The organism is Burkholderia sp. MSh2, from assembly GCF_000731655.1.
GTDB lineage: Bacteria > Pseudomonadota > Gammaproteobacteria > Burkholderiales > Burkholderiaceae > Burkholderia > Burkholderia paludis.
Genome location: NZ_JPGM01000015.1, coordinates 112,940 through 155,898 on the forward strand (window position 1 = coordinate 112,940; position 42,959 = coordinate 155,898).

A 42,959-nucleotide genomic window follows, 5' to 3' on the forward strand; every position below is an offset into this window, starting at 1 on the left:
TCTGCACCGAAACGGCGGCCCTGGGCCGCCGTTTTCATTGGCCCCTTTTACGAACGGGGCAGGCGGCACCCCGGGGTGCCGTCCGATTGCGCACCCCGCGGAATGTCGCTATAGTCGTCGGCATGACTGCATTTCCCCGCTTCTCCCTCCTTCCAGCCGGTGCGCCGCTACGCGCGCTAGCTTCGGCGCGCCTGCCGCGCTGACCGTTCTCGCCCCCCGTCAAGCTTCGTCTGTTGTTGAGCGTCGCCAGCGGTGGCGCGACCTCGTTACGTTTGACATCCGTATAAAGAGCCCTGGAGCCCCCCATGACAGACAAGCTGATCATTTTCGATACGACGTTGCGTGACGGCGAGCAATCGCCCGGCGCGTCGATGACGAAGGAAGAGAAAATCCGCATCGCGAAGCACCTCGAGCGGATGAAGGTCGACGTGATCGAGGCCGGCTTCGCGGCCAGTTCAAACGGCGATTTCGACGCGATCCACACGATCGCCGGTCTCGTGAAGGACAGCACGATCTGTTCGCTGGCGCGGGCCAACGACAAGGACATCCAGCGGGCAGCCGACGCGCTGAAGCCGGCCGGCAGCTTCCGGATCCACACGTTCATCGCGACGTCGCCGCTGCACATGGAGAAGAAGCTGCGGATGACGCCGGACCAGGTGTTCGAGCAGGCGCGTCTCGCGGTGCGCTTCGCGCGCAAATTCACCGACAACGTCGAATTCTCGCCGGAAGACGGCAGCCGCTCCGACATGGACTTCCTCTGCCGCGTGCTGGAAGCCGTGATCGCCGAGGGCGCGACGACGATCAACATCGCCGACACGGTCGGCTACGGCGTGCCGGAACTCTACGGCAACCTCGTGAAGACGCTGCGCGAACGCATTCCGAACTCGGACAAGGCGATCTTCTCGGTGCATTGTCACAACGACCTCGGGATGGCCGTCGCGAACTCGCTGGCCGGCGTGAAGATCGGCGGCGCGCGTCAGGTCGAGTGCACGATCAACGGGCTCGGCGAGCGCGCGGGCAACACGTCGCTCGAAGAAATCGTGATGGCGGTGAAGACGCGCAAGGACTACTTCGGTCTCGACGTCGGCATCGACACGTCGCAAATCGTGCCGACGTCGAAGCTCGTGTCGCAGATCACCGGTTTCGTCGTGCAGCCGAACAAGGCGGTGGTCGGCGCGAACGCGTTCGCGCATGCGTCGGGCATCCACCAGGACGGCGTGCTGAAGGCGCGCGACACCTACGAGATCATGCGCGCGGAAGACGTGGGCTGGACCGCGAACAAGATCGTGCTCGGCAAGCTGTCGGGTCGCAACGCATTCAAGCAGCGCCTGCAGGAGCTCGGCGTGTCGCTCGACAGCGAGGGCGAACTGAACGCCGCGTTCATGCGTTTCAAGGATCTGGCCGACCGCAAGGCCGAGATTTTCGACGAGGACATCATCGCGATCGTGTCCGAGGAGTCGGCGCTCGCGCAGGAGCAGGAGCACTTCAAGTTCGTGTCGCTGTCCCAGCGTTCGGAAACGGGCGAACAGCCGCAGGCGAAGGTCGTGTTCGCGGTCGAGGGCAAGGAGGTGACCGGCGAGGCGCGCGGCAACGGTCCGGTGGATGCAACGTTCAACGCGATCGAGGGCGAAGTCGGCAGCGGGTCCGAATTGCTGCTGTACTCGGTGAACGCGATCACGACCGGCACGCAGGCGCAGGGCGAAGTGACCGTCCGGCTGTCGAGGAGCGGGCGGATCGTCAATGGCGTCGGCACCGATCCGGACATCGTGGCCGCATCCGCGAAGGCGTACATCTCCGCGCTGAACAAGCTGCATTCGAAGGACGACAAGCTCAACCCGCAGCGCTCGTAAGCGCCGCGCGTTGTCGAAAAGCCCCGAGCGGCCCTGTGCCGCCGGGGCTTTTTTTCATCCGCTCATTCGGCGGCCGGCGTGCGGAACAGCCAGCGGCGCGCGGCCGGGCGTGGCGCCGGGCTGCGCCGGCGGAATTCCACCGCGATCCCGCGCCGCGGCGCATCGGCGACGAATGCGTCGAGCAGTTCGAGCACGTCGTGATCGATGTAGTCGGCACGCGTGGCGTCGATGATCACGGCCGCCCGGTCGGGAATGTGCCGCAGGTGGTGCTTGACCTGCACCTTGCCGAGAAACGACACGTCCTTGCGGAACGACAGCAGGAAGTGGTCGTCGTGCTGCGCGAGCGTGACGGGGCTCTTCAGGTTCGCGACGGCGACCGCCAGCACGCTGCAGGCGAGGCCGAGCGCGATGCCGAACAGCAGGTCGACCGCGAGCACGCCGGCGATCGTTGCGATGAACGGCACGAACGCGGCGGGCCCCTGCTTCATCGTCGAGCGGAACAGGGCCGGTTTCGCGAGCTTGAAGCCGGTGTGGATCAGGATCGCGGCCAGGCTGGCGAGCGGGATCAGGTTGATCAGGCCGGTGAGCGCGAATACGCTCGTGAGCAGCAGCACCCCGTGAACGACCGCCGACATCCGGCTTTGCGCGCCCGCGTTGACGTTGACCGAGCTGCGCACGATGACCGACGTGATCGGCAGGCCGCCGACCGCGCCCGCGACGAGATTGCCGACCCCCTGCGCCTTCAGTTCGCGGTCGGGCTGGGTGGGGCGGCGCTTCGGGTCGATCTGTTCGACCGCTTCGAGGCTCAGCAGCGTCTCGAGGCTCGCGACGACGGCGAGCGTGATCGCGACGCGCCACACGTCCGGATTGACGAGCTGCGCGAAGTTCGGGCCGAGCTCGGCATGCTTGAGCGATGCGGCGAGGGCCGCGAACGATCCGAGCTCTGGCAGCGTCACGCGATGCGCGGCGCCCGGCGCGACCGACGGCGCGACGATACCCAGCACGAGCGTGGCGCCGATGCCCAGCACGACGACCGCGAGCGGCGCGGGCACCGAGCGCACCAGCGCGAAGCGGCGCAGCGCGCGCGTATCCCACGCGATCAGCAGGGCGAGCGATGCGAGCGCGATGGCCGTCGCGGCCCACGCGACCGGCAGATCCGGCCAGCCTGCAAACGATTGCGCGGCCGGGCCGCCGATACCGAGCGCGAACGGAATCTGCTTCACGATCAGCAGCAGGCCGATCGCGGCGAGCATGCCCTTGATGACGGGCGACGGCACGTAGGCGGCGAAGCGGCCGGCGCGCAGCACGCCGAACCCGAATTGCAGCACGCCGGACAGCAGCACCGCGAGCAGGAACGCGGAGAAGCTGCCGAGTTGCGCGATGCCTTCGACGACGATCACGACGAGGCCGGCGGCCGGCCCGCTGACGGACAGCGACGAGCCGCTCAGCAGCGCGACGACGATGCCGCCGACGATGCCGGACACGAGCCCGGCGAACGGTTCGACGCCGGACGCATTGGCGATGCCCAGGCACAACGGCAGCGCGACGAGGAAGACGACGATGCCCGCGACGATGTCGCGCGGCAGGGTGGACAGGCGCTCGTTCAGTTTCATGGTTGGGGAGATTTCATTGGCGTGAGGGGCGGGGGCGGAATCAGGCGAGCGCGGCGGCCGCGACGGCCTGCGCGGGTTCGGTGTCCGCGGGCGGTGTTGTGTAGCCGGAATCGAGCTCCAGCAGGCGGCCGTCGGCGAGCGAAAAGATCCAGCCATGCACGAGCGGCGGCCGTTCGCGGCCGCGCACGATCGGCGACGCGCGCAGCAGCCGCACCTGTTCGAGGACGTTCAGCTCGGCGAGGCGGTCGGCGGCGGCCGTGTCGTCGAGCCCGTCGAGCGCGTCGCGATGGCGCCGCGCGAGCGCGCAGAGCGGCGCGATGCGACGGGCGACATGGGGCAGGTCGGCCGGCGGCGGCAACAGCGACGCGCGTACGCCGCCGCAACCGTAGTGCCCGCACACGATCACGTGGTCGACCTGCAGCACGCGCACCGCGTACTCGAGCACGCTGGCGGAATTGTCGTCGTCGGGGTGGAACAGGTTCGCGATGTTGCGATGGACGAACAGCTCGCCGGGCGCGCAGTGCGTGATGGTTTCGGCCGGCACGCGGCTGTCGGCGCAACCGATCCACAGCACGCGCGGGTTCTGGCCGCGCGCGAGCGCGTCGAAGAACCCGGGCGTGTGTTCACGCGTTTCGCGGGCCCAGGCGATGTTGGCGACCAGCATGCTCTTGGGGCGATTCATAGGGACTCCTATCTGTTAAACAAAAATGAATATCGGTCGAAATGACGCAATTGCAATCTTTCTAAATTGAAAGGTTTGGTTTCGACTGATATTAGGGGTATGCCCTGGCGCTCCGGGGGTGTTGAAACAAATTGTTTCAAATTGACTGGATGCAGTGCATGGCATGCACCACACGCACGCATGACATGCATGACGCATGCCTGTTTCTCCCCGCAATGCGCCGCGTGACGGGGGTGTCAGCGGATTGCCATCGGCGTGTCATCGATCGGAAAATATTTCTGTCGTACTTCCGGAATGAATAAGAAGACGGAAAAAAGAAATGGCCATTTCCGCGATGATTCGTAAATGGCCATGGCAACAATTGCGCGTAAATGCGCAATCGGTCAGAACAGGTTGCGGCGGTCGGGGTCGTGCAGCGGATCCGGCGTTTTCTGCGTGATGCGTAGGATGCCCTGCGGATCGAAATAGAAGCTGTACATCATGTACCAGACGTTGTCCTCGAGATACCGGTACGTCCACACCTCGCGCTTCATCAGCGGGAAGTAGGACGTCTCGACGGGGCGTCCGAAGTTGACGAGCACGTCGGTCTTAGTCCACTTGCCGATCTCCGCGCGATAGAACTCGCTCGGCTGCAGGACCTGGCGCACGTTGACGATCTTGTGGGCCGCGTCGACGTCGGCCGCCACGGTCACTTCGCCCATCGGCTGGGTCGGCCACATCAGGCGCCTGCCGCCGTCGGGCAGGTCGTAGACCTCGCGCGGCGGGCCCATGCGCGCGACGATCGCCGACTCGTCCTGGCCGGCCTGGTATTGCTGCCACGGTTGCGCGCAACCGGCCAGCAGCGCGGCGGCACAGACGAGCAGCACCGGCGCGCGCACGGGAATGCGAATGCGCATGGGAATCCTCCAGAACACGGAAACAAGTCCCGTTGTATCACGGACGGCGGGCGACGGCGCATCGCGCGGAAAAAATCGGTGCGGATCGCCGACGCCGCCGCGCTTGCGGGCGGCGGGCGCGCCGGCCTATGATCCGCGCTTCTCGGGCAGATTGAAGGGCAGGTGGCCGATGCAGGGATGGAAGCGGTGCGCGCTCGCGTTGAGCGCGGGGTGGATGCTGGCGTCGTCCGCGTTTGCCGGCGGCGAGCCGGTGCGGATCGCGCTGATCGAAGGGATGTCGGGTCCGTTCGCGAACGCGGGCGCGGCGGTCGAGCGCAACCTGCGCTTCGGCGTCGAGCAGGTCAATGCGGCGGGCGGCGTGAAGCTGCGCGACGGCGCGCATCCGCTCGAGCTGGTCGTGCTCGACAGCAAGGGCAGCCCGGAGGAGGCCCTCGTGCAGTTGCGCGCGGCCGCGGACCGTCATATCGGCTTCGTCGCGCAGGGCAACAGCTCGGCCGTCGCGGCCGCGCTCGTCGCGGCGCTCGACAAGCTCAACGCGCGCGATCCGGACCGCCGGATGCTGTTCCTCAACTATTCGGCCGACGATCCGGCGCTGACCGGCGCGCGCTGCAGCTTCTGGCATTTCCGCTTCGACGCGCACGCCGGCATGCGGATGGCCGCGCTCGCGGACGTCATGGCGAGCGACCGCGCGCTGCGCAAGGTCTATCTGCTGAACCAGGACTACAGCTTCGGCCATGACGTCAGCACGCTCGCGCGGCAGGCGCTGGCCGCGCGGCGCCCCGACGTGACGATCGCCGGCGACGAGTTCCATCCGATCGGCCGGATCAAGGATTTCTCGCCTTACATCGCGAAGATCCGCGCGAGCGGCGCGGACGCCGTCGTGACCGGCAACTGGGGCAACGACCTCACGCTGCTCGTGAAGGCGGCGCGCGAGCAGGGGCTGAACGCGAAGTTCTACACGTTCTACGGCAACAGCCTCGGTGCGCCGGCGGCACTCGGCGACGCCGGTGTGGGGCGGGTCGTGGCCGTGGCGGACTGGCATCCGAACGCGGGCGGTGCGAAATCCGACGCGTTTTACCGTGCCTTCCGGAACCGTTTTCCGGCCGCGCAGGACGACTATCCGGTGCGGCGCATGAGCCTGATGATCGAGATGCTGGCCGCCGCGATGAACCGCGCGGGGTCGGCCGACCCCGTCGCGGTCGCCCGCGCGCTCGAGGGGCTGTCGTTCGACGACGGCTTCCATGCGTCACGGATGCGCGCGCAGGATCATCAATTGATCCAGCCCCTTTACGTGATGGACATGGACAAGGCCGGCACGCCGGGTGTGCGCTTCGACAACGAAGGGTCGGGCTACGGTTTCCGGACAGTGCTGGCGGTGCCGGCGCAGCGCACGGAGATGCCGTCGACGTGCTCGATGGCACGCCCGTGACAGGGGCGGCAAGAATGGCACGCAAGTTGTGCTACAATGCCCGCCGGTTGTAAGTCACGGCACGGCCATTCTTCCGTGTCCGCCTGTTCAGTCAGAAAGGAAATCACATGTCCGTTGCAGATATCAAGAAGTCGGAAGTCGTTGCTCAGTTCGCCCGCGGTACCAACGACACGGGTTCGCCCGAAGTCCAGGTCGCACTGCTGACCGCACGTATCGTCGAACTGACGGGTCACTTCAAGACCCACGCGAAGGATCACCACAGCCGCCGCGGCCTGCTGCGCATGGTGAGCCGCCGCCGCAAGCTGCTCGACTACCTCAAGGGCAAGGATGCCGACCGTTACCGCGCACTGATCGAGAAGCTGGGTCTGCGTAAGTAATCGAGGCGATTGCCGCCAGCAAGATGCCTGTGTCAGTCCGCTGATACAGGCATTTTGTTTTTGCGCGGTGCGTAGCGTCACGCGCACCGCAGGTTGCCCGGCACGTTCGTGCGGGGCTGCCCAACGACTGGTACCGGGGCGGGATTTGTGTCATTCCAGCGCGGCGCTGCACGAGCGCCGCGCCGGAATGGCATAAAAAACACACCTTGCTCCGGGTGATTCGGTCGGGACGCCGCCGCGCGGGATGGCCGGCGCGGCGAATGAAATGCATGAATTCAAAGGAGCAACCATGTCCATGTTCAACAAGGTCGTGAAGGAATTCCAGTGGGGCCAGCACAAGGTGCGCCTCGAAACCGGTGAAGTCGCTCGCCAGGCGAGCGGCGCGGTGATCGTCGACGTCGAAGACACCGTCGTGCTGGCAACCGTCGTCGGCGCGAAGTCGGCGAAGCCGGGTCAGGATTTCTTCCCGCTGACCGTCGACTACCTCGAAAAGACCTACTCGGCCGGCAAGATCCCGGGCGGCTTCTTCCGCCGCGAAGGCCGTCCGTCGGAGCACGAGACGCTGACGTCGCGCCTGATCGATCGTCCGCTGCGCCCGCTGTTCCCGGAAGGCTTCTACAACGAAGTCCAGGTCGTGATCCACGTGCTGTCCGTGAACCCGGAAATTCCGGCGGACATCCCCGCGCTGATCGGCGCATCGGCTGCGCTCGCCGTGTCGGGCCTGCCGTTCAACGGCCCGGTCGGTGCCGCTCGCGTTGCGTACATCGACAATGCGTACGTGCTGAACCCGACGCGTGACCAGATCAAGGCGTCGAGCCTCGACCTCGTCGTCGCCGGTACGGAACGCGCGGTGCTGATGGTGGAATCGGAAGCCGACCAGCTGTCGGAAGACGTGATGCTGGGCGCCGTGGTGTTCGGCCACGAGCAGATGCAGGTCGCGATCGATGCGATCCACGAACTGGTCCGCGAAGGCGGCAAGCCCGAGTGGGACTGGCAGCCGGCGCCGAAGAACGAGGCGCTGATCGCGCGCGTGACCGAGCTGGCGCAGAACGACCTGCTCGCCGCTTACCAGCTCCGCGACAAGCAGGCGCGCTCGGCGAAGCTGAAGGAAGTCTACTCGGCGACCTCGGCGAAGCTCGAGGAAGACGCTCAGGCGGCCGGTACGGCAGCAGCCGACAAGGCGACCGTCGGCAACGTGCTGTTCGACATCGAAGCCAAGATCGTCCGTTCGCAGATCCTGAACGGCGAGCCGCGCATCGACGGTCGCGACACGCGCACCGTGCGTCCGATCGAAATCCGCACCGGCGTGCTGCCGCGTACCCACGGCTCGGCGCTGTTCACGCGCGGCGAGACGCAGGCGCTGGTGGTGGCGACGCTCGGCACGAAGGGTGACGAGCAGATCATCGACGCGCTCGAAGGCGAGTACCGCGAGCGCTTCATGCTCCACTACAACATGCCTCCGTTCGCGACCGGCGAAACGGGCCGCGTCGGCTCGCCGAAGCGCCGCGAAATCGGTCACGGCCGCCTCGCGAAGCGTGCGCTGGTCAAGTGCCTGCCGAGCGCCGACGAATTCGGCTACTCGATCCGCGTCGTGTCGGAAATCACCGAATCGAACGGTTCGTCGTCGATGGCGTCGGTGTGCGGCGGCTGCCTCGCGCTGATGGACGCAGGCGTGCCGATGAAGGCACACGTCGCGGGCATCGCGATGGGCCTGATCCTCGAAGGCAACAAGTTCGCGGTGCTGACCGACATCCTCGGCGACGAAGATCACCTCGGCGACATGGACTTCAAGGTGGCCGGCACGGAACAAGGCGTGACGGCGCTGCAGATGGACATCAAGATCCAGGGCATCACGAAGGAAATCATGCAGGTCGCGCTCGCGCAGGCGAAGGAAGGCCGCATGCATATCCTCGGCAAGATGACGTCGGCGGTCTCGGGTGCGAACACGCAACTGTCGGAATTCGCGCCGCGCATGATCACGATCAAGATCAACCCGGAAAAGATCCGCGACGTGATCGGCAAGGGCGGTTCGGTGATCCGTGCGCTGACGGAAGAAACGGGCACGACCATCGACATCTCGGACGACGGCGTCGTGACGATTGCCAGCACGAGCAGCGAAGGCATGGCCGAAGCGAAGAAGCGCATCGAGAACATCACGGCCGAGATCGAAGTCGGCCAGGTGTACGAGGGCACGGTCCTCAAGCTGCTCGATTTCGGTGCGATCGTGAACCTGCTGCCGGGCAAGGACGGCCTGCTGCACATCTCGGAAATCGTCAACGAGCGCGTGAAGGACATCAACGACTACCTGAAGGAAGGTCAGCAGGTCAAGGTCAAGGTGATCCAGACGGACGAGAAGGGTCGCGTGCGCCTGTCGGCCAAGGCGCTGCTGAATGAAGCAGCGGCGGCCGCGCAGTCGGACACGCCGCCGCAGCAGTAAGCGGAAGGGCGGATCAACGGCCGGCAGCGCGAAAGCGCGCCGGCCGTTTTTTCTGTAGCATCGTTGTGCGGCGCAGCAGCGCCGGTCGGGCGTCCGTGCCGCGCGCGGGCGCACCATCAGATTCCGATCCTGGAGCGACCCTCACCATGAAAGCCATTGAAATCACCGAATTCGGCGCCCCCGACGTGCTGAAGCTCGCGGAGCGTCCGCGTCCGGAGCCGAAGCGCGGCGAGGTGCTGATCAAGGTGGCGGCCTCCGGCGTGAACCGGCCCGACGTATTCCAGCGCAAGGGCGCCTACGCGCCGCCGCCGGGCGCGTCGGATCTGCCGGGCCTCGAGGTCGCGGGCGAGATCGTCGGCGGCGACCTGTCCGATGCTGCGCTGAACCCGTTCGGCCTGAAGCTCGGCGATCGCGTCTGCGCGCTGCTCGCGGGCGGCGGCTATGCCGAATATGCGGTCGCGCCGCTGCCGCAATGCCTGCCGGTGCCCGGCGGGCTCACCGATATCGAGGCCGCGTCGCTGCCCGAGACGTTCTTCACCGTGTGGAGCAACGTGTTCGATCGCGCGCAACTCGGGGCGGGCGAGGGCGGCGAGCAGGAGACGCTGCTCGTGCAGGGCGGCTCGAGCGGCATCGGCGTGACGGCGATCCAGATCGCGCACGCCCTCGGCTTTCGCGTGTTCGCGACCGCCGGCACGGCCGACAAGTGCCGTGCATGCGAGGCGCTCGGCGCCGAGCGCGCGATCAACTACAAGACCGAGGATTTCGTCGAAGTCGTGAAGTCGCTGACGCACGATCGCGGCGTCGACGTGATCCTCGACATGGTGGCCGGCTCGTACGTGCCGCGTGAGCTGTCCGCACTCGCGGACGGCGGCCGTCTCGTGCTGATCGCGCTGCTCGGCGGCGCGAAGACCGACATCAACCTGGGCGAGATCCTGCGCCGCCGGCTCACGATCACGGGTTCGACGCTGCGCCCGCGCCCGGTCGAGTTCAAGGCGCGCATCGCCGCGCAGCTGAAGGCGCGCGTGTGGCCGCTGATCGCCGACGGCCGCATCAAGCCGGTGATTTACCGCGTGCTGCCGGCCGCGGATGCCGCGCAGGCGCATGCGCTGATGGAGAGCAGCGAGCACACCGGCAAGATCGTCCTCGATTGGGGTACGAACGCCTGACGGTCCGTGCGGCCAGGCTTGACATGGGCGGTTTGACCGGTTCAAGCCGTGCGCAGTAAAATCGCGGGTTTGCTTCGCCAGATCAAACCTGACGGCCGGTTTCCGGTGCGTCGATGACGAGACAGACACGATGTCGAAACAGAGAACTAAGCGGGTGATCGGCAACTGGAAGATGCACGGCCGGCTGGCCGGCAACCAGGCGTTGCTGAACGAAGTGGTGCAGGGTGTGGGCGCGGTGGCGGCCGAAACGTCGGTCGGCGTGTGCGTGCCGTTCCCGTATCTCGCGCAGGTTCAGGCGCAGCTCGACGGCGGCCGTGTCGCGTGGGGCGCGCAGGACGTGTCGGCGCACGAGCAGGGTGCATTCACCGGCGAAGTGGCGGCTGCGATGGTCGCGGAGTTCGGCGCACGCTATGCGATCGTCGGTCACTCGGAGCGTCGCGCGTATCACGGCGAACGCAACGAGACGGTCGCGGCGAAGGCGCAGCGCGCGCTCGCGGCGGGCCTCACGCCCGTCGTGTGCGTCGGCGAGACGCTCGACGAGCGCGAGTCGGGTGCGACCGAGCAGGTGGTCGGTACGCAGCTCGACGCGGTGCTGGCCGTGCTGACGGCCGACGAGGCGGCGCGCATCGTCGTGGCCTACGAGCCGGTCTGGGCGATCGGCACGGGCAGGAGCGCGACGTCGGCGCAGGCGCAGGACGTGCATGCGTTCCTGCGCGCGCGTCTCGCGGCAAAGGGCGCGGCGGACGTGTCCGTGCTGTACGGCGGCAGCGTGAAGCCGGACAACGCGGAAGAGCTGTTCGCGCAGCCGGATATCGACGGCGGCCTGATCGGCGGCGCGTCGCTGAAGGCGGAAGATTTCCTGGCGATCTGCCGGGCCGCGCGTTGAGCGGTCCGCGATCGAATTGAACCATGACGGCGGCCGGTCGGTCCGGTCGCCCGATCCATTCGGGTGGGTGTGATGCTGTTATTCAAAACGCTGATTATTGTGGTGCAGGTGCTGTCTGCGCTGGGTGTGATTGGTCTCGTGCTGCTGCAGCACGGCAAGGGCGCCGACATGGGCGCCGCCTTCGGCAGCGGCGCGTCGGGCAGCCTGTTCGGCGCGACGGGCTCGGCGAACTTCCTGTCGCGTACGACGGGCATTCTGGCAACGATCTTCTTTGTCGCGACGCTCGCGCTGACGTACCTCGGTTCGTACAAGTCGACGCCGTCGGCGGGCGTGCTCGGCGCAGTGGCGACCGCGCCGGCATCGGCGCCCGCGGCGTCTGCGCCGGCCGTCGCGGCATCCGCTGCTGCAGGCTCGGCCGCAAGCGCACCGGGCCAGGACGTCCCGAAATAAAAAGTTAAAATATTTGCGATTGTGCGTTGAACAATTCTGGAACTCGGGTTAGAATTTAATTCTTGAAGCGATTCGCGGGAAACAAGTAGTTACAACCCCGGTTGCATGCAGTGCCGACGTGGTGAAATTGGTAGACACGCTATCTTGAGGGGGTAGTGGCGAAAGCTGTGCGAGTTCGAGTCTCGCCGTCGGCACCAAAGTTACTCAATGCCAGCCGCTTCTAGTGGCTGGCATTTTTCATTTCTGGGGTGTGCTTGCGGTTGTCTTGCGATCGAACGCACTCCGAAATGATTCCTTCCGCCGGAAGTGGTATTCTCCGGACGCTCAGAACCAACCGATAGAGGATTGCCTTGAACCTCGCAGCCTATTACCCCGTCTTGTTGTTCCTCCTCGTGGGCACTGGTTTAGGTATAGCGCTGGTCAGCATCGGCAAGCTCCTTGGTCCCAACAAGCCGGACGTCGAGAAGAACGCACCGTACGAGTGCGGCTTCGAAGCCTTTGAAGACGCCCGGATGAAGTTCGACGTCCGGTACTACCTCGTCGCCATCCTGTTCATCATCTTCGATCTCGAAACCGCATTCCTGTTTCCGTGGGGCGTCGCGCTCCGGGATATCGGCTGGCCGGGTTTCATCGCAATGATGATTTTTCTGCTCGAATTCCTGCTGGGCTTTGCCTATATCTGGAAGAAAGGCGGCCTCGATTGGGAGTGATGGGTTAATCGCCGGTTTGCATGGGCGGCCACGCTCGGTCGCTCGTCTGGAGTGGAAAGCAAATGAGTATCGAAGGGGTCTTGAAGGAAGGGTTTGTCACCACGACGGCTGACAAGCTGATCAACTGGACGCGTACCGGCTCGCTGTGGCCGATGACGTTCGGGCTCGCGTGTTGCGCCGTCGAAATGATGCATGCGGGCGCGGCCCGTTACGATCTGGACCGGTTCGGCGTCGTGTTCCGTCCGAGTCCGCGTCAGTCGGACGTGATGATCGTCGCCGGCACGCTCTGCAACAAGATGGCGCCCGCGCTGCGTCGCGTGTACGACCAGATGGCCGAGCCCCGCTGGGTGATTTCGATGGGGTCTTGCGCGAACGGCGGCGGCTACTACCACTACTCGTATTCGGTGGTTCGCGGCTGCGACCGGATCGTGCCGGTCGACGTCTACGTGCCGGGCTGTCCGCCCACGGCCGAGGCGCTGGTCTACGGCGTGATCCAGCTGCAGGCGAAGATCCGCCGCACCAATACCATCGCCCGTCAATAAAGCCCCGAGCGTCCCCTCAATATGGCAAGCAAAATCGAGACCCTCAAGGCCAACCTCGAAGCCGCGCTCGGCGCGCGCGTGGTGAGCCTCACCGAAGCGATCGGTGAACTGACGCTCGTCGTGAAGGCGAGCGATTACCTCGAAGTCGCAACGATGCTGCGCGACGATCCGAAGCTCCGTTTCGAGCAGCTGATCGACCTCTGCGGCGTCGACTACCAGACCTTCGGCGACGGCGCCTACGACGGCCCGCGCTTCGCGGCCGTGTCGCACCTGCTGTCCGTCACGAACAACTGGCGCCTGCGCCTGCGCGCATTCGCGCCCGACGACGACCTGCCGATCGTGGCGTCGCTGGTCGACATCTGGACCTCCGCGAACTGGTACGAGCGCGAAGCGTTCGACCTGTACGGCATCGTGTTCGAAGGCCACCCCGACCTGCGCCGCATCCTCACCGACTACGGCTTCATCGGCCACCCGTTCCGCAAGGACTTCCCGGTGTCGGGCTACGTCGAAATGCGTTACGACCCGGAAGAGAAGCGGGTCGTCTACCAGCCGGTGACGATCGAGCCGCGCGAAATCACGCCGCGCGTGATCCGCGAGGATCGCTATGGCGGTCTGAAACATTAAGGGGGCGTCATGGCAGAAATCAAGAACTACACGCTCAACTTCGGCCCGCAGCACCCGGCAGCGCACGGTGTGCTGCGCCTCGTGCTCGAGCTCGACGGCGAAGTCATCCAGCGCGCCGATCCGCACATCGGCCTGCTGCACCGCGCGACGGAAAAGCTCGCGGAATCCAAGACCTTCATTCAGTCCGTGCCGTACATGGACCGTCTCGACTACGTGTCGATGATGGTCAACGAGCACGGCTACGTGCTCGCGATCGAAAAGCTGCTCGGCATCGACGTGCCGGAGCGCGCGCAATACATCCGCGTGCTGTTCGACGAAGTCACGCGCGTGCTGAACCACCTGATGTGGATCGGCGCGCACGCACTCGACGTCGGTGCGATGGCGGTGTTCCTGTACGCTTTCCGCGAACGCGAAGATCTGATGGACGTGTACGAAGCGGTGTCCGGCGCCCGGATGCACGCGGCGTACTACCGCCCGGGCGGCGTCTACCGCGATCTGCCTGACGCAATGCCGCAATACAAGGCGTCGAAGATTCGCAACGAGAAGGCGCTCGCGAAGATGAACGAAGCGCGCAGCGGCTCGGTGCTCGACTTCATCGACGACTTCTTCACGCGCTTCCCGAAGTGCATCGACGAATACGAAACGCTGCTGACCGACAACCGGATCTGGAAGCAGCGTCTGGTCGGGATCGGCGTGGTCAGCCCGGAACGCGCGCTGCAGATGGGCCTGACGGGCCCGATGCTGCGCGGCTCGGGCATCGCGTGGGACCTGCGCAAGAAGCAGCCGTACGAAGTGTACGATCGCATGGATTTCGACGTGCCGGTCGGCGTGAACGGCGATTGCTACGACCGCTATCTGGTGCGCGTCGAGGAAATGCGTCAGTCGGTACGTATCGCGAAACAGTGTATTGAGTGGCTCCGCAAGAATCAGGGCCCGGTGATGACCGAGAATCACAAGGTTGCACCGCCGTCGCGCGTCGGCATGAAGACCAACATGGAAGACTTGATTCACCACTTCAAGCTCTTCACCGAAGGTTTCCATGTGCCGGAAGGCGAAGCGTACGCGGCGGTCGAGCATCCGAAGGGTGAGTTCGGCATCTACCTCGTGTCCGACGGCGCCAACAAGCCGTATCGCCTCAAGATTCGCGCACCGGGTTTCGCGCACCTGGCGTCGCTCGACGAAATGGCACGCGGTCACATGATCGCCGACGCCGTCACGATCATCGGTACGCAGGACATCGTGTTCGGCGAAATCGACCGCTAATGGTTGCGCCGCCCGCGCGAGCGGGCGGCGAGCAGCAAGTCATACGCGATGCGCGCTGAACCGGCGCGGCTTCGCAAGCTGTCAACAGAGTGAGCGCCAGGTCTGCCGTCCATGCACCCACAGTGTGCGGCAGGTTGTTCGTTCGGTAGGAATTGAAAGAGTCGTGTCTGAAAATGATCTCAGCTGAAGGCCTGAAGGAAATCGATCGAGCGTTGACGAAGTATCCCGCCGATCAGAAACAGTCCGCCGTGATGTCGGCGTTGGCCGTTGCTCAGGAAGAGCACGGCTGGCTGTCGCCCGAACTGATGCAGTTCGTTGCGGACTATCTCGGCATGCCGGCCGTTGCCGTGCAGGAAGTCGCGACGTTCTACACGATGTACGAGCTCAAACCGGTCGGCAAGCACAAGATCACGCTCTGCACGAACCTGCCGTGCCAGCTCGGCCCGGACGGCGGCGCGGAAGCGACTGCCGACTACCTGAAACAGAAGCTGGGCATCGGCTTCGGCGAGACCACGCCCGACGGCAAGTTCACGCTGAAGGAAGGCGAATGCATGGGCTCGTGCGGCGATGCGCCGGTGCTGCTGGTGAACAATCACAGAATGTGCAGCTTCATGAGCCGCGACAAGATCGACCAGCTGCTTGAGGAGCTCTCGAAATGACGTCCCTCCACGACCGTCACATCAAACCGCTGATCCTCGCTGGTCTGAACGGCGAGAACTGGCATCTCGAAGATTACGTTGCGCGCGGCGGCTACAAGCAGCTGCGCCGCATTCTCGAAGAAAAGATTCCGCCCGAGCAGGTGATCGCCGACGTCAAGGCGTCGGGCCTGCGCGGCCGTGGCGGTGCGGGCTTCCCGACCGGCCTGAAGTGGAGCTTCATGCCGCGCCAGTTCCCGGGGCAGAAGTACCTCGTCTGCAACTCGGACGAAGGCGAGCCGGGCACGTTCAAGGATCGCGACATCCTGCGCTGGAACCCGCACGCGCTGATCGAGGGCATGGCCATCGGCGCATACGCGATGGGCATCACCGTCGGCTACAACTACATCCACGGTGAAATCTTCGAAGTGTATCGACGCTTCGAGGCCGCGCTTGATGAAGCGCGCGCCGCCGGGTTCCTCGGCGACAACATCATGGGCTCGGAATTCTCGTTCCAGCTGCATGCGCACCATGGTTACGGCGCGTACATCTGCGGCGAGGAAACGGCGCTGCTCGAGTCGCTCGAAGGCAAGAAGGGCCAGCCGCGCTTCAAGCCGCCGTTCCCGGCGAGCTTCGGCGTGTACGGCAAGCCGACCACGATCAACAACACCGAGACGTTCGCCGCGGTGCCGTTCCTGCTGTCCATCGGGCCGCAGAATTACCTCGAGATCGGCAAGCCGAACAACGGCGGCACGAAGATTTTCTCGGTGTCGGGCGACGTCGAGCGTCCGGGCAACTACGAAGTGCCGCTCGGCACGCCGTTCGCGACGCTGATGGAGCTCGCCGGCGGGATGCGCGGCGGCAAGAAGATCAAGGCCGTGATTCCGGGCGGTTCGTCCGCGCCGGTGATCCCGGGCGACATCATGATGCAGACGGATCTCGACTACGATTCGATCGCGAAGGCCGGCTCGATGCTCGGTTCGGGCGCGGTCATCGTGATGGACGAGACGCGCTGCATGGTGCGCTCGCTGCTGCGCCTGTCGTACTTCTACTACGAGGAATCGTGCGGCCAGTGCACGCCGTGCCGTGAAGGCACCGGCTGGCTGTATCGCGTCGTGAACCGTATCGAGCACGGCGAAGGCCGTCAGGAAGATCTGGACCTGCTGAACTCGGTTGCCGAGAACATCATGGGCCGTACGATCTGCGCGCTCGGCGATGCGGCGGCGATGCCGGTACGCGGGATGCTCAAGCACTACTGGGACGAATTCGCGTACCACGTTGAGCACAAGCACTGCATGGTCGGCGGCCACGCGCACGCGGCGGCAGCCTGAAGCGCACCCGGTTGCGGAATTTGAGCGCACGGTCGGGCGAAGGCGCGAACGAGCGGAAATAGGTTAAGGACCATTCACCATCATGGTTGAACTTGAAATAGACGGCAAGAAGGTCGAGGTGCCCGAAGGCAGCATGGTGATCCAGGCTGCGCACAAGGCGGACAAGTACATTCCTCACTTCTGCTATCACAAGAAACTGTCGGTTGCGGCCAACTGCCGGATGTGTCTCGTCGAAGTCGAGAAGATGCCGAAGGCCGTGCCTGCCTGTGCGACGCCCGTGTCGGCCGGCATGATCGTCCATACGCAATCGGACAAGGCCGTGAAGGCGCAGCAGTCGGTGATGGAATTCCTCCTCATCAACCACCCGCTCGACTGCCCGATCTGCGATCAGGGCGGTGAATGCCAGCTGCAGGATCTGGCGGTCGGCTACGGCAAGTCGTCGTCGCGCTACTCGGAAGAGAAGCGCGTGGTGTTCCACAAGAACGTGGGCCCGCTGATCTCGATGGAAGAGATGTCGCGCTGCATTCACTGCACGCGCTGCGTCCGCTTCGGCCAGGAAGTCGCCGGCGTGATGGAGTTCGGCATGCTGGGCCGCGGCGAGCACTCGGAAATCACGACGTTCGTCGGCAAGACGGTCGACTCCGAGATGTCGGGCAACATGATCGACCTGTGCCCGGTTGGCGCGCTGACCAGCAAGCCGTTCCGCTACAGCGCCCGTACGTGGGAGCTGTCGCGCCGCAAGTCGGTGAGCCCGCACGATTCCGTCGGCGCGAACCTCGTCGTGCAGGTGAAGAACAACCGCGTGATGCGCGTGCTGCCGTTCGAGAACGAAGCGATCAACGAATGCTGGATCTCGGACAAGGACCGCTTCTCGTACGAAGGCCTCAACAGCGAAGAGCGCCTGACGAAGCCGATGCTGAAGCAGGGCGGCCAGTGGATCGAGACCGACTGGCAGACCGCGCTCGAATATGTCGCGAAGGGCCTGAAGGGGATCGCCGCGGATCACGGCGCGAACGCGCTGGCGATGCTCGCGAGCGCGCACAGCACCGCGGAAGAGCTGTTCCTCGTGAAGCAGCTCGCCAGCGAACTGAAGACGCCGAACGTCGATTTCCGTCTGCGCCAGCAGGATTTCTCGGCGCCGGTCCAGGGCGCGCCGTGGCTCGGCATGCCGATCGCCGATCTGTCGAACGTGGACGCCGCGTTCGTCGTCGGTTCGTTCCTGCGCCGCGACCACCCGCTGTTCGCGTCGCGTCTGCGCCAGGCCGCGAAGGGCGGCGCGAAGCTGCACTTCCTGCACGCGACCGGTGACGACGCACTGATCCCGACCGCGCAGCGCATCGTTGCCGCTCCGTCGGCATGGCTCGACGAACTGGCCGGCATCGCCGCGGCCGTCGCGCAGCTGCGCGGCGTCGCGCTGCCCGACACGCTCGCGGGCGTCACCGCATCGCCGGCCGCGCAGGCCGTGGCCCAGTCGCTGTCGAACGGCGAACGCCGCGCGGTGCTGCTCGGCAACGTCGCGGTCCGCCACCCGGAATTCGCGAAGCTGCACGCCGTCGCGCAGTGGATCGCCGACAACACCGGCGCCACGTTCGGCTTCCTGACGGAAGCGGCGAACACGGTCGGCGCGCACGTCGTCGGCGCGCTGCCGGGCGCGGGCGGCCTGAACGCCCGCGAAGCGTTCGCACAGCCGCGCAAGGGTTACGTGCTGCTGAACGTCGAACCGGAATTCGACACCGCCGATCCGGCACAGGCGCTCGCCGCGCTGAACCAGGCGGAGATGGTCGTCGTGATGTCGCCGTTCAAGCACGGCCTCGACTACGCCGACGTGCTGCTGCCGGTTGCGCCGTTCACGGAAACGGCCGGTACGTTCGTCAACGCGGAAGGCACCGTGCAGAGCTTCAACGGCGTCGTGCGTCCGCTCGGCGACACGCGCCCGGGCTGGAAGGTGCTGCGCGTGCTCGGCAGCCTGCTCGGCCTGCCGAACTTCGAATACGAGACGGCGGACGAGGTGCGTCTCGCCGCGCTCGGCGACGCCGGCGTGGCGGGCCGCCTGTCGAACCAGACGTCGGTTGCGCCGGTGCGCACCGCGGCGAATGCCGCGAACGGCGGCTTCGAACGCCTGGCCGATGTGCCGATCTATCACGCCGACGCGCTCGTGCGCCGTGCAGGTGCGCTGCATCTGACGACCGCCGCGAAGGCAGCGAATGCCGCAGCCTTGCCGGCCGCGCTGTTCGACAAGCTGGGCTTGAAGGAAGGCGACGCCGTGCGCGTGCGCCAGGGCGAGCGTGCGGTGCAGTTGCCGGCCGTACGCGACGCGAATCTTGCGGAGACGGTCGTTCGCGTGTCGGCAGCAACGCCTGCCGGCGCAGCGCTCGGCAGCCTGTCCGGTGAACTGGTGGTGGAGAAGGCGTAAATGAGCTTGTTCGATACGATCAACGCGGGCGGAGCCCAGCTTCTCGGCGTCGCGTGGCCGACGGTATGGGCAATCGTGCGCATCCTCGTCGTCGCCGTCGTGATCCTGCTGTGCGTCGCGTACCTGATTCTGTGGGAACGCAAGCTGATCGGCTGGATGCACGTGCGTCTCGGCCCGAACCGCGTCGGCCCCGGCGGCCTGCTGCAGCCGATCGCCGACGTGCTGAAGCTGCTGCTGAAGGAAGTCATTCAGCCGAGCGCCGCCAGCCGCTGGCTGTACCTGATCGCGCCGGTCATGACCGTCGTGCCGGCATTCGCGGTGTGGGCGGTGATCCCGTTCCAGGCACAGGCCGTGCTCGCGAACATCAACGCGGGCCTGCTGTACGCGATGGCGATTTCGTCGATCGGCGTGTACGCGGTGATCCTCGCGGGCTGGGCGTCGAACTCGAAGTACGCGTTCCTCGGCGCGATGCGCGCCGCGGCGCAGATGGTCTCGTACGAAATCTCGATGGGCTTCGCGCTGGTGCTCGTGCTGATGACGGCCGGCAGCCTGAACATGTCGGAAATCGTCAACTCGCAGCAGCACGGCTTCTTTGCCGGCCACGGCGTGAACTTCCTGTCGTGGAACTGGCTGCCGCTGCTGCCGGCGTTCGTCGTCTACTTCATTTCGGGCATCGCCGAAACGAACCGCCATCCGTTCGACGTGGTGGAAGGGGAGTCGGAAATCGTTGCAGGTCACATGATCGACTACTCGGGCATGGCGTTCGCGCTGTTCTTCCTCGCCGAGTACATCAACATGATCGTGATCTCGGCGCTGGCTGCGACGCTGTTCCTCGGTGGCTGGGATGCACCGTTCGAATTCCTGTCGTTCATCCCGGGCATCTTCTGGCTGGTGCTGAAGGTCTTCGCGCTGCTGTCGGTGTTCATCTGGGTCCGTGCGACGTTCCCGCGCTACCGTTACGACCAGATCATGCGTCTGGGCTGGAAGGTGTTCCTGCCCGTCACGGTGGTCTGGGTGGTCGTGGTCGGCTTCTGGATGATGTCGCCGCTGAACATCTGGGTGAAGTAAGGACGAAATCATGACGGCTATCCAACACTTCTTTAAGACCTTCTTCCTGACCGAGCTGCTGAAGGGGCTCGCGCTGACCGGTCGTTACACGTTCAAGCGCAAGTTCACCGTGCAGTTCCCGGAAGAGAAGACCCCGATTTCTCCGCGTTTCCGCGGGCTGCATGCGCTGCGCCGCTACGAAAACGGCGAAGAGCGCTGCATCGCGTGCAAGCTGTGCGAGGCCGTGTGCCCCGCGATGGCGATCACGATCGAATCGGAAACGCGCGCGGACAACACGCGCCGCACGACGCGCTACGACATCGACCTGACGAAGTGCATCTTCTGCGGCTTCTGCGAAGAGAGCTGCCCGGTCGATTCGATCGTCGAGACGCAGATTCTCGAATACCACGGCGAAAAGCGCGGCGACCTGTATTTCACGAAGGAAATGCTGCTCGCGGTGGGCGATCGCTACGAGAAGGACATCGCCGCGGCGAAGGCTGCCGACGCGCCGTATCGTTGATTGTGTTTGCAGTGCCGGCCCGAAGCCAGGGCCGAGCCGCCGCGACGGGTGCGGCACGCGAGAGCGTCCCGCAAGCCGCGCCTGACTATGGCCTAACGATGAACCGGTAATCATGGAATTCACGACCGTACTGTTCTACATCTTCGCGCTGCTCCTGGTGGTATCAGGGCTGAAGGTGATCACTTCGCGCAACCCGGTGGCGTCTGCGCTTTTCCTTGTGCTGGCGTTCTTCAACGCCGCCGCGATCTGGATGCTGCTGGAAGCGGAGTTCCTCGCGATCCTGCTCGTGCTGGTCTACGTGGGCGCGGTGATGGTGCTGTTCCTGTTCGTCGTGATGATGCTGGACATCAACATCGACTACCTGCGCCGAGACTTCAAGCGCTTCGTGCCGATGGCGACCGTGGTCGGCGCGATCATCGTGATCGAAACCGCGCTGATCCTGTGGCGCGGCTACGGCGACACGCAGACGGTGCACGCGATGGCGACGGGCGAGATGGCCAACTGGTCGAACACGCGACTGATCGGCAAGGTGATCTACACCGACTACATCTTCGCGTTTGAAATCGCCGGCCTCGTGCTGCTGGTCGCGATCATTGCCGCGATCGGGCTGACCGAGCGCAAGGGCAAGGACAGCAAGCGCCAGCGCGTGTCGGATCAGGTCAAGGTGCGCCGCAACGATCGCGTGCGCCTCGTGAAGATGGACGCGGAAAAGCCGCAGCCGGAAACGGCGCAGAGCGAAGCCGGTCCGAGCACCAACGGCTAAGCGGAGAAAACGAAAACCATGCTGACTCTTGCTCATTACCTCGTGCTCGGCGCGATCCTCTTTGCGATCGCGATCGTCGGGATCTTCCTGAACCGCCGCAACGTCATCATCATCCTGATGTCGATCGAACTGATGCTGCTGGCGGTGAATACCAACTTCGTCGCGTTTTCGCATTACCTCGGCGATATACACGGCCAGATCTTCGTGTTCTTCGTGCTGACTGTTGCCGCAGCGGAAGCCGCGATCGGTCTCGCGATTCTGGTGACCCTGTTCCGCAAGCTCGACACGATCAATGTCGAGGATCTCGATCAGCTCAAAGGTTAATCTCAGGCTACGCTGTTATGTCAACGACACTCAATGAAAACCTGCTGCTGGCGATTCCGCTCGCTCCGCTGGCCGGCTCGCTGATTGCGGGGCTGTTCGGGAACGCAGTCGGACGCAAGGGCGCACACCGGATCACGATCCTCGGCGTCATGATCGCGTTCCTCCTGTCGGCGAAAGTCTTCCTCGACGTGATGGGCGGCGCAAGCTTCAACGCGACCGTCTACGAATGGATGAACGTCGGTTCGCTGAAGCTCGAGATCGGCTTCCTCGTCGATTCGCTGACCGCGATGATGATGGTCGTCGTGACCTTCGTCTCGCTGATGGTGCACGTGTACACGATCGGCTACATGGCGGAGGAAGACGGCTACCAGCGCTTCTTCTCGTACATCTCGCTGTTCACGTTCTCGATGCTGATGCTCGTGATGAGCAACAACTTCCTGCAGCTGTTCTTCGGCTGGGAAGCGGTGGGTCTGGTGTCGTACCTGCTGATCGGCTTCTACTTCACGCGTGAGAGCGCGATCTACGCGAACATGAAGGCGTTCCTCGTGAACCGCGTGGGCGACTTCGGCTTCCTGCTCGGCATCGGCCTGCTGCTCGCGTTCGCCGGCTCGATGAACTACGGCGAAGTGTTCGCGAAGCGCGCGGAACTCGCGAGCCTGCACTTCCCGGGCACCGACTGGGGCCTGCTGACCGTTGCCTGTATCTGCCTGTTCATCGGCGCGATGGGCAAGTCGGCACAGTTCCCGCTGCACGTGTGGCTGCCGGACTCGATGGAAGGCCCGACCCCGATCTCGGCGCTGATTCACGCGGCGACCATGGTCACGGCCGGCATCTTCATGGTGTCGCGCATGTCGCCGCTGTTCGAGCTGTCGGACACCGCGCTGTCGTTCATCACGGTGATCGGCGCGATCACGGCGCTCTTCATGGGCTTCCTCGGCATCATCCAGAACGACATCAAGCGCGTGGTCGCGTATTCGACGCTGTCGCAGCTCGGCTACATGACCGTCGCGCTCGGCGTGTCCGCTTACCCGGTCGCGTTGTTCCACCTGATGACGCACGCGTTCTTCAAGGCGCTGCTGTTCCTCGGCGCGGGCTCGGTGATCATGGGCATGCACCACGACCAGGACATCCGCAACATGGGCGGCCTGCGCAAGTACATGCCGATCACGTGGATCACGTCGCTCGTCGGTTCGCTCGCACTGATCGGTACGCCGTTCTTCTCGGGCTTCTACTCGAAGGACTCGATCATCGACGCGGTGAAGCTGTCGCACCTGCCGGGTTCGGGCTTCGCGTACTTCGCAGTCGTCGCGAGCGTGTTCGTCACGGCGCTGTACTCGTTCCGCATGTACTTCCTGGTGTTCCACGGCGAAGAGCGTTTCCGCAAGCCGAAGCATCCGGAATCGCCGATGGGCATGGCGGCTGCGCACGGCCACGACGACCACGGCCATGGCCACGGTCATGACGACCACGCGCACGAACCGCACGAGACCCCGTGGGTCGTGTGGGTGCCGCTGGTCCTGCTGGCGATCCCGTCGCTGATCATTGGTGCGATCGCGGTCGGCCCGATGCTGTTCGGCGACTTCTTCTCGCACGGCGTGGCGTTCGACAAGGTGATCTTCATCGGCGAAAACCATCCGGCGCTCGAGGAAATGGGCCACGAGTTCACCAACTGGGCGAGCATGGGTCTGCACTCGATATCGGGCCTGCCGGTCTGGCTCGCGCTCGCTGGTGTCGTTGTCGCCTGGTTCCTGTACCTGAAGCGTCCGGAGCTGCCGGCGTCGATCCGCCGCGCGTTCGGCCCGATCTATACGCTGCTGGACAACAAGTACTACATGGACAAGATCAACGAAGTGGTGTTCGCCCGTGGTTCGGTGGCGATCGGCCGCGGCCTGTGGAAGGAAGGTGACGTCGTCGTGATCGACGGCCTCGTCAACGGCAGCGCCCGGTTCATCGGCTGGTTCGCCAGCGTGATCCGCTTCCTCCAATCCGGTTACATCTATCACTACGCGTTCGCCATGATCATCGGCATGCTGGGGCTCCTGACCCTGTTTGTAACGCTCGGCGGCAAATAAGGCGGGGGACAACTTAATGCACGCTTTTCCGATTCTCAGTACCGCGATCTGGCTGCCGATCGTTTTCGGCCTCCTCGTGCTTGCGGTGGGTAACGACAAAAATCCGGGGACGGCCCGCTGGATCGCGCTGATCGGTTCGCTGCTCGGCCTGGCGGTCACGATCCCGCTGATCACGGGCTTCGATTCGAGCACGGCCGCGCTGCAGTTCGTCGAGAAGTCGACCTGGATCGAGCGCTTCGACATTGCGTACCACCTCGGCGTCGACGGCATTTCGATGTGGTTCGTCGTGCTGACCGCGCTGATTACGGTGATCGTCGTGATCGCCGCCTGGGAAGTGATCACCGAGAACGTCGCGCAGTACCTCGCGGCGTTCCTGATCCTGTCCGGGATCATGATCGGCGTGTTCTCGGCGGCCGACGGCCTGCTGTTCTACGTGTTCTTCGAAGCGACCCTGATCCCGATGTACATCATCATCGGCGTGTGGGGTGGCCCGAACCGCGTGTATGCGGCGTTCAAGTTCTTCCTGTACACGCTGGCCGGCTCGCTGCTGATGCTGGTCGCGCTGATCTACCTGTACACGGAAACGCACTCGTTCGACCTCGCGACGTGGCAGAACGCGAAGATCGCGATGACGCCGCAGATCCTGCTGTTCATCGCATTCTTCCTCGCGTTCGCGGTGAAGGTGCCGATGTGGCCGGTGCACACCTGGCTGCCGGACGCCCACGTGGAAGCGCCGACGGGCGGCTCGGTCGTGCTGGCGGCGATCATGCTGAAGCTCGGCGCCTACGGTTTCCTGCGCTTCTCGCTGCCGATCACGCCTGACGCGAGCCACTTCCTGGCGCCCGTCGTGATCACGCTGTCGCTGATCGCGGTGATCTACATCGGTCTCGTCGCGATGGTGCAGGCCGACATGAAGAAGCTGGTCGCGTATTCGTCGATCGCGCACATGGGCTTCGTCACGCTCGGCTTCTTCATCTTCAACCAGCTCGGCGTCGAAGGCGCGATCATCCAGATGATCTCGCACGGCTTCGTGTCGGGCGCGATGTTCCTCTGCATCGGCGTGCTGTACGACCGCGTGCACTCGCGCCAGATCGCCGATTACGGTGGCGTCGTGAACGTGATGCCGAAGTTCGCCGCATTCGCGATGCTGTTCTCGATGGCCAACTGCGGCCTGCCGGGTACCTCGGGTTTCGTCGGCGAGTTCATGGTGATTCTCGCTGCCGTCCAGTACAACTTCTGGATCGCATTCGGCGCGGCGTTCACGCTGATCCTCGGCGCGGCCTACACGCTGTGGATGTACAAGCGCGTGTACTTCGGTGCCGTCGCGAACGATCACGTTGCCAAGCTGAAGGATATCGGCCGTCGCGAATTCCTGATGCTGGGTGTGCTCGCCGCGTTCACGCTGCTGATGGGCCTGTATCCGAAGCCTTTCACCGACGTGATGCACGTTTCCGTGGAAAACCTCCTCTCCCATGTCGCGCAGTCCAAGCTGCCGCTGGCGCAGTAATCGCGAGCGGAGGAAATCAAGATCATGAACGCTCCTATGAATGTCCTGTTGCCTGACGCGCTGGTGATGGCCGCCATCGTCGTCGCATGGCTGAACGACACCTTTACCGGTGCTTCCGGCCGCCGCCTGACCTATCTGATCGCGGTCGTATCGTCGGTCGTCGCCGGCGTGTGGTTCGCGGTGCAGGCACTCGACCCGCAGCAGTACTACTTCTTCTCGAAGATGGTCGTCGTCGACTCGTTCGCGAGCACGATGAAGGCTGTCGTGTCGTTCGGTTTCGCGGTCTCGCTCGTCTATTCGCGCAAGTACCTCGAAGATCGCGACATGTTCCGCGGCGACGTGTTCCTGCTCGGCATGTTCTCGCTGCTCGGCCAGCTGGTCATGGTGTCGGGCAACAACTTCCTGACGCTGTACCTCGGCCTCGAGCTGATGTCGCTGTCGCTGTACGCGGTCATCGCGCTGCGCCGCGACGCCGCGCAGTCGAGCGAAGCCGCGATGAAGTACTACGTGCTGGGCGCGCTCGCGTCGGGCTTCGTGCTGTACGGCATCTCGATGCTGTACGGTGCGACCGGCTCGCTCGAGCTGGGCGAGGTGTACAAGGCGGTCGGCGGCAACACCGACGCGGCCGTGCTGATGTTCGGCGTGGTCTTCATCGTCGCCGGTATCGCATTCAAGCTCGGCGCCGTGCCGTTCCACATGTGGGTGCCGGACGTCTACCAGGGCGCACCGACCGCGATGACGCTGTTCGTCGGCGGCGGCCCGAAGGTTGCCGCGTTTGCGTGGGGCCTGCGTTTCCTGGTGATGGGCCTGCTGCCGCTCGCACAGAACTGGCAGACCGCGCTCGTGATCCTCGCCGCGCTGTCGCTGATCGTCGGCAACATCACCGGTATCGTCCAGCGCAACATCAAGCGGATGCTCGCGTACTCGGCGATCTCGAACATGGGCTTCGTGTTGCTCGGCCTGCTCGCGGGCATCGTGAAGGGCGACGCGGCGGCACCGGCGAATGCATACAGCTCGGCGATGTTCTACGCGATCGTCTACCTGATCACGACGCTCGGCTCGTTCGGCGTGGTGATGCTGCTCGCGCGCCGCGATTTCGAAGCCGAATCGATCGACGACTTCAAGGGCCTCAACAAGCGCAGCCCGGTGTTCGCGTTCGTGATGATGGTGATGATGTTCTCGCTGGCCGGCATCCCGCCGACCGTCGGCTTCTACGCGAAGCTTGCCGTGCTCGAGGCGACCGTCAACGCGGGCCTCACGTGGCTGGCCGTGTTGGCCGTGATCACGTCGCTGTTCGGCGCGTTCTACTACCTGCGCATCGTGAAGCTGATGTACTTCGATGCACCGCAGGATGCAACGCCGATCTCGGGCGACTTCTGCAAGCGTACGATCCTCGTGCTGAACGGCCTGGCGGTCGTCGTGCTCGGCCTGATCCCGAGCCCGCTGCTGACGGCCTGCCTGCAGGCAATTCGTCACACGCTTCCGCTGTAATGTCGGCAGCCGGCTGGTTCATCGTGCTGTTGGCGCTCGTGTGCGCCAACCTGCCGTTCCTGAACCAACGCCTCTTCGCCGTCGTGCCGTTCGGCGTGGCGAAGAAGAGTGCGTGGGTGCGGATCGGCGAGCTGATCGTGCTGTACTTCGTCGTCGGTGCGCTTGGCTTCTGGCTCGAGTCGCGCGCCGGCAACCGCTTCGAACAGGGCTGGCAGTTTTACGCGATCACGTTCAGTCTTTTCGTCGTGTTCGCGTTTCCCGGCTTCACGTTCCAGTATCTCGTCAAACGGCGCTGACCAGGGCCTGTCCGCGCCGACAGCGAGCGTGCGAACGCGCCTTGCCGGCCGCAATGCAGGGGAGGGTAGCGTCGTTCGGCCGTGCCAGACAGTCGACGATCGACGCCGCAATGCGGCGGGCGGCGCGCTCCCCTGACCGAAAAAATCACGCGTGGGGCTGGCCGCCGGAAGCGCCGATCGCGGCGCCATGCTCCTTGCGAAACCGTTGAGTATCCGCTTCGTCGCAAGCCTTGCGCCCGGCCCTTCCGGCGGCCAGCGCAAGCTCGTTGTTAGCGCGGACGGGCCCTTGGCCGTCGCGCTCAATTTTGGAGCCGCCGATGGCCGAACTACCCAATCACGACGCCGCACTGACCGAAACCTGCCTCGAAAGCGAGGCGATCTTCGACGGCGCGTTCCTCAAGCTCAAGCGCGATACCGTCCGCCTGCCGGACGGTAACAAGGCCCTGCGCGAATACGTCCAGCACCCGGGCGCCGTGATGGTGATCCCGCTGTTCGACGACGGCCGCGTGCTGATGGAAAGCCAGTTCCGTTACCCGATCGGCAAGGTGATGGCCGAATTCCCGGCCGGCAAGCTCGATCCGGACGAGGGCGCGCTCGCGTGCGCGGTGCGCGAACTGCGCGAGGAAACGGGTTACACGGCGCGCGAATACGTGTTCCTGGCGCGGATTCACCCGATCATTTCCTACTCGACCGAATTCATCGATCTCTACCTTGCACGCGGGCTGACGGCGGGCGAGCGCAAGCTCGACGAAGGCGAATTCCTCGAAACCTTCATCGCCACCCAGGCCGACCTGCAGGAATGGGTGCGCACGGGCCAGATCTCCGACGTCAAGACGATCATCGGCACGATGTGGCTCGACAAGGTGCTGTCCGGCACGTGGCCGCTCGGGCCGATCCTGACGCCTTGAGCGCGGCGTCAGCGACGGGTGGGGTGCCGCGTTACAATCCGGTGACGCGATGCCGTCGCGTCTCACGATCGGTATTTAGCACGATCGTTCACAAAAGCGCTTTTTGCGCTACACTCGTCTCACGCCCTGATTCAGCATGAAGGTCCTCGATTTACAGTGTCCGCACGGTCATCGGTTCGAAGGCTGGTTCGCTTCCGCCGATGAATTCGAAGCGCAGTTGTCCCGCAAGCTGGTCGAATGCCCGGTGTGCGGGACGAACGAGGTCAGCCGTCTGCCGTCGGCGCCGCGCCTGAATTTGTCCGGCGCGACGCAGGCACAGCCGGCCGATCCGCGTGCGCTGCAGGCGCAGGTGATGCGCGCGTTGCGCGAGGTGCTGGAGAAGACCGAGAACGTGGGCGAGCGCTTCGCCGAGGAAGCGCGGCGCATCCATTACAACGAGGCGCCGGCTCGCAGCATTCGTGGCGTCACGACGCCCGAAGATGCGCAATCCCTGGCCGAAGAAGGCATCGACGTGATGCCGCTGCCGATTCCTGCCGCGCTGAAAGAACCACTGCAATAACGGATGCAGGGGGGCTTGCCGGGTCGGATGGCCGCGGCAAGCCTTGCGTGCGACCCGAGCAGGCGCGACAGCGCTCATCCCGGGTCGGCCGCCGGGCACAGGCCGGGGTAAGCGCCGCAGCGCCCGCTCCGATCGATGGCGAAGCATGGGACCGGGGCAAGCGCTGCAGCGCCCGCTCCGGTCGATAGCGAAGCATGGGATCGGAGTCAGCGCTGAAGCGCTCGCGCCGATCGACAGGAGACCCTGCGCATGGATCTGGACTATTCCCCCGCCGACGACGCATTTCGCGCCGACATCCGCGCCTGGCTCGAGGCCAACCTGCCTCACGCACTGCGCGCCAAGGTACTCGATCACAAACGACTCGATCGCGAGGATTTCGCGAGCTGGCACCGGACACTCGGCCGGCGCGGCTGGTCCGCGCCCGCCTGGCCGACCGAATACGGCGGCCCCGGCTGGAATGCGACGCAGCGGCACATCTGGGATGAGGAGTGCGCGCGGATCGGTGCGCCGACGGTGCTGCCGTTCGGCGTATCGATGGTCGCGCCGGTGCTGATGAAGTACGGCAGCGAAGCGCAGAAGCGTCACTATCTGCCGCGCATTCTCGACGGCTCGGACTGGTGGTGCCAGGGCTACTCCGAGCCCGGCTCCGGATCCGATCTCGCCTCGTTGCGTACGCGCGCCGAGCGTCACGGCGACCACTATGTCGTGAACGGCCAGAAGACCTGGACGACGCTCGGCCAGTACGCCGACATGATGTTCTGCCTCGTGCGCACCGATCCGGATGCGAAGAAACAGGAGGGCATCTCGTTCCTGCTCATCGACATGAAGACGCCCGGCATCACGGTGCGTCCGATCATCACGCTCGATGAGGACCACGAGGTCAACGAGGTGTTCTTCGAGGACGTGAAGGTGCCGGTCGGGAATCTCGTCGGCGACGAGAACCGCGGCTGGACCTACGCGAAATACCTGCTCGGCCACGAGCGCACCGGCATTGCGCGCGTCGGCGCGTCGAAGCGCGAGCTTGTTTTCCTGAAGCGGGTGGCGTCGAACCAGCGCAAGAACGGCAAGCCGTTGCTCGCCGATCCGGTATTCGCCGCGAAAGTCGCGGCGCTCGAAGTCGAACTGATGGCGCTCGAGGTGACGGTGCTGCGCGTCGTCAGCCGCGAGACGAGCGGCAAGGGGCCGGGCCCCGAGGCGTCGATGCTGAAGATCAAGGGCACCGAAGTGCAGCAGGCCCTTACGGAGCTGATGTTCGAGGCGATCGGCCCGCTGGCCGCCCCGTTCGACGTATCGTTCCTCGACGGCCGGCGCGAGCACAGCGTGGCGGGCGACGACGATGCGGCGCCGCTTGCCGCGTATTACTTCAATTACCGGAAAACGTCGATCTACGGCGGTTCGAACGAGATCCAGAAGAACATCATCGCGCAGATGATTCTGGGTCTGTGATCACGGAACGGGAGCGGAGACAACCATGGACTTCAGCTTTACCGATGAGCAGCAGCAATTCGCCGACGCACTGCGCCGTTATCTCGGCGAGCGATACGGTTTCGATGCCCGCCAGGCGATCGTGCGCAGCGACGCGGGCGTGTCGGATGCGCAATGGAGCGCGTTTGCCGAGCTCGGATTGACCGCACTGCCGGTGCCGGATGTACACGGCGGCCTGGGCGGCGGCCCGGTCGACATGCTGGTTGCGATGCAGGCGCTCGGCCGCGCGCTCGTGATCGAGCCGTACTGGGCGACGGCGGTCGGCGTCGAGGCATTGCGGATCGCCGGTTCCGGCGCGGGCGAGGATGCCGCGCTGCTCGAGGCGATCGCACAGGGGCAGAAGCGCGTGGCGGTGGCGTTCCACGAGCCGCATGCGCGCTACGACCTGTTCGAACTCGACACGCACGCGCGCGAGCAGGGCGGCGCGTACCGGCTGACCGGTACCAAGTCGGTCGTCCAGCACGGCGCACAGGCGCATGCGTGGATCGTGCCCGCGCGCGTCGACAGCGGCGGCATCGGCCTCTTTGTGGTCGAACGCGACGCCGCGAATGCGAAGGTGCTCGACTACCGGACCATCGACGGCCAGCGTGCCGCGACGCTCGCGTTCGATGACACGCCGGCCCGGCTGCTGACGGGCGGGGCGCGCGACGCGGCCGCGCTCGAGCAGATCGCCGATTACGCGACGTTCCTGCTGTGCGCGGAAGCGGTCGGTGCGCTCGACGAACTGAATCGCGCCACGGTCGAATACACGAAGACGCGCGAGCAGTTCGGCGTGCCGATCGCGCGCTTCCAGGCGCTGCAGCACCGGATGGTCGACATGCTGATCCACGCCGAGCAGGCGCGGTCGCTGACCTATCTGGCGGCCGTGCGTTACGCGAGCGGCGACGCGGATGCACGGCGCAAGGCCGTGTCGGCCGCGAAAGCGCGCGTCGGTGCCGCCGCACGCTTCGTCGGCCAGCAGGCCGTGCAGCTGCACGGCGGCATGGGCGTGACCGACGAGGTCGCCGCCGCGCATCTGTTCAAGCGGCTGTCGATCATCGAGACGACGCTCGGCGACACCGATCATCATCTTGCCCGCATCGCGGGGCTGCCCGATTTCGCGCAGGCCGATGCGGCATGACGGCGACGCGTGAGCGCGCCAGACAAGGAGACATACAGTGGGCATCAGTTACGAAGACCTGGTAGTCGGCAGCACGAGCGAAGTGGGCCGCTACACGTTCGAACCCGACGACATCAAGGCGTTCGCGCAACGCTACGACCCTCAGCCGTTCCACCTCGACGAGGAGGCGGGGAAGGCGTCGCCGTTCGGCGGTCTCGTCGCGAGCGGCTGGCATACGTGTTCGGTGTTCATGAGCCTGCTCATCAAGAAGCTCGGGTCGGACTCGACCAGCATGGGCTCGCCCGGCATCGACTCGATCCGCTGGCTCAAGCCGGTGCGCGCCGGCGACACGATCACGATGTACCAGAAGATCCACGACAAGCGCGTGTCGGAGAGCAAGCCCGACCGCGGCATCGTGTCGACGGAATGGATCGGCGTGAACGGCGGCGGCGAGACGGTGATCACCGTGCATTCCAAGGTGATTTTCGGGCTGCGTCATCCGGGAGGCACGCATGACTGATGCGACATTGCCGCTGCTCGCATCGGCACAAGCCCTGCAGGCGCTCGTCGGTGGGGAGCCGCTCGAGAGCAGCTGGATTCCGGTCGACCAGCAGCGCGTCGACCGCTTCGCCGATGCGACCGGCGATCGTCAATGGATTCACGTCGATCCCGAGCGCGCGCGGCGCGAGTCGCCGTTCGGCGGACCGATCGCACACGGGTTTCTGACGCTGTCGCTGATTCCCGCGTTGATGACCGATGCGATGCGTCTCGAACAGAAGATGGGCGTGAACTATGGGTTGAACCGCGTGCGGTTCCTGAAGCCGGTGCCGGTCGGTTCGCGCGTGCGCGCGCTGTTCGCGGTAAAGGAAACCGCCGAGGCCGCGCGGGGCGGCGTGCAGGTGACGTGGTCGGTGTCGGTGCAGGCCGAGCACCCCGATGCGCCGCTGCCGGTGTGCATGGCGGAATTCATCACGCTGCATTACTTCTGAAGCGCGGGGCGGCATGCACGGATGCCGCCCCGTTCGTCACCTGCGCGTCAGTGCTTCGCGTACTGCGTCGCGCCGAACAACACCTCGCGCGCCTTGTCGTCCTGCAGCGCCTTGCGCATCGACGCGAGTACTTCGACGCCGCGCTGCACCGCCGGCCGTGCGGCGATCGTGTCGTACCAGCGCTTCACGTTCGGAAATTCGTCGAGCACGATGCCCTGGTTCTGCCACGAGCGCGTCCACGGGAACGTCGCAATATCCGCGATCGTGTACGTGTCGCCCGCGAGATATCCGGATTCGCCGAGGCGCCTGTCCATCACGTTGTACAGGCGCTTTGCCTCGTTCGTATAGCGGTTGACCGCGTACTCGATCTTCTCCGGAGCATACAGGCGGAAATGGTGCGCCTGCCCGAGCATCGGGCCGACGCCGCCCATCTGGAACATCAGCCACTCGAGCGTCGCATAGCGCGCGGCCGGATCGGTCGGCAGGAACTTGCCGGTCTTCTCCGCGAGGTAGATCAGGATCGCGCCCGATTCGAACAGCGAGATCGGCCGGCCGCCGGGGCCGTCCGGATCGACGATCGCGGGGATCTTGTTGTTCGGGCTGATCTTCAGGAACTCGGGCGCGAACTGGTCGCCCGCGCCGATATCGATCGGATGCACACGATAGGCGAGGCCCGTTTCCTCGAGCAGGATGTGCACCTTGTGACCGTTCGGGGTCGCCCAGCTGTAGACGTCGATCATCGTCAACTCCTTTATGGCATGCGCGAAAACGGCGCAGGCAGCGCCGCGGCAAGGCGGTCATTAGAGCATGGATCGACGCAGGCTGCTGGCGGCGGAAACGGGCGTGCCAGCGCATGCGCGTGCGTGCGGTCGCGCGCGTCGGGCGGCGGCCTGACGTCCCGCTCGGGTGAAGCGGGTAGCGTCGCCGTGTTGGGACGGATCGATGTGGCGGCGATGCGATGACCGCGGGGACGGCGAGGCGGATCAGCGCTTGTAGCGGGGCTGGCGCTTTTCGAGGAATGCCGTGATGCCTTCGAGCCCGTCAGCGTGATGCAGCGACGCGACGAAATGATCGCGCTCGGTACCGAGATGCGCGTCGAGCGGCTGCGTCGTCGCTTCGTCGAGCAGCGACTTGATGCGCGTGAGTGCGTTTGGCGAGATGCCGGCGAGCGCATCCGCCCATTCCAGCGCATCGCTCAGTGCCGCCCCGGGGGCGGCGAGCCGATTCACGACGCCGAGCGCTTGCAGCCGTTCGGCGGTCACCGGCTTGCCTTCGAACAGGATCTCGGCCGCGATCGCACGCGGCAGTGCGCGGGCGATGAACCACGAACCGCCGCCGTCGGGCGTCAGGCCGACGCGCGCATACGACATCACGAATTTCGCGTCATGCGCGGCGACGATCAGGTCGCACGCGAGGGCGAGCGAGAAGCCCGCGCCTGCCGCGGCGCCCTCGACTGCCGCGATCACCGGTTTCGTCGATGCGTGGATCGCCGTCACCCATGCGGCGAGCTGGTCGATGCTGTCCGCCTGAAAGGACGGATCCTTCGAGCGGTTCTCGAGCAACCGGTTCAGGTTGCCGCCTGCGCAGAAGAAGCGATCGGCACCGGTCAGGACGACGGCGCGAATCCCCGGATCGCGCTCGGCCGTGGCGAGCGCTTCGACGCCGGCCGCGTACATGTCGGGATGCAGCGCGTTGCGCGCGCCCGGATTGGACAGCGTGAGGACGAGCGTCGATTCGCTCTCGGGCGGACGCGAGGCCAGCAGTTCAGCACTCATGCGAGCGTGTCTCCATCGTAGGGCGGGGCTGCGGCGCCGCACGCGAAGCGCACGCGGATGCATACGCTGCCGCAGCGGATGTAATGTTGTCGTGACGAACGCAAAACTTGCTTTAGACTAGCACGAACGTGCTTTTCAGCGCGACGAATCCCGATGCGGCCGGCACCGTTGCGGCTGCGTTCCAGCCAGGAAGGAGACTCCGATGCTACAGCTGTGCGGTATTCCGTTGTCCAACTATTACAACAAGGTGAAGTTCGTTCTGCTCGAGCACGACATCCCGTTCGAAGAGTCGGTGTGCGGCTTGCCGATCAGCGATCCGGCCCGGCTTGTCGATTCGCCGTTCGGCAAGATCCCGTTCCTGAAGACCGAAGAGGGCGCGCTGTTCGAGTCGCAGGCGATCGTCGAATACCTGGCGGCGCGCTATCCCGGAAAAGGCATCTTCCCGGCGAGCCCGTTCGCGGCTGCGAAGGTGCGCGAACTGGTCGGGACGCTCGAGCTGTATCTCGAATGGATGGCGCGCGAGGTCTATACCGAAGCGTTTTTCGGCGGCAAGGTCAGCGACGGGATGAAAGCGCACGTCGAGAAGCGCCTGCCGCGCGCGATCGAGGCGTTCAAGCAGATGACGCAATTTTCGCCCTATGTGCTCGGCGAGTCGTTCACCTTGGCGGACATTGCCGCATCGATCCATCTGCCGATCATCGGGATGGCGACGAAGGCGGTGTTCGGACGCGACTTCCTGCTCGATGCGGGTATCGACTGGAAGGCGCACGCGAAGCAGGTCGGCGAACGCGCGGCCGCGCAGCGCGTGGCGGCCGATCGCAAGGCTTATGTCGAAGCGACGAGCGGCGCGCGTTCGTAACGCGCGGGTTCGGCACGGCGGCCCGATGCCGCCCGTGCCGGTCTACAGCCTTACAGCCTCGCGAGCCGTTCGAGGGCGGAGGCGAGCGTGCTTTCCTGTTTCGCGAAGCAGAATCGTACGACGCCCGATTCGTGCGGCTCGTGATAGAACGCCGACACCGGAATGGCGGCCACGCCGATCTCCGACGTCAGCCACTTCGAGAATTCCGCTTCCGGCAGGTCGCTGATCGCCGAATAATCGACGCACTGGAAGTAGGTGCCGGTGCACGGCAGCAGCTTGAAGCGCGTGCGTTCGAGGCCGGCCCGGAAGAAGTCGCGCTTCTTCTGGTAGAAATCGGGGAGCGTCAGGTATGGCGCCGGGTCGCGCAGATAGTCGGCGAGCCCGATCTGCATCGGCGTGTTCACCGTGAATACGTTGAACTGATGGACCTTGCGGAATTCCGCGGTCAGCGCGGCAGGCGCCGCCACGTAGCCGACCTTCCAGCCCGTCACGTGATAGGTCTTGCCGAAACTCGACACGATGAAGCTGCGCGCGGCGAGTTCCGGGTAGCGCGCGACGCTCTCGTGGCGCGCGCCGTCGTAGACCATGTGCTCGTAGACCTCGTCGGACAGGATCAGCACGTTGGTGCCGCGCACGATCTCCTCGAGCTTGCGCATGTCCGACTCGCGCCACACGGTGCCCGTCGGGTTATGTGGCGTGTTGATCAGGATCATGCGCGTTTTCGGCGTGATCGCGGCCGCCAGGCGATCGAACGGGATCGCGTAATCGGGGGCCTCCAGCGTGACGAATACGGGCTTGCCGCCCGCGAGCTCGATCGACGGCAGGTAGCTGTCGTAGGTCGGTTCGACGACGATCACTTCATCGCCGGGATGCACCGAACACAGGATCGCCGTGAGCAGCGCCTGCGTCGCGCCGGCCGTGACGGTGATTTCGGTGGCCGGGTCGTAACGCCGGCCATAGACCTGTGCGATCTTGTCGGCGATCGCGTCGCGCAGCGGCGCGACACCGGCCATCGGCGGGTACTGGTTGTGTCCGTTGCGCATCGCGGCCGCAACCGCCTCGACGATGCGCGGATCGCAGTCGAAATCCGGAAAGCCCTGGCCGAGATTCACGGCGCCTTTTTCCGCGGCAAGCGCGCTCATGACCGTGAAGATCGTCGTGCCGACGTTCGGCAGGCGTGAGGGGAAAACGGGAGTCGTTGGCATGTCTGAAGGAGCGTTTATCGATACGGTCGGAATCGGTTGGTGCCGGATGCGTCAGGCCGGCGTGACGGTGACGGCCGGCGCGACGTCGAGCGCGCAAGCCTCGGCAAAAGGTGCGGGTTGTGCGATCCGGAAACCGAAGTCGCGTGCGGTGCGCTTCGCGAGCTTCAGCAGCGCGCGGTCTTTCGAGACCAGCCATTCGGCCTGTGCGGCGCGGGCGAGTTCGAGAAACTTCTGGTCGTCGCGATCCTTGCACTTCGGCAGCGGCGGCGCATCGGCGGCGAGCGGCGGCGGCTCGACCAGGCTCGCCAGGCGGGCGACGGTCGCGAGCGCGGCCGCCTTGTCGACCGCGCGAGCCTGGAACTGCGGATAGTCGAGCACGTATTCGAGCTCGGTCAGGCAGCGGCCGTCGATCACAGCGGCAAGCGCGCCGCGCTCCAGTGCCGCGCGGATCGGGCGGGTAGCGGGGTCGTCGAATACGAGGATATCGATCCAGACGTTCGAGTCGAGCACGACGCGATGCGCGGCGTGCGGGGCGAGAGAGCGGGTCATTCGTTACAATCGGTGGTTTTCGTCTGACCGCAAGGCACGGCGTGCCAGCGAGCCTCTATGATAATCGTTCTCTCTCCTGCCAAATCCCTCGACTACGATACGCCCGCGCACGTCCAGTCTTACACGAAGCCTGCATTCGTCGACGACGCGTCGGAGCTGATCGACGGCCTGCGCAAGCTTTCGCCGCAAGACATCGCGACGTTGATGGATATTTCCGATCCGCTCGCGCGCCTTAACTTCCAGCGCTACGCGGACTGGTCGCCGACCTTTACGCCGGACAATGCGAAGCAGGCCGTACTCGCGTTCAACGGCGACGTCTACGAAGGATTCGACGCGAAATCGCTGTCCGCCACCGATCTCGACTATGCGCAGCAACACGTGCGCGTGCTGTCGGGCCTGTACGGGCTGTTGCGCCCGCTCGACCTGCTGCAGCCGTACCGGCTCGAGATGGGGACGCGATTCGCGAACGCGCGCGGCAAGGACCTGTACGCATTCTGGGGCGACCGCATCACGCGCGCGCTGAACGAACAGCTCGAAACGCGCAGCGGCGCCGCGCGCGTGCTGGTCAACTGCGCGTCGACCGAGTACTTCAAGTCGGTCAAGCCGAAATTGCTGGCCGCTCCCGTCATCACGCCGGTGTTCGAGGACTGGAAAGGCGGCCGTTACAAGATCATCAGCTTCCACGCGAAGCGCGCGCGCGGCCTGATGGCGCGTTTCATCGTCGAGAACCGCATCGCCGAACCGAAGGCGCTGAAAGCGTTCGCGACGGAAGGCTACGCGTTCGATGCGGCCGCTTCGAACGATACGACTTACGTATATCGCCGGCGAGTCGGCGAGTGACCATGCCGGCCGTTCACGAGACGGCCGGCGCATGCATGAGTCCGGGCAAGCGGTACACCGCCGGTTCCGGTCGCACCAGAGGAGAGACAGATGACCCTTTCGATCACCAGCAATTTCGACGCAGGCGCAATCGACGTCGTGTCGTGCGACAGCCCCGATGCGATTCGGCTGCGCGTACGCGGCGACAGCCACTCGGAATTCGCGCAATGGTTTTACTACCGCCTCACGGGCGCACGTGGCGAGCGATGCGTGATGACGTTCGAGAACGCGGCCGAGTGCGCCTATCCGTCAGGCTGGCGCAACTACAGCGCGGTGGCGAGCTATGACCGTGTCGACTGGTTTCGCGTGCCGACGACGTTCGATGGCAAGACGATGACCATCGATCACGTGCCCGAATTCGACAGCATCTATTACGCGTATTTCGAGCCGTATTCGGAAGAGCGTCATGCGGCGTTTCTCGGCGCGGTTCAGCAGTTGCCCCAGGCGGGTGTCGTCGAGCTCGGCCGCACGGTCGAAGGCCGCCCGATGTCGCTGCTGACGCTCGGTACGCCGGAAACCGACGGCGTGTCGAAGAAGAAGGTCTGGATCATCGCGCGCCAGCATCCGGGCGAGACGATGGCCGAATGGTTCGTCGAGGGCCTCGTCAAGCGACTGGCCGGATGGGGCGACTGGGCCGGCGATCCGGTCGCGCGCAAACTCTACGATCGCGTGACGTTCCACATCGTCCCGAACATGAACCCGGACGGCAGCGTGCATGGCAACCTGCGCACCAATGCGGCGGGCGCGAACCTGAATCGCGAGTGGATGGAGCCCGATGGCGAACGCAGCCCCGAGGTGCTGGCCGTGCGCGATGCGATCCACGCGACCGGCTGCGACATGTTCTTCGACATCCACGGCGATGAGGATCTGCCGTACGTGTTCGTCGCAGGTTCGGAAATGCTGCCGAGCTTTACCGAGCAGCAGGGCAAGGAGCAGCGCGCATTCATCGACGCGTTCAAGGTCGCGAGTCCCGACTTCCAGACCGAACATGGCTACGCGGCGAGCAAGTACAAGGAAGATGCGCTCAAGCTCGCGTCGAAATACATCGGCCACCAGTTCGGCTGCCTGTCGCTGACGCTCGAGATGCCGTTCAAGGACAACGCGAACCTGCCTGACGAGCGTGTCGGCTGGAACGGTGAGCGCAGCGCGGCGCTCGGCGCGGCGATGTTGGCCGCGATCCTCGTGCACGTCGAGGCGTTCGCGTAAGCGTAGCGTCGCCGCATGAAAAAAGCCGGGGCATCTCACGATGCCCCGGCTTTTTTCTTCCGTCGTTGTCGCTCCGTCGAATCAGGACTTCTTCGCGGTTTTCTTCTTCACGGCTTTCTTCTGGCCGCTCGACTTTTTCGTTGCGACGGCCTTCTTGCTGCCGGTGCGGCCCGATGCCTTCGCCTTGGCTTTGCCGCGATGCGACTTGCCCTTGAATTTCTTCGTCGAGGACGTGGAGCGTTCGACGCGCGGCTTCAGCGGCGGAACCGGATCGTTCCAGCTGAACGCGAGCATTTGCTGGCCGACGTAACCGCATCGGAATTTCAGCGGCGTCGGGTCGCTGCCGTCGTTGTGGATGCCGAGCCCGTCGACGGTGACGATGTTGTCGACCTTCACGCGTTGCTTGCCCTGGTCGAACGAGTCGTTCCACGGGGTGATCGTTGTGTTGCCGCTGTCGAATGCATTCGGTGCGAAGTCGACGCGGTCGAAGGCGGACGACGTGCTCGCGATGAAGCTGCCGTGCGCCGCGCAATCGGCGGCGAGCGGGTCGGCATGCATTTCGTTGACGAATTTGTTGATCAACTCGGAGCGCTGGTCGAGCAGGTCGGCGAGTGCCGGTGTCGGAAGCGCAAGCGACAGGCCCGCGATACAGGCTGCCAGCTTGCCGAGCGCCCGGAAAATCCGGAGCGACGCAGGAGAGCTGTCCATCTGGTTATTGGTGAGGAGCGAATGAGACATCGGGCACGTATAGATGCCCGATGAAGAACCGGAGTTCAATCTTAGCGTAAAAAAGTTGTGCGGCAGTAGATGTCGCATTCTGCCGCGTTGCGGAAGGTGCTGCCGGCACGGGCCGACAGTGTCGCGGACGGGCGCGGGAAATCAGGCGCGCGGGCCGCCGAGGCGATAGCGCCGGACGTCGAAGGTCGTGACCCATGCGGGGCGATAGACCGCGATGAGTACCGTGGCCATGCCGGTGAACCACGCTTCGCCAAGTGCCAGCAGCGCCGTGTTCAGCAGATAGCCGGCCGGAATCACGACCGGCACGCCATCGGCGAGCGAGAGCTGCACCCCGGCCGCGGCAGCGGCAACCGCAACGATCGCGATGGCCGGTGACAGGAATCCCTGGCCGGTGATGAACGACGCGAGGTTGTGCGGCAGCCATGCGAGTGCGGCGCGCTGCAGCAGTGCCGATACGGCGACCGGCAGCGCGCCGTAGATCAGATAAGTCAGGCCAATGCCCTGCCACGGCGCGTCGAAGATGATCGCGGCAACGGCCGTGACGGCGCCCATCGCGATCAGTGCGAGCGTCCAGTCGAACAATGTGACGAGCAGCGTTGCGCCGAGCAGATGCATGACGATGCCGTCTTCGAGCCATGCGTTCGACGCCCAGAGGACCGCAATCGCGGTGACGAGCGCGAGCCACACGTGCTGGAGCGTGGCGTCCTGCAAGCGCACGAAGGGGCGCTTCCAGATCGCGAGCGCGAGCAGGACCGCGGCGGCGATCCAGCCACCGATGCCAACCCAGAGCGGAAGCGGTGTGAAAAGAAAACCCATGCGTTCATATTACTCGTTGAGCATCAAAGGTGGGAATCCGCACATACCGAACGTCGCAATATCGAGACTGTTTGCCTAGCGTTCGCGCCGGAACCTCGCCGGCGGTTCGGCGGCGAGCAGCAGGTCTTGCGCACTGGCAGCGGCGGCCGGCGACGGGTACGGACGGTCGTTCCGTTGCGTACGCAGCGTGACCGTGCCGTGTTCGGCGATGGCGGGCTTGCGCGTGCGATTGCGGTTCGCCAGCAGTACCTCGAGGTGCGGCGACAGCCACCCGTTGTAGATCGCGACCGCGGCGGCGCGGTTCGCGGCGCCCAGCTGCTGGAAGATGCTGGCGAGATGGATTTTTACGGTGCCTTCGCTGATGCCGAGCGTGCGGGCGATCATCTTGTTCGTGCTGCCCATGTGGACGAAGCGCATGATCTGCGCCTGCCGCGGCGACAGGAGGCCGCTCGGCGGGCGGCGCGGGAGCGAGCCGGCAAGCGACTGGAAATGCGCGTCATGGCGTGCCGCGGCGGTGGAGGGCAGCAGGCTGAGCGCGAGCGGCGGGATGAAGTGTCCGCCGAGCAGCACCATCTCGAGCGCGCGGACGATCAGGTGCGGTCGCGTGGAATGCGGGATCACGCCGGCGACGCCGTAGTTGAAGAAGCGCTGGATGGCCTCCGGCGAGGTTTCGTCGACGAGGACGGCGGCGGGGGCCGGCGAGCACGCGCTGCAAAGCGCCTGAAGTTCGCTGAGGCGGCCGACGTCCAGCCAGTCGATCGCGACGAGGTCGAAACGCTGGGTGCGCAACAGCCGGCGCGCCTGGAAACTGTCGGGCGCATCGTTGATGCTGGCGTGACGGTCGATCTGCCGCAACAGGGCCTTCAGTCCGTCACGCCGCTCGGCGTCTGAATTGAGCACCAGGAACCGCATATTCAACCTCCGTGATGTGAGTCATTGATCTGCCGTCGGGCATGCCTTGGGTTCGATGATGACAAAGACCTTACACGATGTCTGCTTGGCTGAAAGGCTTAGGAAAAGTCTGAAATTTCGGGCGACGGAATGCAGGACATGAAAAAAGCCGCTCCGGCGGGAACCGGGAGCGGCTTGGCGCGGGCAGGCCTGACGGGCCTGCGAGGCGGGTCAGTGGAAGTGAGGCTGGGCCGGCGATGCGTCTTCCGGCATTTCCGCATGGACGATTTCACCCAGCGGATCGGCGTAGAGCGGCACGCCGCAGTCGTCGCAGTATTCAGGCTCGAAGCGGCCCGCGTGCCGGCGGACGTCGGTTACGCCGCACTCCTTCAGCAGGCTCACGATTTCCTCGAGCGGCCCTTCGATCGGCGCTTCGCCTTCGAGCGTCGCGTTGTCGATCGACACGTCGCCGTTTTCGCGGCCGTAGAGCGGCCACACGACGCCGTAGATCACGTCGTTGCTCGCGCGTCGCGTGAAGCCGACACGATACTCGTCGATACGGCGTTCGCCGAAGCCGGCGACCACCGCGCGCAGCTCTTGCGGTGCTGCACCAAGTGTGTCGAATAGATAACGAATGGCGGTTCGAACCGTGTGCGGACGGATGCGCTCGTCTGCATCGCGGCAGGCCGAATAGTACGCGTCCGGAAGGAGGCACTCGAATTCGCAGCCGGGCAGGGCGATCGAAAGGTTCGGGCCGCCCTGGGCCGTCCATTGTTCGAGGCACTGGCCGCGTTCGATCCGGCTGCCGTTTTCCTCTTCCTGCCAGCGGAACAGCGGCGCGCCGGCGGGGGCGGCGACGACGGCGAGCAGGAAGCGCGGGTCGGCCAGGATCGGCGAGGTTTCAGGCAGGTCGCCGAAGCTGAGCTTGGGCGTATGCTGGCTGATTGCCCCGTGTGCGAGCTGCTGCGCAAGCCGGTAGGTCTCGACATGGTGGCGCGGCAACTGATCGATGCTGTAGAGAAACGGCGCGAGCCCGACGAGCGTGCCGTTCGCCAGTACGTGAGCCTGCAGATGCGTTCGCAGGGCGTCGGCAACATCGCTCTTGAGCGGGCCCGACGGAATCATGTAGCGCGTCCATGCGAGAACCGGGACGGCGACCAGCAGGGCATCGAACGGCTGTCCGTCGTGCTCGATCACCATCGACTCGCTGTGCGTCTCGGCCATGTCGGCGAGTGCGCCGTAGGCATCGGGGTGATTCTGCTGGAGATGGTCGAGCGCGGCGTCGAGCGTGGTCTGGTTACCGTTGCGGACGATCTTGGCGAGCAGCGCATCGAGCTTCGCTTCCCAGAAGCGATCCTCGATGCGGCTGCCCGAGGCGAAGAGCGCAAGCGACAGACCGACCAGTTTGTCGGCATCGGGGGGGAGGCGTTTGGCGATTCGCTGGCGCATATTAAACACGTATATAGAAAGAGGCGAAGAACCTCACATTCTAGTCCGTTCTTTGCACCATAAGCGGTCTCGTGCCGAGACGTGGTCGGCAGGCCATATCGCTGCTTTCGTAAAAAAGTTGCGTCGCACCCCTTGCGCGATTCGAGGCAGGTGCCTACAATCACGCCTCTTTCGCGCTAACGGAAACACGGCGCGGAAGGGGAAGCGAAGCTGGTGGTGTGCTGCAGT

The 42,959-nt window shown here is 65.0% G+C and carries 42 protein-coding genes and 1 tRNA gene; 32 read left to right on the forward strand and 11 right to left on the reverse strand.

Features of this window, described 5'->3' with window-relative positions:
* Nucleotides 1–305: 305 nt before the first annotated feature.
* Nucleotides 306–1,850 (forward strand): 2-isopropylmalate synthase, encoded by a 1,545-nt coding sequence (locus GQ57_RS11775; RefSeq protein WP_031401921.1) that lies wholly within the window; start codon nucleotides 306–308, stop codon nucleotides 1,848–1,850.
* 62 nt (nucleotides 1,851–1,912) lie between these two features.
* Here GQ57_RS11775 and GQ57_RS11780 read toward each other — a convergent pair whose 3' ends face one another.
* From GQ57_RS11780 to GQ57_RS11790, 3 genes are all read right to left on the reverse strand, one after another.
* A complete protein-coding gene (locus tag GQ57_RS11780) occupies nucleotides 1,913–3,463 on the reverse strand; it encodes a SulP family inorganic anion transporter (protein WP_034197946.1) in 1,551 nt (516 codons plus the stop codon).
* Nucleotides 3,464–3,503: 40 nt separating this feature from the next.
* Nucleotides 3,504–4,145 (reverse strand): carbonic anhydrase, encoded by a 642-nt coding sequence (locus GQ57_RS11785; RefSeq protein ID WP_031401919.1) that lies wholly within the window; start codon nucleotides 4,143–4,145, stop codon nucleotides 3,504–3,506.
* Between the two features lie 383 nt (nucleotides 4,146–4,528).
* A complete protein-coding gene (locus GQ57_RS11790) occupies nucleotides 4,529–5,041 on the reverse strand; it encodes a hypothetical protein (protein WP_031401918.1) in 513 nt (170 codons plus the stop codon).
* Between the two features lie 169 nt (nucleotides 5,042–5,210).
* Here GQ57_RS11790 and GQ57_RS11795 point away from each other — a divergent pair, with 169 nt between their 5' ends.
* The 28 genes from GQ57_RS11795 to GQ57_RS11930 all read left to right on the forward strand — a co-directional run bounded on the left by GQ57_RS11795 (nucleotide 5,211) and on the right by GQ57_RS11930 (nucleotide 32,364).
* A complete protein-coding gene (locus tag GQ57_RS11795; protein WP_034197947.1) occupies nucleotides 5,211–6,470 on the forward strand; it encodes a branched-chain amino acid ABC transporter substrate-binding protein in 1,260 nt (419 codons plus the stop codon).
* Between the two features lie 107 nt (nucleotides 6,471–6,577).
* Nucleotides 6,578–6,847, forward strand: a complete 270-nt coding sequence (gene rpsO, locus GQ57_RS11800; RefSeq protein WP_006398792.1) for a 30S ribosomal protein S15 — start codon at nucleotides 6,578–6,580, stop codon at nucleotides 6,845–6,847.
* A gap of 289 nt (nucleotides 6,848–7,136) precedes the next feature.
* Nucleotides 7,137–9,284 (forward strand): polyribonucleotide nucleotidyltransferase, encoded by a 2,148-nt coding sequence (gene pnp / locus GQ57_RS11805; protein WP_031401916.1) that lies wholly within the window; start codon nucleotides 7,137–7,139, stop codon nucleotides 9,282–9,284.
* Between the two features lie 146 nt (nucleotides 9,285–9,430).
* The gene (locus tag GQ57_RS11810) at nucleotides 9,431–10,450 is read left to right on the forward strand and encodes an NAD(P)H-quinone oxidoreductase (RefSeq protein WP_031401915.1); all 1,020 of its coding nucleotides are present in this window, start codon (nucleotides 9,431–9,433) and stop codon (nucleotides 10,448–10,450) included.
* Nucleotides 10,451–10,580: 130 nt separating this feature from the next.
* Complete coding sequence (tpiA, locus tag GQ57_RS11815) at nucleotides 10,581–11,336, forward strand: triose-phosphate isomerase (protein WP_031401914.1); 756 nt, start codon at nucleotides 10,581–10,583, stop codon at nucleotides 11,334–11,336.
* A 72-nt stretch (nucleotides 11,337–11,408) separates the two neighbouring features.
* Nucleotides 11,409–11,786 carry a preprotein translocase subunit SecG gene (secG, locus tag GQ57_RS11820; protein WP_031401913.1) on the forward strand — a complete coding sequence of 126 codons (378 nt, stop codon included), beginning with the start codon at nucleotides 11,409–11,411 and terminating at the stop codon, nucleotides 11,784–11,786.
* Nucleotides 11,787–11,898: 112 nt separating this feature from the next.
* Nucleotides 11,899–11,983 (forward strand) — tRNA-Leu (locus GQ57_RS11825).
* A 153-nt stretch (nucleotides 11,984–12,136) separates the two neighbouring features.
* Complete coding sequence (locus tag GQ57_RS11830; protein WP_006398798.1) at nucleotides 12,137–12,496, forward strand: NADH-quinone oxidoreductase subunit A; 360 nt, start codon at nucleotides 12,137–12,139, stop codon at nucleotides 12,494–12,496.
* Nucleotides 12,497–12,558: 62 nt separating this feature from the next.
* A complete protein-coding gene (locus GQ57_RS11835) occupies nucleotides 12,559–13,038 on the forward strand; it encodes a NuoB/complex I 20 kDa subunit family protein (protein WP_006398799.1) in 480 nt (159 codons plus the stop codon).
* Between the two features lie 21 nt (nucleotides 13,039–13,059).
* On the forward strand, nucleotides 13,060–13,662 hold the full coding sequence (locus GQ57_RS11840; protein ID WP_031401912.1) for an NADH-quinone oxidoreductase subunit C: 603 nt from the start codon (nucleotides 13,060–13,062) through the stop codon (nucleotides 13,660–13,662).
* 9 nt (nucleotides 13,663–13,671) lie between these two features.
* Nucleotides 13,672–14,925 (forward strand): NADH-quinone oxidoreductase subunit D, encoded by a 1,254-nt coding sequence (locus GQ57_RS11845; protein ID WP_031401911.1) that lies wholly within the window; start codon nucleotides 13,672–13,674, stop codon nucleotides 14,923–14,925.
* 173 nt (nucleotides 14,926–15,098) lie between these two features.
* Nucleotides 15,099–15,584, forward strand: a complete 486-nt coding sequence (gene nuoE / locus GQ57_RS11850) for an NADH-quinone oxidoreductase subunit NuoE (RefSeq protein WP_031401910.1) — start codon at nucleotides 15,099–15,101, stop codon at nucleotides 15,582–15,584.
* Nucleotides 15,581–16,891: an NADH-quinone oxidoreductase subunit NuoF gene (nuoF, locus tag GQ57_RS11855; protein WP_006478267.1), complete on the forward strand. Its 1,311-nt coding sequence runs from the start codon at nucleotides 15,581–15,583 to the stop codon at nucleotides 16,889–16,891. Before nuoE ends, nuoF begins: the two co-directional genes overlap by 4 nt.
* Before the next feature lie 82 nt (nucleotides 16,892–16,973).
* Nucleotides 16,974–19,304, forward strand: coding sequence for an NADH-quinone oxidoreductase subunit NuoG (gene nuoG / locus GQ57_RS11860; RefSeq protein ID WP_034197948.1), 2,331 nt, complete (start codon nucleotides 16,974–16,976; stop codon nucleotides 19,302–19,304).
* A complete protein-coding gene (gene nuoH / locus GQ57_RS11865) occupies nucleotides 19,305–20,372 on the forward strand; it encodes an NADH-quinone oxidoreductase subunit NuoH (RefSeq protein WP_034197949.1) in 1,068 nt (355 codons plus the stop codon). It begins immediately after the preceding gene.
* Between the two features lie 10 nt (nucleotides 20,373–20,382).
* Nucleotides 20,383–20,871: an NADH-quinone oxidoreductase subunit NuoI gene (gene nuoI, locus GQ57_RS11870; protein WP_009691265.1), complete on the forward strand. Its 489-nt coding sequence runs from the start codon at nucleotides 20,383–20,385 to the stop codon at nucleotides 20,869–20,871.
* Between the two features lie 112 nt (nucleotides 20,872–20,983).
* Nucleotides 20,984–21,634, forward strand: coding sequence for an NADH-quinone oxidoreductase subunit J (locus GQ57_RS11875; RefSeq protein WP_031401907.1), 651 nt, complete (start codon nucleotides 20,984–20,986; stop codon nucleotides 21,632–21,634).
* A gap of 18 nt (nucleotides 21,635–21,652) precedes the next feature.
* The gene (gene nuoK, locus GQ57_RS11880; protein WP_031401906.1) at nucleotides 21,653–21,958 is read left to right on the forward strand and encodes an NADH-quinone oxidoreductase subunit NuoK; all 306 of its coding nucleotides are present in this window, start codon (nucleotides 21,653–21,655) and stop codon (nucleotides 21,956–21,958) included.
* 17 nt (nucleotides 21,959–21,975) lie between these two features.
* Nucleotides 21,976–24,030: an NADH-quinone oxidoreductase subunit L gene (gene nuoL / locus GQ57_RS11885; protein WP_034197950.1), complete on the forward strand. Its 2,055-nt coding sequence runs from the start codon at nucleotides 21,976–21,978 to the stop codon at nucleotides 24,028–24,030.
* A gap of 16 nt (nucleotides 24,031–24,046) precedes the next feature.
* Nucleotides 24,047–25,537: an NADH-quinone oxidoreductase subunit M gene (locus GQ57_RS11890; protein ID WP_031401904.1), complete on the forward strand. Its 1,491-nt coding sequence runs from the start codon at nucleotides 24,047–24,049 to the stop codon at nucleotides 25,535–25,537.
* Nucleotides 25,538–25,573: 36 nt separating this feature from the next.
* Nucleotides 25,574–27,028 carry an NADH-quinone oxidoreductase subunit NuoN gene (gene nuoN, locus GQ57_RS11895; protein ID WP_031401903.1) on the forward strand — a complete coding sequence of 485 codons (1,455 nt, stop codon included), beginning with the start codon at nucleotides 25,574–25,576 and terminating at the stop codon, nucleotides 27,026–27,028.
* Nucleotides 27,028–27,324 carry a DUF2818 family protein gene (locus GQ57_RS11900; protein WP_034197952.1) on the forward strand — a complete coding sequence of 99 codons (297 nt, stop codon included), beginning with the start codon at nucleotides 27,028–27,030 and terminating at the stop codon, nucleotides 27,322–27,324. Before nuoN ends, GQ57_RS11900 begins: the two co-directional genes overlap by 1 nt.
* A 317-nt stretch (nucleotides 27,325–27,641) precedes the next feature.
* Nucleotides 27,642–28,232 (forward strand): NUDIX domain-containing protein, encoded by a 591-nt coding sequence (locus tag GQ57_RS11905; protein ID WP_034197953.1) that lies wholly within the window; start codon nucleotides 27,642–27,644, stop codon nucleotides 28,230–28,232.
* 136 nt (nucleotides 28,233–28,368) lie between these two features.
* Entirely contained in the window at nucleotides 28,369–28,791 is a 423-nt protein-coding gene (locus GQ57_RS11910) for a DUF1178 family protein (RefSeq protein WP_031401900.1), read from the forward strand.
* 249 nt (nucleotides 28,792–29,040) lie between these two features.
* Complete coding sequence (locus GQ57_RS11915; protein ID WP_031401899.1) at nucleotides 29,041–30,237, forward strand: acyl-CoA dehydrogenase family protein; 1,197 nt, start codon at nucleotides 29,041–29,043, stop codon at nucleotides 30,235–30,237.
* 25 nt (nucleotides 30,238–30,262) lie between these two features.
* Entirely contained in the window at nucleotides 30,263–31,396 is a 1,134-nt protein-coding gene (locus tag GQ57_RS11920; RefSeq protein ID WP_031401898.1) for an acyl-CoA dehydrogenase family protein, read from the forward strand.
* Between the two features lie 37 nt (nucleotides 31,397–31,433).
* A complete protein-coding gene (locus GQ57_RS11925) occupies nucleotides 31,434–31,895 on the forward strand; it encodes a MaoC family dehydratase (RefSeq protein WP_031401897.1) in 462 nt (153 codons plus the stop codon).
* The gene (locus tag GQ57_RS11930; protein WP_031401896.1) at nucleotides 31,888–32,364 is read left to right on the forward strand and encodes a MaoC family dehydratase; all 477 of its coding nucleotides are present in this window, start codon (nucleotides 31,888–31,890) and stop codon (nucleotides 32,362–32,364) included. Before GQ57_RS11925 ends, GQ57_RS11930 begins: the two co-directional genes overlap by 8 nt.
* A 47-nt stretch (nucleotides 32,365–32,411) precedes the next feature.
* Here GQ57_RS11930 and GQ57_RS11935 read toward each other — a convergent pair whose 3' ends face one another.
* The gene (locus GQ57_RS11935) at nucleotides 32,412–33,104 is read right to left on the reverse strand and encodes a glutathione binding-like protein (protein WP_031401895.1); all 693 of its coding nucleotides are present in this window, start codon (nucleotides 33,102–33,104) and stop codon (nucleotides 32,412–32,414) included.
* Nucleotides 33,105–33,347: 243 nt separating this feature from the next.
* On the reverse strand, nucleotides 33,348–34,139 hold the full coding sequence (locus GQ57_RS11940) for an oxepin-CoA hydrolase, alternative type (protein ID WP_034197954.1): 792 nt from the start codon (nucleotides 34,137–34,139) through the stop codon (nucleotides 33,348–33,350).
* Nucleotides 34,140–34,341: 202 nt separating this feature from the next.
* Between GQ57_RS11940 and GQ57_RS11945 the strand changes: the two genes are divergently transcribed.
* On the forward strand, nucleotides 34,342–34,998 hold the full coding sequence (locus tag GQ57_RS11945) for a glutathione S-transferase family protein (protein WP_034197955.1): 657 nt from the start codon (nucleotides 34,342–34,344) through the stop codon (nucleotides 34,996–34,998).
* A 50-nt stretch (nucleotides 34,999–35,048) separates the two neighbouring features.
* Here GQ57_RS11945 and GQ57_RS11950 read toward each other — a convergent pair whose 3' ends face one another.
* Complete coding sequence (locus GQ57_RS11950) at nucleotides 35,049–36,221, reverse strand: pyridoxal phosphate-dependent aminotransferase (protein ID WP_034197956.1); 1,173 nt, start codon at nucleotides 36,219–36,221, stop codon at nucleotides 35,049–35,051.
* A gap of 33 nt (nucleotides 36,222–36,254) precedes the next feature.
* Nucleotides 36,255–36,752: a putative toxin-antitoxin system toxin component, PIN family gene (locus GQ57_RS11955; RefSeq protein ID WP_034197957.1), complete on the reverse strand. Its 498-nt coding sequence runs from the start codon at nucleotides 36,750–36,752 to the stop codon at nucleotides 36,255–36,257.
* Between the two features lie 57 nt (nucleotides 36,753–36,809).
* On the opposite strand from GQ57_RS11955, the gene yaaA reads away from it, so the two are divergent.
* Nucleotides 36,810–37,592, forward strand: coding sequence for a peroxide stress protein YaaA (gene yaaA / locus GQ57_RS11960; RefSeq protein WP_031401890.1), 783 nt, complete (start codon nucleotides 36,810–36,812; stop codon nucleotides 37,590–37,592).
* A gap of 90 nt (nucleotides 37,593–37,682) precedes the next feature.
* Nucleotides 37,683–38,837: a M14 family metallopeptidase gene (locus tag GQ57_RS11965; protein WP_031401889.1), complete on the forward strand. Its 1,155-nt coding sequence runs from the start codon at nucleotides 37,683–37,685 to the stop codon at nucleotides 38,835–38,837.
* An 81-nt stretch (nucleotides 38,838–38,918) separates the two neighbouring features.
* Here the strand turns inward: GQ57_RS11965 and GQ57_RS11970 are convergent, their stop codons facing one another.
* From GQ57_RS11970 to GQ57_RS11985, 4 genes are all read right to left on the reverse strand, one after another.
* On the reverse strand, nucleotides 38,919–39,575 hold the full coding sequence (locus tag GQ57_RS11970) for a BspC domain-containing protein (RefSeq protein WP_031401888.1): 657 nt from the start codon (nucleotides 39,573–39,575) through the stop codon (nucleotides 38,919–38,921).
* A 141-nt stretch (nucleotides 39,576–39,716) separates the two neighbouring features.
* Nucleotides 39,717–40,391 carry an energy-coupling factor ABC transporter permease gene (locus GQ57_RS11975; RefSeq protein WP_031401887.1) on the reverse strand — a complete coding sequence of 225 codons (675 nt, stop codon included), beginning with the start codon at nucleotides 40,389–40,391 and terminating at the stop codon, nucleotides 39,717–39,719.
* A 75-nt stretch (nucleotides 40,392–40,466) separates the two neighbouring features.
* Complete coding sequence (locus tag GQ57_RS11980; RefSeq protein WP_034197958.1) at nucleotides 40,467–41,303, reverse strand: response regulator transcription factor; 837 nt, start codon at nucleotides 41,301–41,303, stop codon at nucleotides 40,467–40,469.
* A 210-nt stretch (nucleotides 41,304–41,513) separates the two neighbouring features.
* A complete protein-coding gene (locus GQ57_RS11985; protein ID WP_031401885.1) occupies nucleotides 41,514–42,731 on the reverse strand; it encodes a DUF2863 family protein in 1,218 nt (405 codons plus the stop codon).
* Between the last annotated feature and the right edge of the window lie 228 nt (nucleotides 42,732–42,959).

Excerpts from the sequence above, each read along its gene's own strand:
- GQ57_RS11845 (WP_031401911.1), top strand. The coding sequence starts at position 13,672 with ATGGCAGAAATCAAGAACTACACGCTCAACTTCGGCCCGCAGCACCCG.
- GQ57_RS11915 (WP_031401899.1), top strand. The coding sequence starts at position 29,041 with ATGGATCTGGACTATTCCCCCGCCGACGACGCATTTCGCGCCGACATC.
- nuoF (WP_006478267.1), top strand. The coding sequence starts at position 15,581 with ATGACGTCCCTCCACGACCGTCACATCAAACCGCTGATCCTCGCTGGT.
- nuoL (WP_034197950.1), top strand. The coding sequence starts at position 21,976 with ATGTCAACGACACTCAATGAAAACCTGCTGCTGGCGATTCCGCTCGCT.
- GQ57_RS11900 (WP_034197952.1), top strand. The coding sequence starts at position 27,028 with ATGTCGGCAGCCGGCTGGTTCATCGTGCTGTTGGCGCTCGTGTGCGCC.
- GQ57_RS11930 (WP_031401896.1), top strand. The coding sequence starts at position 31,888 with ATGACTGATGCGACATTGCCGCTGCTCGCATCGGCACAAGCCCTGCAG.
- GQ57_RS11940 (WP_034197954.1), bottom strand. The coding sequence starts at position 34,139 with ATGAGTGCTGAACTGCTGGCCTCGCGTCCGCCCGAGAGCGAATCGACG.
- pnp (WP_031401916.1), top strand. The coding sequence starts at position 7,137 with ATGTCCATGTTCAACAAGGTCGTGAAGGAATTCCAGTGGGGCCAGCAC.
- nuoI (WP_009691265.1), top strand. The coding sequence starts at position 20,383 with ATGACGGCTATCCAACACTTCTTTAAGACCTTCTTCCTGACCGAGCTG.
- GQ57_RS11965 (WP_031401889.1), top strand. The coding sequence starts at position 37,683 with ATGACCCTTTCGATCACCAGCAATTTCGACGCAGGCGCAATCGACGTC.
- GQ57_RS11875 (WP_031401907.1), top strand. The coding sequence starts at position 20,984 with ATGGAATTCACGACCGTACTGTTCTACATCTTCGCGCTGCTCCTGGTG.
- GQ57_RS11935 (WP_031401895.1), bottom strand. The coding sequence starts at position 33,104 with ATGATCGACGTCTACAGCTGGGCGACCCCGAACGGTCACAAGGTGCAC.
- GQ57_RS11780 (WP_034197946.1), bottom strand. The coding sequence starts at position 3,463 with ATGAAACTGAACGAGCGCCTGTCCACCCTGCCGCGCGACATCGTCGCG.
- GQ57_RS11955 (WP_034197957.1), bottom strand. The coding sequence starts at position 36,752 with ATGACCCGCTCTCTCGCCCCGCACGCCGCGCATCGCGTCGTGCTCGAC.
- GQ57_RS11970 (WP_031401888.1), bottom strand. The coding sequence starts at position 39,575 with ATGTCTCATTCGCTCCTCACCAATAACCAGATGGACAGCTCTCCTGCG.
- yaaA (WP_031401890.1), top strand. The coding sequence starts at position 36,810 with ATGATAATCGTTCTCTCTCCTGCCAAATCCCTCGACTACGATACGCCC.
- tpiA (WP_031401914.1), top strand. The coding sequence starts at position 10,581 with ATGTCGAAACAGAGAACTAAGCGGGTGATCGGCAACTGGAAGATGCAC.
- GQ57_RS11945 (WP_034197955.1), top strand. The coding sequence starts at position 34,342 with ATGCTACAGCTGTGCGGTATTCCGTTGTCCAACTATTACAACAAGGTG.
- GQ57_RS11975 (WP_031401887.1), bottom strand. The coding sequence starts at position 40,391 with ATGGGTTTTCTTTTCACACCGCTTCCGCTCTGGGTTGGCATCGGTGGC.
- GQ57_RS11905 (WP_034197953.1), top strand. The coding sequence starts at position 27,642 with ATGGCCGAACTACCCAATCACGACGCCGCACTGACCGAAACCTGCCTC.
- GQ57_RS11920 (WP_031401898.1), top strand. The coding sequence starts at position 30,263 with ATGGACTTCAGCTTTACCGATGAGCAGCAGCAATTCGCCGACGCACTG.
- GQ57_RS11980 (WP_034197958.1), bottom strand. The coding sequence starts at position 41,303 with ATGCGGTTCCTGGTGCTCAATTCAGACGCCGAGCGGCGTGACGGACTG.
- GQ57_RS11835 (WP_006398799.1), top strand. The coding sequence starts at position 12,559 with ATGAGTATCGAAGGGGTCTTGAAGGAAGGGTTTGTCACCACGACGGCT.
- GQ57_RS11810 (WP_031401915.1), top strand. The coding sequence starts at position 9,431 with ATGAAAGCCATTGAAATCACCGAATTCGGCGCCCCCGACGTGCTGAAG.
- GQ57_RS11890 (WP_031401904.1), top strand. The coding sequence starts at position 24,047 with ATGCACGCTTTTCCGATTCTCAGTACCGCGATCTGGCTGCCGATCGTT.
- rpsO (WP_006398792.1), top strand. The coding sequence starts at position 6,578 with ATGTCCGTTGCAGATATCAAGAAGTCGGAAGTCGTTGCTCAGTTCGCC.
- nuoG (WP_034197948.1), top strand. The coding sequence starts at position 16,974 with ATGGTTGAACTTGAAATAGACGGCAAGAAGGTCGAGGTGCCCGAAGGC.
- nuoN (WP_031401903.1), top strand. The coding sequence starts at position 25,574 with ATGAATGTCCTGTTGCCTGACGCGCTGGTGATGGCCGCCATCGTCGTC.
- GQ57_RS11775 (WP_031401921.1), top strand. The coding sequence starts at position 306 with ATGACAGACAAGCTGATCATTTTCGATACGACGTTGCGTGACGGCGAG.
- GQ57_RS11785 (WP_031401919.1), bottom strand. The coding sequence starts at position 4,145 with ATGAATCGCCCCAAGAGCATGCTGGTCGCCAACATCGCCTGGGCCCGC.
- GQ57_RS11790 (WP_031401918.1), bottom strand. The coding sequence starts at position 5,041 with ATGCGCATTCGCATTCCCGTGCGCGCGCCGGTGCTGCTCGTCTGTGCC.
- GQ57_RS11985 (WP_031401885.1), bottom strand. The coding sequence starts at position 42,731 with ATGCGCCAGCGAATCGCCAAACGCCTCCCCCCCGATGCCGACAAACTG.
- GQ57_RS11795 (WP_034197947.1), top strand. The coding sequence starts at position 5,211 with ATGCAGGGATGGAAGCGGTGCGCGCTCGCGTTGAGCGCGGGGTGGATG.
- GQ57_RS11910 (WP_031401900.1), top strand. The coding sequence starts at position 28,369 with ATGAAGGTCCTCGATTTACAGTGTCCGCACGGTCATCGGTTCGAAGGC.
- GQ57_RS11840 (WP_031401912.1), top strand. The coding sequence starts at position 13,060 with ATGGCAAGCAAAATCGAGACCCTCAAGGCCAACCTCGAAGCCGCGCTC.
- nuoE (WP_031401910.1), top strand. The coding sequence starts at position 15,099 with ATGATCTCAGCTGAAGGCCTGAAGGAAATCGATCGAGCGTTGACGAAG.
- nuoK (WP_031401906.1), top strand. The coding sequence starts at position 21,653 with ATGCTGACTCTTGCTCATTACCTCGTGCTCGGCGCGATCCTCTTTGCG.
- nuoH (WP_034197949.1), top strand. The coding sequence starts at position 19,305 with ATGAGCTTGTTCGATACGATCAACGCGGGCGGAGCCCAGCTTCTCGGC.
- secG (WP_031401913.1), top strand. The coding sequence starts at position 11,409 with ATGCTGTTATTCAAAACGCTGATTATTGTGGTGCAGGTGCTGTCTGCG.